Annotated in this window: 52 protein-coding genes, 2 tRNA genes and 2 pseudogenes; 30 read left to right on the top strand and 26 right to left on the bottom strand. The window is 69.3% G+C overall.

Going from position 1 to position 56454, the window contains the following annotated elements; translation table 11 throughout:
* The 6 genes and pseudogenes from AWC24_RS04290 to AWC24_RS04315 all read left to right on the top strand — a co-directional run.
* Positions 1 to 99 (top strand): annotated as a pseudogene (locus AWC24_RS04290) (type VII secretion protein EsxI); the annotation flags it as partial.
* Positions 100 to 312: 213 nt separating this feature from the next.
* Positions 313 to 1131 (top strand): PPE family protein, SVP subgroup, encoded by an 819-nt coding sequence (locus AWC24_RS23270; protein ID WP_085082399.1) that lies wholly within the window; start codon positions 313 to 315, stop codon positions 1129 to 1131.
* A 52-nt stretch (positions 1132 to 1183) separates the two neighbouring features.
* Complete coding sequence (locus AWC24_RS04300) at positions 1184 to 2362, top strand: PPE family protein (RefSeq protein WP_085082401.1); 1179 nt, start codon at positions 1184 to 1186, stop codon at positions 2360 to 2362.
* A 28-nt stretch (positions 2363 to 2390) separates the two neighbouring features.
* Positions 2391 to 4913 carry a sensor histidine kinase gene (locus AWC24_RS04305; protein ID WP_407663432.1) on the top strand — a complete coding sequence of 841 codons (2523 nt, stop codon included), beginning with the start codon at positions 2391 to 2393 and terminating at the stop codon, positions 4911 to 4913.
* Positions 4910 to 5593 carry a response regulator gene (locus AWC24_RS04310; protein WP_085082403.1) on the top strand — a complete coding sequence of 228 codons (684 nt, stop codon included), beginning with the start codon at positions 4910 to 4912 and terminating at the stop codon, positions 5591 to 5593. The genes AWC24_RS04305 and AWC24_RS04310 overlap by 4 nt, the downstream gene beginning before the upstream one ends.
* Before the next feature lie 51 nt (positions 5594 to 5644).
* Entirely contained in the window at positions 5645 to 6100 is a 456-nt protein-coding gene (locus tag AWC24_RS04315; RefSeq protein WP_085082405.1) for an MPT63 family protein, read from the top strand.
* 131 nt (positions 6101 to 6231) lie between these two features.
* On the opposite strand, the gene AWC24_RS04320 is transcribed toward AWC24_RS04315, so the two are convergent.
* The 7 genes and pseudogenes from AWC24_RS04320 to AWC24_RS22905 form a co-directional block, all read right to left on the bottom strand.
* Positions 6232 to 7185 carry a Ppx/GppA phosphatase family protein gene (locus AWC24_RS04320; RefSeq protein WP_085082408.1) on the bottom strand — a complete coding sequence of 318 codons (954 nt, stop codon included), beginning with the start codon at positions 7183 to 7185 and terminating at the stop codon, positions 6232 to 6234.
* Positions 7182 to 7673, bottom strand: coding sequence for a DUF501 domain-containing protein (locus tag AWC24_RS04325; protein ID WP_085082410.1), 492 nt, complete (start codon positions 7671 to 7673; stop codon positions 7182 to 7184). The genes AWC24_RS04320 and AWC24_RS04325 overlap by 4 nt, the downstream gene beginning before the upstream one ends.
* Entirely contained in the window at positions 7666 to 8322 is a 657-nt protein-coding gene (locus AWC24_RS04330) for an FtsB family cell division protein (protein WP_085082412.1), read from the bottom strand. The genes AWC24_RS04325 and AWC24_RS04330 overlap by 8 nt, the downstream gene beginning before the upstream one ends.
* 19 nt (positions 8323 to 8341) lie before the next feature.
* Complete coding sequence (gene eno / locus AWC24_RS04335) at positions 8342 to 9631, bottom strand: phosphopyruvate hydratase (RefSeq protein ID WP_085082414.1); 1290 nt, start codon at positions 9629 to 9631, stop codon at positions 8342 to 8344.
* A gap of 117 nt (positions 9632 to 9748) precedes the next feature.
* A complete protein-coding gene (locus tag AWC24_RS04340; protein ID WP_085082416.1) occupies positions 9749 to 10483 on the bottom strand; it encodes a lytic transglycosylase domain-containing protein in 735 nt (244 codons plus the stop codon).
* A gap of 133 nt (positions 10484 to 10616) precedes the next feature.
* A complete protein-coding gene (gene sigC, locus AWC24_RS22900) occupies positions 10617 to 11195 on the bottom strand; it encodes an RNA polymerase sigma factor SigC (RefSeq protein ID WP_234807254.1) in 579 nt (192 codons plus the stop codon).
* Between the two features lie 183 nt (positions 11196 to 11378).
* Positions 11379 to 12023: pseudogene (locus AWC24_RS22905) on the bottom strand (DUF2275 domain-containing protein); the annotation flags it as partial.
* Positions 12024 to 12150: 127 nt separating this feature from the next.
* Here AWC24_RS22905 and AWC24_RS04350 point away from each other — a divergent pair.
* Together AWC24_RS04350 and AWC24_RS23275 are read left to right on the top strand one after the other, a co-directional pair.
* Positions 12151 to 13656, top strand: coding sequence for a PPE family protein (locus AWC24_RS04350; protein ID WP_085082418.1), 1506 nt, complete (start codon positions 12151 to 12153; stop codon positions 13654 to 13656).
* Between the two features lie 186 nt (positions 13657 to 13842).
* Positions 13843 to 16092 (top strand): PGRS repeat-containing protein, encoded by a 2250-nt coding sequence (locus tag AWC24_RS23275; RefSeq protein WP_163705390.1) that lies wholly within the window; start codon positions 13843 to 13845, stop codon positions 16090 to 16092.
* On the opposite strand, the gene AWC24_RS04365 is transcribed toward AWC24_RS23275, so the two are convergent.
* Genes AWC24_RS04365 through AWC24_RS04375 form a run of 3 tightly spaced genes read right to left on the bottom strand, consistent with a single transcriptional unit; the run spans position 16089 to position 21294 of the window.
* On the bottom strand, positions 16089 to 16973 hold the full coding sequence (locus tag AWC24_RS04365) for a nucleoside triphosphate pyrophosphohydrolase (protein ID WP_085082420.1): 885 nt from the start codon (positions 16971 to 16973) through the stop codon (positions 16089 to 16091). The two genes, AWC24_RS23275 and AWC24_RS04365, sit on opposite strands and share 4 nt — an antisense overlap.
* Positions 16970 to 20632: a transcription-repair coupling factor gene (gene mfd / locus AWC24_RS04370; RefSeq protein WP_085082422.1), complete on the bottom strand. Its 3663-nt coding sequence runs from the start codon at positions 20630 to 20632 to the stop codon at positions 16970 to 16972. The genes AWC24_RS04365 and mfd overlap by 4 nt, the downstream gene beginning before the upstream one ends.
* Positions 20633 to 20691: 59 nt before the next feature.
* Positions 20692 to 21294: a TetR/AcrR family transcriptional regulator gene (locus tag AWC24_RS04375; protein WP_064920059.1), complete on the bottom strand. Its 603-nt coding sequence runs from the start codon at positions 21292 to 21294 to the stop codon at positions 20692 to 20694.
* Positions 21295 to 21379: 85 nt separating this feature from the next.
* Here AWC24_RS04375 and AWC24_RS04380 point away from each other — a divergent pair.
* The 10 genes from AWC24_RS04380 (at position 21380) to pth (ending at position 28103) form a co-directional block, all read left to right on the top strand.
* A tRNA-Gln gene (locus AWC24_RS04380) sits at positions 21380 to 21451 on the top strand.
* Between the two features lie 64 nt (positions 21452 to 21515).
* Positions 21516 to 23000 carry a bifunctional UDP-N-acetylglucosamine diphosphorylase/glucosamine-1-phosphate N-acetyltransferase GlmU gene (gene glmU, locus AWC24_RS04385; protein ID WP_085082424.1) on the top strand — a complete coding sequence of 495 codons (1485 nt, stop codon included), beginning with the start codon at positions 21516 to 21518 and terminating at the stop codon, positions 22998 to 23000.
* Between the two features lie 109 nt (positions 23001 to 23109).
* Positions 23110 to 24090, top strand: a complete 981-nt coding sequence (locus tag AWC24_RS04390) for a ribose-phosphate diphosphokinase (protein WP_085082426.1) — start codon at positions 23110 to 23112, stop codon at positions 24088 to 24090.
* Between the two features lies 1 nt (position 24091).
* The gene (arsC, locus tag AWC24_RS04395) at positions 24092 to 24460 is read left to right on the top strand and encodes an arsenate reductase (glutaredoxin) (RefSeq protein ID WP_085082428.1); all 369 of its coding nucleotides are present in this window, start codon (positions 24092 to 24094) and stop codon (positions 24458 to 24460) included.
* A 5-nt stretch (positions 24461 to 24465) separates the two neighbouring features.
* Positions 24466 to 25128 (top strand): LpqN/LpqT family lipoprotein, encoded by a 663-nt coding sequence (locus tag AWC24_RS04400; protein WP_085082590.1) that lies wholly within the window; start codon positions 24466 to 24468, stop codon positions 25126 to 25128.
* Between the two features lie 58 nt (positions 25129 to 25186).
* Positions 25187 to 25552, top strand: a complete 366-nt coding sequence (locus AWC24_RS04405) for a heme-binding protein (RefSeq protein ID WP_085082430.1) — start codon at positions 25187 to 25189, stop codon at positions 25550 to 25552.
* Positions 25552 to 25821 carry a hypothetical protein gene (locus AWC24_RS04410; protein WP_085082432.1) on the top strand — a complete coding sequence of 90 codons (270 nt, stop codon included), beginning with the start codon at positions 25552 to 25554 and terminating at the stop codon, positions 25819 to 25821. Before AWC24_RS04405 ends, AWC24_RS04410 begins: the two co-directional genes overlap by 1 nt.
* Positions 25822 to 25844: 23 nt before the next feature.
* Positions 25845 to 26726 (top strand): oxidoreductase, encoded by an 882-nt coding sequence (locus AWC24_RS04415; protein WP_085082434.1) that lies wholly within the window; start codon positions 25845 to 25847, stop codon positions 26724 to 26726.
* A gap of 132 nt (positions 26727 to 26858) precedes the next feature.
* Entirely contained in the window at positions 26859 to 27506 is a 648-nt protein-coding gene (locus AWC24_RS04420; RefSeq protein WP_085082435.1) for a 50S ribosomal protein L25/general stress protein Ctc, read from the top strand.
* A gap of 12 nt (positions 27507 to 27518) precedes the next feature.
* Entirely contained in the window at positions 27519 to 28103 is a 585-nt protein-coding gene (gene pth / locus AWC24_RS04425; protein ID WP_085082437.1) for an aminoacyl-tRNA hydrolase, read from the top strand.
* Positions 28104 to 28121: 18 nt separating this feature from the next.
* Here the strand turns inward: pth and AWC24_RS04430 are convergent, their stop codons facing one another.
* From AWC24_RS04430 to AWC24_RS04440, 3 genes are all read right to left on the bottom strand, one after another.
* Complete coding sequence (locus tag AWC24_RS04430) at positions 28122 to 29756, bottom strand: fatty acyl-AMP ligase (RefSeq protein WP_085082438.1); 1635 nt, start codon at positions 29754 to 29756, stop codon at positions 28122 to 28124.
* Between the two features lie 251 nt (positions 29757 to 30007).
* Positions 30008 to 30970 carry a 4-(cytidine 5'-diphospho)-2-C-methyl-D-erythritol kinase gene (locus AWC24_RS04435; RefSeq protein WP_085082439.1) on the bottom strand — a complete coding sequence of 321 codons (963 nt, stop codon included), beginning with the start codon at positions 30968 to 30970 and terminating at the stop codon, positions 30008 to 30010.
* A 35-nt stretch (positions 30971 to 31005) separates the two neighbouring features.
* The gene (locus tag AWC24_RS04440; protein WP_234807251.1) at positions 31006 to 32487 is read right to left on the bottom strand and encodes a PE-PPE domain-containing protein; all 1482 of its coding nucleotides are present in this window, start codon (positions 32485 to 32487) and stop codon (positions 31006 to 31008) included.
* Between the two features lie 152 nt (positions 32488 to 32639).
* Here AWC24_RS04440 and AWC24_RS04445 point away from each other — a divergent pair, with 152 nt between their 5' ends.
* On the top strand, positions 32640 to 33473 hold the full coding sequence (locus AWC24_RS04445) for a serine/threonine-protein kinase (protein WP_085082443.1): 834 nt from the start codon (positions 32640 to 32642) through the stop codon (positions 33471 to 33473).
* On the opposite strand, the gene rsmA is transcribed toward AWC24_RS04445, so the two are convergent.
* The 3 genes from rsmA to AWC24_RS04460 form a co-directional block, all read right to left on the bottom strand.
* A complete protein-coding gene (gene rsmA / locus AWC24_RS04450; RefSeq protein WP_085082445.1) occupies positions 33404 to 34339 on the bottom strand; it encodes a 16S rRNA (adenine(1518)-N(6)/adenine(1519)-N(6))-dimethyltransferase RsmA in 936 nt (311 codons plus the stop codon). The two genes, AWC24_RS04445 and rsmA, sit on opposite strands and share 70 nt — an antisense overlap.
* On the bottom strand, positions 34312 to 35391 hold the full coding sequence (locus tag AWC24_RS04455; protein WP_163705423.1) for a resuscitation-promoting factor: 1080 nt from the start codon (positions 35389 to 35391) through the stop codon (positions 34312 to 34314). Before AWC24_RS04455 ends, rsmA begins: the two co-directional genes overlap by 28 nt.
* 151 nt (positions 35392 to 35542) lie before the next feature.
* The gene (locus tag AWC24_RS04460) at positions 35543 to 36379 is read right to left on the bottom strand and encodes a TatD family hydrolase (protein ID WP_174813630.1); all 837 of its coding nucleotides are present in this window, start codon (positions 36377 to 36379) and stop codon (positions 35543 to 35545) included.
* Between the two features lie 18 nt (positions 36380 to 36397).
* Between AWC24_RS04460 and metG the strand changes: the two genes are divergently transcribed.
* The gene (gene metG / locus AWC24_RS04465) at positions 36398 to 37939 is read left to right on the top strand and encodes a methionine--tRNA ligase (protein WP_085082451.1); all 1542 of its coding nucleotides are present in this window, start codon (positions 36398 to 36400) and stop codon (positions 37937 to 37939) included.
* Between the two features lie 13 nt (positions 37940 to 37952).
* Here the strand turns inward: metG and AWC24_RS04470 are convergent, their stop codons facing one another.
* Positions 37953 to 38306 (bottom strand): hypothetical protein, encoded by a 354-nt coding sequence (locus AWC24_RS04470; RefSeq protein WP_085082453.1) that lies wholly within the window; start codon positions 38304 to 38306, stop codon positions 37953 to 37955.
* Between the two features lie 102 nt (positions 38307 to 38408).
* On the opposite strand from AWC24_RS04470, the gene AWC24_RS04475 reads away from it, so the two are divergent.
* The 3 genes from AWC24_RS04475 to AWC24_RS04485 are packed head-to-tail and all read left to right on the top strand — an operon-like array spanning position 38409 to position 41740.
* Positions 38409 to 39587, top strand: coding sequence for an NAD(P)/FAD-dependent oxidoreductase (locus AWC24_RS04475; protein WP_085082455.1), 1179 nt, complete (start codon positions 38409 to 38411; stop codon positions 39585 to 39587).
* Positions 39584 to 40477, top strand: a complete 894-nt coding sequence (locus AWC24_RS04480; RefSeq protein ID WP_085082457.1) for an RNA polymerase sigma-70 factor — start codon at positions 39584 to 39586, stop codon at positions 40475 to 40477. The genes AWC24_RS04475 and AWC24_RS04480 overlap by 4 nt, the downstream gene beginning before the upstream one ends.
* 21 nt (positions 40478 to 40498) lie before the next feature.
* Entirely contained in the window at positions 40499 to 41740 is a 1242-nt protein-coding gene (locus AWC24_RS04485) for an aminodeoxychorismate synthase component I (protein WP_085082459.1), read from the top strand.
* Here the strand turns inward: AWC24_RS04485 and rsmI are convergent.
* Positions 41710 to 42546 carry a 16S rRNA (cytidine(1402)-2'-O)-methyltransferase gene (gene rsmI / locus AWC24_RS04490; RefSeq protein WP_085082461.1) on the bottom strand — a complete coding sequence of 279 codons (837 nt, stop codon included), beginning with the start codon at positions 42544 to 42546 and terminating at the stop codon, positions 41710 to 41712. The genes AWC24_RS04485 and rsmI overlap by 31 nt on opposite strands.
* A gap of 24 nt (positions 42547 to 42570) precedes the next feature.
* On the opposite strand from rsmI, the gene AWC24_RS04495 reads away from it, so the two are divergent.
* Both AWC24_RS04495 and AWC24_RS04500 read left to right on the top strand, forming a co-directional pair.
* Positions 42571 to 44130, top strand: coding sequence for a dolichyl-phosphate-mannose--protein mannosyltransferase (locus tag AWC24_RS04495; protein WP_085082463.1), 1560 nt, complete (start codon positions 42571 to 42573; stop codon positions 44128 to 44130).
* A gap of 68 nt (positions 44131 to 44198) precedes the next feature.
* A complete protein-coding gene (locus AWC24_RS04500) occupies positions 44199 to 44795 on the top strand; it encodes an alpha-ketoglutarate-dependent dioxygenase AlkB (RefSeq protein WP_207568303.1) in 597 nt (198 codons plus the stop codon).
* Positions 44796 to 44804: 9 nt separating this feature from the next.
* Here AWC24_RS04500 and AWC24_RS04505 read toward each other — a convergent pair whose 3' ends face one another.
* Together AWC24_RS04505 and pat are read right to left on the bottom strand one after the other, a co-directional pair.
* On the bottom strand, positions 44805 to 45461 hold the full coding sequence (locus tag AWC24_RS04505) for a DUF5642 family protein (protein ID WP_085082468.1): 657 nt from the start codon (positions 45459 to 45461) through the stop codon (positions 44805 to 44807).
* Positions 45462 to 45504: 43 nt separating this feature from the next.
* Complete coding sequence (gene pat / locus AWC24_RS04510; RefSeq protein WP_085082470.1) at positions 45505 to 46518, bottom strand: acetyltransferase Pat; 1014 nt, start codon at positions 46516 to 46518, stop codon at positions 45505 to 45507.
* Positions 46519 to 46674: 156 nt separating this feature from the next.
* Between pat and gdhA the strand changes: the two genes are divergently transcribed.
* Complete coding sequence (gdhA, locus tag AWC24_RS04515) at positions 46675 to 48027, top strand: NADP-specific glutamate dehydrogenase (protein ID WP_085082472.1); 1353 nt, start codon at positions 46675 to 46677, stop codon at positions 48025 to 48027.
* Between the two features lie 91 nt (positions 48028 to 48118).
* On the top strand, positions 48119 to 48448 hold the full coding sequence (locus AWC24_RS04520; protein WP_085082474.1) for a DUF732 domain-containing protein: 330 nt from the start codon (positions 48119 to 48121) through the stop codon (positions 48446 to 48448).
* Between the two features lie 139 nt (positions 48449 to 48587).
* Here AWC24_RS04520 and AWC24_RS04525 read toward each other — a convergent pair whose 3' ends face one another.
* Positions 48588 to 49637 (bottom strand): EcsC family protein, encoded by a 1050-nt coding sequence (locus tag AWC24_RS04525; protein ID WP_085082476.1) that lies wholly within the window; start codon positions 49635 to 49637, stop codon positions 48588 to 48590.
* Between the two features lie 75 nt (positions 49638 to 49712).
* Between AWC24_RS04525 and AWC24_RS04530 the strand changes: the two genes are divergently transcribed.
* Together AWC24_RS04530 and AWC24_RS04535 are read left to right on the top strand one after the other, a co-directional pair.
* A complete protein-coding gene (locus AWC24_RS04530) occupies positions 49713 to 50321 on the top strand; it encodes a TetR/AcrR family transcriptional regulator (RefSeq protein ID WP_085082478.1) in 609 nt (202 codons plus the stop codon).
* A complete protein-coding gene (locus AWC24_RS04535; RefSeq protein WP_085082480.1) occupies positions 50318 to 51142 on the top strand; it encodes a hypothetical protein in 825 nt (274 codons plus the stop codon). The genes AWC24_RS04530 and AWC24_RS04535 overlap by 4 nt, the downstream gene beginning before the upstream one ends.
* A gap of 6 nt (positions 51143 to 51148) precedes the next feature.
* Here AWC24_RS04535 and AWC24_RS04540 read toward each other — a convergent pair whose 3' ends face one another.
* Positions 51149 to 52363, bottom strand: a complete 1215-nt coding sequence (locus AWC24_RS04540; RefSeq protein ID WP_085082482.1) for a cytochrome P450 — start codon at positions 52361 to 52363, stop codon at positions 51149 to 51151.
* A 193-nt stretch (positions 52364 to 52556) separates the two neighbouring features.
* Here AWC24_RS04540 and AWC24_RS04545 point away from each other — a divergent pair, with 193 nt between their 5' ends.
* Entirely contained in the window at positions 52557 to 53117 is a 561-nt protein-coding gene (locus AWC24_RS04545) for a TetR/AcrR family transcriptional regulator (RefSeq protein WP_174813631.1), read from the top strand.
* A 15-nt stretch (positions 53118 to 53132) separates the two neighbouring features.
* Here AWC24_RS04545 and AWC24_RS04550 read toward each other — a convergent pair.
* The 4 genes from AWC24_RS04550 to glp all read right to left on the bottom strand — a co-directional run bounded on the left by AWC24_RS04550 (position 53133) and on the right by glp (position 56406).
* Positions 53133 to 53205 (bottom strand) — tRNA-Ala (locus AWC24_RS04550).
* A 51-nt stretch (positions 53206 to 53256) separates the two neighbouring features.
* A complete protein-coding gene (sepX, locus tag AWC24_RS04555) occupies positions 53257 to 54318 on the bottom strand; it encodes a divisome protein SepX/GlpR (protein ID WP_085082486.1) in 1062 nt (353 codons plus the stop codon).
* A 143-nt stretch (positions 54319 to 54461) separates the two neighbouring features.
* The gene (locus AWC24_RS04560) at positions 54462 to 55124 is read right to left on the bottom strand and encodes a GNAT family N-acetyltransferase (RefSeq protein WP_085082488.1); all 663 of its coding nucleotides are present in this window, start codon (positions 55122 to 55124) and stop codon (positions 54462 to 54464) included.
* Between the two features lie 10 nt (positions 55125 to 55134).
* A complete protein-coding gene (glp, locus tag AWC24_RS04565; protein ID WP_085082490.1) occupies positions 55135 to 56406 on the bottom strand; it encodes a molybdotransferase-like divisome protein Glp in 1272 nt (423 codons plus the stop codon).
* Positions 56407 to 56454: the final 48 nt, after the last annotated feature.

Here is a 56454-nt window from a genome sequence, read left to right on the forward strand (position 1 = left end):
GTGATCTACGAGCAGGCCAACGCCCACGGTCAGAAGGTGCAGACCGCCGGCAACAACATGGCCAACACCGACGCCTCGGTGGGCTCCAGCTGGGCCTGACCAAGCCCGAACAAAGCGAACCGGCGCAGCGGAGGGGGCTGCGCCGGTTGCTTTGCATTCCCGGACGCGGCCGGGCCTGAAAGCAAACCGTCAATAATCTGTGCACGACCGTAAAGAACTCGTTAACGACCCCTGACCTTCGGCGGCCGGCCGGAAACAGTGGACAGTAACCGGGCCCAGCTGGGCCCGGCTCGTATCTCACGAGGAGCTGTCATGTCGTTCCTGACGACCCACCCCGAGGCGCTGTCCGCCGCGGCCGGCGACCTGCAGACGATCGACGCGGCGTTGAATGCCCAGAACGCCGCCGCGGCCGCCCCGATCACCGGACTGGCCCCGGCTGCCGCCGACGAGGTCTCGGCACTGCAGGCCACCCAGTTCTCCGCCTACGGCACCCTGTACCAGCAGATCAGCGCACAGGCCGCGGCGATGCAGGAGATGTTCATTCACACGCTGCGGGCCAGCGCCGACTCCTACGGTCTCACCGAAACGGCGAACTCCGCGGCGGCCGGCTCGGCGAGCGCCGGGCTGGGTACCGCAACCGCGGCGGTCGGTTCCGGGGTCGCCGACCCGGCGGGCGGGCTGAGCTCGATCGCCAGCAATTCCGCCATCCTGGCGGCCATGCAAGGTGCGACCGTCGGCTCCGCCGCTTCGGAGTTCACCGGCCTGGGTAAGGGCTTCATCACCAACCCGTCCGGAGTCGTCCACCACGTGCAGGATGTCAGCGACGCCGAGCTGGTGGCCCAGACGGCCCGCACCACCCCTGCCGTTGCGCCGCTGTCAGCGGCCGCCGGCAATTCACCGCTGAGCAAGCTGGCCTCGACGCCGCCCGGCTGGGCCGCCGACGCTTCGCCGGCAGCCGAGACCGCTCGGCCGCTGGCCGCGGCGGGACCGGCCCAGCCTCAGCCGCACGGCGCCACCACGGTGCCGGCCGGGGCGCCCGCCGTCGCGTCCGCCGACCGTGGTGGTTATGGGTTCGGCCGGCCGCGCTACGGCGTCAAACCGATCGTGATGCCGCGCAAGCCGGTCGTCTAGCGCCGTCGAACACCCACCGGAACCCACTAGCGGAAGCGGATTTGCACCGAACATGGATTACGCAGCGTTGCCTCCGGAGGTCAACTCCGCACGGATGTACACCGGCGCCGGGGCCGTGCCGATGACGGCCGCCGCCGCGGCGTGGAATGCGCTCGGCGCCGAACTGGCCACGACCGCGGCTTCCTACCAGTCGGTGATCTCCACCCTGACCGACCAGGCGTGGCGGGGCCCGGCGGCGACGGCGATGGCCGCCGCGGCCGGCCCCTACCTGGCCTGGCTGAACTCCACCGCCGCCGCCGCCGAGCACGCCGCGGCCCAGGCATCGGCATCGGCCGCCGCCTACGAATCGGCGTTCGCGATGACGGTGCCCCCGGCGATGGTCGCCGCCAACCGGACGCAGTTCGCGGCGCTGGTCGCGACGAACTTCCTGGGCTTCAACACCGCCGCGATAGCGGCCCTCGAAGCGCAGTACGCCGAGATGTGGGCGCAGGACGCCATCGCCATGTACGGCTACGCGGCGTCATCGTCGGCCGCCGGGGTGCTACAGCCGCTGAACTCCCCCGCACCGAGCACCAACCCGGCCGGGATCGCGGGACAGGCCGCCGCGGTGGGCCAGGCCTCGACCAGCAGTGCGCAGAACGGGTTGTCGCAGTTGGTGTCCGGGCTACCCAACGCCATGCAGACGCTGGCGGCACCGGCCGCGGCGTCGCAGGCGGCCCAGGGCGGGGCCAGCGACTTCCTGTCCGGCTTCATCAACTCCACCCAGAACATCGGGCTCTGGAACGGGATTCAGACCTACAGCAGCGCGTTGACCACCGGCGCCTCCTGGCACCTGTTCGCCGGCATCGCCAGCGCCATCGCGATCGCGGCCGGGCCCACCGCGGATGTGGCGGCCTCGCCGGTCCTGGTCGGCAGCGTGGCCGCTCCCAGCGGCGCGGCCGCCGGTAGCGCGCCGGTGCTCGCCGGCGTCGGCCACGCCGCCCCGGTCGGTGGGCTGTCGGTGCCGCAGAGTTGGCCGGCCGCGGTACCGACGACGGCCACGTCGATTCCAGAGAACACCGCGACGCTGGTCAGTCACGGCTGGACCGAGGCCGAAGAGGGCGGCGCGGTCAACACCGTCGGCGCCGGGGTGCCGGGCGTAGCGTCGGCAGGACGGGGCGGCTCCGGGCTGAGCAACCCGCGCTACGGGCTCAAACCAACAGTGATGGTGCGGCCGGTCGCTGCTGGCTGATGACGGCGGTTGCCGGGATGATGGTCTGGTGAGCGTCGTGAGGCGAGCCGATCGGCCTGCAGAACCGCGTGGCGAACTCCGCATCTATCTCGGGGCATCGCCCGGGGTCGGCAAGACCTACGCCATGCTCGGGGAAGCCCACCGCCGGGCCGAACGCGGCACCGATGTGGTGGCCGCGGCCATCGAGACCCACGGCCGCTCCAAGACCGCCGAACTGCTGCGGGGCATCGAGACCATCGGCGACCCGAGCGCCGAACTCGATGTCGGCGCGGTGCTGGAACGGCGCCCCCAGGTGGTCCTGGTCGACGATCTCGCACACACCAACGCGGCGGGCAGCCGCAATCCGAAGCGCTGGCAAGACATCGAGGAATTGCTCGACGCCGGCATCACGGTGATCTCCACGGTCAATGTCCAGCAGCTGGAGAGCCTCAGCGACGTCGTCACCAAGATCACCGGAACCATCGAGCACGACACCGTCCCCGATGCGATCGTGCGCCAGGCCGCTCAGATCGAACTGATCGATGTGGCACCGGAAGCGTTGCGCCGCAGGCTGTCCCACGGCAATGTATATCCCCCGGAGAAGGTCGACGCGGCGCTGGCCAACTACTTCCGCGGCGAAACACTCACCGCGTTACGCGAATTGGCGCTGCTGTGGCTGGCCGGGCAGGTCGACGCGGCGCTGACCAAGTACCGTGCCGACAAGAAGATCACCCAGACCTGGGAGGCGCGGGAACGCATCGTCGCCGCGGTGACCGGCGGCCCGGAATCCGAGACGCTGGTGCGGCGGGCGTCCCGGATCGCGTCGAAGGCCGGCGGCGAGCTGCTGGTGCTGCATGTACTCGGCGGCGACGGCGACTCCGGCGCGCCGGCCCCGCGGGTGGGCAAGATCCGGCAACTGGCGATCAGCCTGGGCGCATCGCTGCACACCGTGATCGGCGACGACGTGCCGGCCGCACTGCTGGAGTTCGCCCGCGACGTCAACGCCACCCAGCTGGTGATCGGCAGTTCGCGGCGGTCCCGCTGGGCGCGCATTCTCGACGAGGGTGTGGGTGCGGCGGTGGTCCAGCAATCGGGCGACATCGACGTGCACATCGTCACCGACGAGGACACCAAACCGAATTTCCGGGCGGTGTCGATCTCCTCGCGGGAGCGGCGGGCGGTGTCCTGGCTGGCGGCCGTCGCGGTGCCGTGCGTGATGTGCGCGATCGTGGTGGGCTGGCTCGACCGGTATGTCGACACCGGCCAGAGCGCACTGTTCGTGGTCGGGGTGCTGCTGGTGGCCCTGCTCGGCGGAATCGCTCCGGCGGTGCTCTCAGCGCTGCTGTCCGGGGTCTTGCTGAACTATTTCCTGCTGGCACCGCGCCGCGATTTCACCATCGCCGAACACGACGCCGCCGTGACCGAGGTGGTGTTGCTACTGGTCGCGGTCGCCGTGGCGGTCCTGGTCGACAGCGCAGCCAAGCGTGCCCGGGAAGCCGGCCGTGCCTCGCGAGAAGCCGAGCTGATGACGTTGTTCGCCGGGTCGGTGCTGCGCGGAGCGGACCTGGACACCCTGCTGGAACGGGTCCGGGAGACCTACGCGCAGCGAGCCGTGAGCCTGGTCCGCATTCCGGCCGGCAGCGCCAAGCCTGAGGTGGTGGCCTCGGTCGGCGAGCAGCCGTGCACCTCGGTCGATCTCGCGGACACCACGATCGATGTCGGCGACGACGCGTTCTGGATGCTGATGGTCGGCCGACAGTTGGCCTCCCGCGACCGGCGGGTGCTGTCCGTGGTGGCCCGACAGGCGGCCGGACTGGTCCGCCAGGAGGAATTGGCGGCCGAGGCCAGCAGGGCCGACGCGGTGATGCGCACCGACGAGCTGCGCCGTTCGCTGCTGTCGGCGGTCAGCCACGACCTGCGCACCCCGTTGGCGGCGGCCAAGGCGGCGGTGTCGAGTCTGCGCGCCGACGACGTCGCCTTCTCCCCGGACGACACCGCCGAACTGCTGGCCACCGTCGAGGAGTCGGTCGACCAGCTGACCGACCTGGTGGGCAACCTGCTCGATTCCTCGCGACTGGCCGCCGGCGTGATCCGGCCCGCGCTGACCAAGGTTTACCTGGAAGAGGTGGTGCAGCGCGTCCTGATCGGAATCGGCAGGCGCAGCAACGTCTTCGGCCGCGGCCGGTTGGACCAGGTGAAGGTAGAGGTGGGTCCGACGGTGGCGATGGCCGACGCCGGCCTGCTGGAACGGGTGTTGGCCAACGTGATCGACAACGCGCTGCGCTACGCCTCGGACAGTGTGGTGCGGGTGACGGCCGGCCGGGTCGGCGACCGGGCATTGATCAACGTCGCCGATGAGGGCCGAGGACTGCCGCCCGGCGGCGCAATGCACGCGTTCGATCCGTTCCAGCGACTCGGCGACCGGGACAACACCAGCGGGGTGGGCCTGGGACTCTCGGTGGCGAGGGGTTTCGTGGAGGCCATGGGCGGCACCATCTCGGCGACGGAGACACCGGGTGGTGGGCTGACCATGGTGGTGGATCTGGCGGCACCGGCAGGAGAGGGTGGATGAGCACACGTGTCCTGGTAGTCGATGACGAACCGCAGATCCTGCGCGCGCTGAAGATCAACCTGTCGGTGCGCGGCTACGAGGTGGTCACCGCGGCGACCGGCGCCGGCGCGCTGCGAGCCGCCGCCGAACACCGCCCGGACGTGGTGATTCTCGACCTGGGATTGCCCGATATCTCCGGCATCGAGGTGCTGGCCGGCCTGCGCGGCTGGCTGACGGTGCCGGTGATCGTGCTGTCGGCCCGCACCGACTCCGCCGACAAGGTCGAGGCCCTCGACGCCGGGGCCGACGACTACGTGACCAAACCGTTCGGGATGGACGAATTCCTGGCCCGGTTGCGCGCCGCCGCACGCCGCAATGCCGCCGCCGCCGAGATGGACCAGCCGATAGTTGAAACCTCGTCGTTCACCGTTGATCTGGCCGCCAAGAAAGTCACCAAGAATGGTGGTGAGGTGCACCTGACCCCCACTGAGTGGGGCATGTTGGAGATGCTGGCGCGCAATCGCGGCAAGCTTGTCGGCCGTGACGAGCTACTCACCCAGGTGTGGGGCCCGGCCTACGCCAAAGAGACCCAGTACCTGCGCGTTTACCTGGCGCAATTGCGGCGGAAACTCGAAGACGATCCGTCGAATCCCAAGCATCTGCTGACCGAAGCAGGCATGGGTTACCGATTCGAGGTTTGAAATCCGCCCATGCGGATATGTCTTTGGGGACCTAGCGGAAGGAGCTTTGCCGTGATGTTTTCCCAGATCGCCAAAAAGACGGCGGTGACAGCGACCGGCCTTGCGGCGGCAGGAATGCTGGCAGCAGCGCCGGCCATGGCCGACCCGACAGTCGTCGGATTCGGTGAGACCCAAGAGATCCAAAGTCCGGGCGGAGCCATCGACTACACCGTCAAGAACCTGCAACCCAGCGGGCACAACGACGGAATCTGGTACTCCGATGTGACAGCCGAGGCGGTGAGCGGTACCCCGACCCCGAACATCGCCGACTTCAACGCCCGTGCCGTCAACAGTTCGACGTTCGCGGTGATGAAGGGCAACGAAGTCGACGGCCTGCCCAACGGGCCGATCGCCCAAGGCAGCCAGACCAGCGGGCGACTCTACTTCGACGTCAAGAGCGGCACCGCGCCAGACAGCGTCGTCTACCGCGACGCCGGCGGCCACGACAAGGTCGTCTGGAAGCGCTGATCTTCGCACCCGAGAGTGCGGCCCGGTCGCCGCTCCAACCGCTTGCAATCGCAGGTGGTTGGAGCGGCGTCACCGGTTCGCCTTGGGGCCAACGGAGCTCAGCTGCGTCGCGGTAGCCCTGGACGCCACGGCTAGGCGATCGACAGCGCGATACCGTCCAGGATGTCGTGCTCGCTGACCACCAGTTCGCCGATCCCGGCGCGTTCGGACAGGGCGCGAGCGAGTTCCTGCACCACGATCGCCCCGCCACCGATGACATCGACGCGGCCGGGATGCATCGGCCCCAGCGCAGCCCGCTGCGCACGCGTCATGCCGAGCAGCCGGTCGCAGACCGCGACGAGATCGCCGAAGCCGACCCGGGACAGGTGAATAACCCGCGGGTCGTACGCGGTCAGACCATGGGCGAGCGCTGCCAGCGTCGTCATGGTGCCGGCCACCCCGACCCAACTCCGGGCGTGCTGCACCGGAACCACCTGCAGCGCATGGCCCAGCAGTTCCCGGGCCACGCCGCGGGCCGCGGTGATCTCCCCGGCGGACGGCGGGTCGGAGTGCAAGCAGCGCTCGGTCAACCGGACACAGCCGATGTCGGCCGAGAAGCTGGCCGACACCCCGCTGCCCGCATCGCCCAGCACCAACTCGGTGGACCCGCCACCGAGGTCGACGACCACGAACGGCCCATCGGCACTGTCCAATTCGCCCACCGCACCACGGAACGACAGCGTTGCCTCCTGCTCTCCGGTGATCACCTCGGCGACAGCGCCGGGCACGGCGACACCGAGCACCCGGGCGGTCATGTCGAAGAACTCGTTGCGATTGGCCGCATCCCTGGTGGCCGAGGTCGCCACCATGCGCACCCGCGAAACACCGTGGGTCACCAACAGTTCGGCGTAGTCGGTCAGCGCAGCGCGGGTGCGTTCCAACGCCTCGGGGGCGAACCGGCCGGTGGCATCCACCCCCTGCCCCAGCCGGACGATCCGCATCTCGCGGTGCACGTCACGCAACCAGCCGTAGACCGGTTCGGCTATCAACAACCGAATCGAGTTGGTGCCGCAATCGATTCCGGCAATCTTGCCCGCATGCGTCACAACCACTCCTCCGGCACCAGGATCCCGGCCATCGCGGGTTCGGCGGCCAGGATCGCCAACGCCTCGTCGCCGAACGGGTTGACACCGCGCCCCTTGGCCAGCGCGTGCGCAATCACCACGTGCAGGCATTTCACCCGGTCGGGCATGCCCCCGCCGGAGAACGTCGTCCCCAGCGACTCGATCGCATCCCGCTCGGCCAGAAAGGATTCGTGGGCGGCACGGTAGGCCGCGGCCAGGTCGGGGTCGCGCTGCAACCGGTCGGTCATCTCGGCCATCAGCCCCGCGGACTCAAGCCGGCTCGCCGCGGCGGTCAGCACCGGATGGGTCAGGTAGTACAGGGTCGGAAACGGGGTTCCGTCAGGCAGTTTCGGTGCGGTCTTCACCACGGCGGGTTCGCCGTTAGGGCATCGATAGGAGATCTCCAGGACGCCGCGGGGCTCTCGGCCGAGTTGTCGGCCCACCGCGGCCAGGTCAGCCGGGTCAACCACCGGGCACAACCGGAACAGCAGGCCCCGGGAGCCCGGGCGGTCCCGGGGGCGGCGCGGCCGGGACGGGCGGGGGATGCGGAACGTCGGCGATGGTGTGCCACAGCGAGGTGTACCAGGGCTCGTCACTGGGGCCGATCATGTTCGGTTCGGCGCCCGGCTCGCCCGGCACCTCCGCGGTGGCGGGCAGTTGCACCTGATAGGGGATCTCGCCGGGCATGACGAATCCGAGCCGCTCGCGGGCCTGGGCCCGGATGTGCGCCGGATCGTCCATGTTGGCCTTCTGCTGCTGCAGGTCGGAGATCTGGCCGTGCAGCGTGGCTTCCAGCTGCGACTGCTGCTTCATGTCCGCGTGCTGGGCGAAGAAGGTGCGAACCGGCCCGGCCAGCGTCAGGGTCAGCACGCACATCACCGCGGCCAGGATGACCGCGCGCCGCGCAGTGAAACCGACCCGCAGCTCCGAGCGCTGGTCCGCGGCCGCCGACACGGCCCGCTTGACGGGCTGGGCCGGTGGTTCGGGTGCGCTGCGCGAACCGGCCGGTCCGCGGCGAACCGCCGGTGGGCGGCTCGAGCGCGCCCGCCCCGTCTCACCGGCCCGGCCCGGCCGCGACGTCGCGGAACGCCGCTTCTCGGGCCGTTTCGGATCGGACATTCCCAGCGCCCCCGACGGACTATCGGCTCTCCGGCGCGTAGCGGGGGAAGGCCAGGTCACCGGCGTAGCGGGCGGCGTCGCCGAGTTCCTCCTCGATCCGCAGCAACTGGTTGTACTTGGCCACCCGCTCGCTGCGGGCCGGCGCACCGGTCTTGATCTGGCCACTGCTGACCGCAACCGCGAGGTCGGCGATGGTGGTGTCTTCGGTCTCGCCGCTGCGGTGACTCATCATGGTCCGGTAGCCGCTGTGGTGGGCCAGTGTCACCGCGTCCAGGGTTTCGGTCAGCGTGCCGATCTGGTTGACCTTGACCAGCAGTGCGTTCGCCGCGCCCCGCTCGATGCCCTCCTCGAGGCGTTCGGGGTTGGTGACAAACAGGTCGTCGCCGACGAGCTGGACCCGGTCACCGATAGCGGTGGTCAGCGCCACCCAGCCGTCCCAGTCGTCCTCCGACAGCGGGTCCTCGATCGAGACCAGCGGGTAGGCGTCGAGCAGCTCGGCGTAGAACTCGGTCAGCTGCGCGGCCGTACGGTTCTGCTTCTCGAAGGCGTACCCGCTGCCCTCGGTGTAGAACTCGGTGGCCGCGACGTCGAGAGCCAACGCTACGTCGGTGCCCAGTTTGAAACCGGTGGACTCGATCGCGGTGCTGATGAGATCCAGCGCCGCGGTGGTGCCGGCGACGTCGGGGGCGAAGCCGCCCTCGTCACCCAGCCCGGTGGACAGCCCCTGCTTCTTGAGCACCGCCTTGAGCGCGTGGTAGACCTCGGTACCCCAGCGCAGTGACTCGGCGAAGCTGGGGGCGCCGATCGGGGCGACCATGAACTCCTGGACGTCGACGCCGGTGTCGGCGTGCGCGCCGCCGTTGAGGATGTTCATCATCGGCACCGGCAGGATGTGGGCGTTGGGCCCGCCGAGGTAGCGGTAGAGCGGCAGGGCCGCCGAGTCCGCGGCGGCCTTGGCCACCGCCAGCGACACCCCGAGCATCGCGTTGGCGCCCAGCCGGGACTTGTCCGGCGTGCCGTCGAGATCCACCAGCGCCTGGTCCACCAACCGCTGGTCGTCGGCGCTGATCCCGATGACCGCGGGCGCGATCTGGTCGAGGACCGCGGTGACCGCCTTCTGCACACCCTTGCCGCCGTACCGGGAGCCGCCGTCGCGGAGTTCGACGGCCTCGTGCTCGCCGGTGGAGGCACCCGAGGGCACCGCTGCCCGGGCGAACGTGCCGTCCTCCAGCGCGACCTCGACCTCGACCGTGGGGTTGCCGCGGGAATCGAGGATCTCGCGGGCGCCGACCTGCTGGATGATGGGCACTGACTTCTCCTTGAACTGGGTGGGGCCGGCCGTCTTGAACCTCTTGGCCGTCTTAAACCTATTGGGGAGCGTATTGGGCTCTACCGGGAGCCTAAACGGTGCTGCCGGCCGCGGGCCTCACAGCGGGCGTCCCGCCGCGTACGCGGCGGCCCAGTCCCGGACGGCGCGGGCGTAGATCTCCGAATCGTTGTAGGCAAGCAGGGCCGTCATCCAGCCCTTGGCGGTGGCCAGATCCTTTCCGCGCCAGCACAGATAGCCGGCCGCCGAGAGGGCGGCGTCGTCGATGTTGTCCGGGCTGATGATGCCGTCGTTGTTGGCGTCGACGCCGTAGAGCCGCCAGGTCTCGGGGATGAACTGCATCGGGCCCATAGCGCGCACCACGCCGTCGTCGTCGGCCAGGTCGGGCTGCAGACTCTCGACGATGTGCAAAGTGCCGCCGGACCCGTCGAGCCGCACACCCCGGATCTTGGGCCGCACGTCACCGTTGCGGGCCACCGTGGCGCGGTTATAGCGGCCGTGGTGACTCTCGATCTGGCCGATGGCGGCCAGGGTGGTCCAGCCCAGGTGGCAGTTGGGGTTCTCCACCTCAGCGACCCGCGCGGCGTAGGCGTACGCCTCCAGCGCGGTCACCGGGATGTCGAGCACCGCCGCCCGCTCGGCGGCCCAGTGATACAGCTGATCGGCCGGGCGGCCCGCCACCAGCTGGGTGTTGACCGGGGGGACCGGGTCACCGGGCGGTGGCGGCACGCCCCGCGGGATCGGGTTACCGAGCTGCCAGCTGCAACTGGAGGCCAACAGCACGGCCGTCGCACCCACGACCGCAGTGGTCCGCAGCCAACGTCGCGCTGACACCGCTCTCCCCAACCTCGAAACCCTGATCTGTGTCCATCGTTCCATGACCGCGGCGCAAGTGACCGCCGTCATCGGCTACCGTCATCGGACCGGGCCCGGAAAGAACCTTCCGGCCAGCCCGAATCCGGTCGGACTAACCGGTGAGCTCGTCGCGTTCCGGATCGGCGAGCAGCGCGTCACGGGCGCGGGCGACCCGGGAGCGGATGGTGCCCACCGGGCAACCGCACACCGCGGCCGCGTCCCGGTAGGACAGCCCGAACAGCTGCGTCAGCAACAGCGCCTCACGCTGGTCATCAGAGAGTCCTGCGATCAGGGTGCCGACTTCGACGACGTCCTCGAAGCCGCGGCTGGGCCGCTCGCGGTTGAGCAGCAGCTCCGGGTCGGCGCCGGGCGCGGTGCGCGGGCGCGACCGCAGGTAACGGATGTGATCGGCGACCACCCGGCGCGCGATGGCCAGCAACCAGGTCCGGGCACTGGAGCGCCCGGAGAACCGCGGGATGGCGCCGATCGCCCGCAGGAACGTCTCCTGAGTCAGATCATCGGCGTTACCGCCGTCGAACAGGTAGGCCACGAACCGCCAGACGTCGTGCTGGGTGGCCTTGATGAACGCCTCCAGAGCGCGGGCGTCCCCGGCTGCGGCGGCAAGTGCGAGTGCGGTGACCGCGTCGTCAGCGCCGTCAGCATCGACAGCGACCCGGTCAGCTCCCGCCATGAACAACCACCCTAGACCCGCCGTGATCCCGCTTCTACGACGCATGGTCGTAGGGCCGTTCGGACCGTTGACCGACCGCAGATGCCGGCGGCCGCGACGCTGCCCCGAATGACCGGTGCCGGACGGCGGCAGCGCATCCGCCGCGGCGTCGTCCTGTGTCCGGGGGCCGGCGCCACCGGCCCGGTGACGCGCCACCAGCAAAGCGAACAGTAGGCCGATCAGGACCGGCAGATGGCTGGCGATCCGCGCCATCGTCACTTGACCGTGGTAGGCATCGATGGCCACATATCCGCTCAATGCCAGGGCGAATACCCCGGCGATCGCGGCGACGCCGGCTGCCACACCGGGCCAGACGCCGGCGGCGATCATCGCCCCGCCGAGCGCCAACAACCACGCGGTCGACTCGTGCAGCAAATGCGCGCCGGTGGCGGCTCCGTGACCGTGCGCCGACACCATTCCGAAGTCCACCCCGGCGATCTGCGCCAGCGCCATGCCGACCTGCAGCACCCCGACCGCGATCAGCGCCAGCCGGCGGTAACCCCACCGCGTCCACCCACCGGACCCGACCCGGCCGGTGACCGAAGTCACGCCGGCAGCCGCCAGGATCTGCGCGGCCAGGTCAGGGCCGGCTACCGCGTCGGCTCCGGTTTCGATCGTGGTCAACCGGCGGGCCTGTGCGGCCGCACCCACCAACCAGCGCCGGCAGCCGCGGCACGACGCCAGATGCGCGTCGACCTGCTGCGCGTTCAACTCCTGCTGCTCACCGTCGAGCAGCGCCGACAGGGTTTCCCGCACCACGTCGCACCGCATGCCGCCATAGTCGCTCATTCGGCGCCGGGAAACAAAGAGGCCACCAAGATGCACCGGGTCGGGAACCAAACCAGTCGATGAGACGACCACTGGTTGAGGAGAACAAGATCAGGATCGCCGGCGAATCGGAAGAGGAGGTGTCTTCATGACCGCACCGGTCTGGCTGGCGTCGCCACCAGAGGTGCACTCGGCGCTGTTGAGCGCCGGGCCCGGGCCCGGCCCGCTGCTGGAAGCGGCGTCGGCCTGGTCGCTGATGAGCGCCGAGTACGCCGAGGTGGCCGCCGAACTCGACGCGGTGCTCGCCGGGGTGCAGTCCGGCGCCTGGCAGGGGCCCAGCGCCGAGCGGTACGCGACCGCGCACGTGCCCTATCTGAGCTGGCTGACCGACAGCGCCGCCAAGAGCGCCGCGGCCGCCGCCTTGCACCAGACGGCCGCCAGCGCCTACACCGCCGCGCTGGCGGGGATGCCGACGCTGGCCGAACTGGCCGCCAACCACGCCGTGCACGCGACGCTGGTCGCGACCAACTTCTTCGGGGTCAACACCATCCCGATCGCGCTGAACGAAGCCGACTACGTCCGGATGTGGATTCAGGCGGCGGAGATGATGACCGTCTACCAGGGTGTCGCCGGGTCTGCCCTGGCGTCGGTCCCGGTGGCCACACCCGCACCGGCGGTCGTGGATCCGGCAGGTCAAGCCGCCGCCGATGTGAGCTGGGAACAACAGATCGCCGACTTGCTCAGAGAGATCAACATGGGCTTTTCGGACCCGGTCGCGAAGTGGCTGTGGTCGCTGTTGGGTGTCGACGGATATCCGATCGAGGCGTTTCCGTTCGCCAGCGCGGTCGGCGAGATGCTGTTACAGATCCCGGGCATGACCCCGATTCTGGCCAGCTCCCTGGGATGGACCGTCTTCCACACCCTGATGCTGTTGTGGCCGATGGGACAGATCGCCGTACAGATGGCGATTCCGATCATGATGGCGGCGGCGCCCGGCCTGCTTGCCGCCGCTGCCGGACTCGGTGCGCTCGGCGCCCTCGGTGCGGTGGGCGGGGCCGACCAGGTGGTCGACCCCGCGCCACTGGCGCCCGTAGCGGGCGGCGCCGGCGCTGCCGTCGCGGTGGGCGCCACCGTACCGGCGGGCGCACAAGTGCCCGCCACCTCCGGCACGATCTCCGCGGCCGGCCCGACCGCTTCCGTCGCCGGTGGGATACCGGCCGGCGGCGCAGCAGGGGGCGGCCCGGGCGTCGGTTTCGGGCCCACGTCGTCGATGTATCTGGTGAGCAGCGCCTCGGCTTCGGCACGACAGAGCACCGGCGCCCGCCGATCCCGCGGCGCCGAGGAGGAGGCCTCGGAGAGCCAAGCCGCACCCGCGGCAGCCGCCGCGCTCCGCGAAGCCCAGCAGCGCCGTCGGCGCCGCCGCACCCAGCAGCACGGGTTCGGCGACGAATACATGGACATGAACATCGGGGTGACCCCGGACTGGGGTCAACCGGGCGCATCCCATTCCGGTGCCGGTGCGCTGGGCTTCACCGGCACGGCAACCGACATGGGACGCCAAGCGGCCGGGATCACGGTTCTGGAGCGCGACACGTTCGACACCGAGCCGCGGGTACCGATGCTGCCGGGCGGCTGGGCCGAAGACCGGCGCTGACAGCTCCAGCCACTTCGACCTGAACGCCATCCTTGACCTCGCTTGGCGGGCTGTTGCGCGGTGGATTCCCCGTAGTTTCTAACGGACACTTGACTATCTGAAATTACTTCGATAACTTAACGGACACTGACGAACGTTTGGTCACCCATTAGGCGCAAACCGCGCCCTTACCGACAAGGGGACCGCATGTCGCATCGTCACTGCCACGCCAAGCAGATCCACGGTAACGCCGCAGGCAACGCGCCGCGTCGTCATAGCCGGGCAATCAGTGCAGGTACAGGGGTTGCGGCGTTCCTGGCGTTCGGAATGACACCGTTGGCCGACTCACCGCAGGCGCAGGCCGACGACTTCGGGCTGATGGACCTGCTGGATCCGTCAGCTTGGGCGACTGGCCTCGATGCTCTCAGCGATGGCTCAGTCGGCATCGACTGGGTTTCCTTTTTCGACCCCTCAGCGTGGGCGACGCTGTTCGACGGCTCCAGCTGGGACAGCGTGCTGAACAATCTTGGGTTGAGCACCCTGTTCATCGGCCAGCCTGTCACTGAAATATCCGGTGCCGCAGCGTCGTTCAACCTCGGCGATATCGACTGGCTGAAGCCGTTCGGTGACGGCGTGGCCGGTACCGCCGACCATCCGGACGGCGGCGCCGGCGGCTGGCTCTTCGGCAACGGCGGCGACGGCTTCGACGCCGATGGCACGGGCGTTGCCGGCGACCACGGTGGCAACGGCGGTCAGGGCGGTTTATTCGGCGGCGATGGCGGCTTCGGCGGGAACGGTTTCGACGGCGGGAACGGCGGAAACGGCGGGGACGCCGGCATGTTCGCCTGGTTCAGCAGCGGCGGCGACGGGGGTGACGGTGGTGCCGGCGTCAATGGCGTCAATGGCGGCGCTGGCGGGGTGGGCGGCGAAGGTGGCGACGCGGCCCTCCTTGGCCTGTTCAGCACCGCCGGAGCCGGTGGCGACGGTGGTGCCGGCGCGAACGGCGTTGCCGGCGCGGACGGCAGCTGGCTTCTCGGGGGTACCGGTAACGGCGGCAACGGCGGCAACGGCGGCACCGGGGGCAACGGCGGCACCGGGGGCAACGGCGGTGCCGGTGGTGCCGGGTCGGCGCTCTTCGGCAAGGGCGGTAACGGTGGTGCCGGCGGTGCATCGGGCGCCGGCGGCAACGGCGGTGCCGGCGCGAACGGCGTCACCGATCACGTCACTGGTGGCAATGGCGGCAACGGTGGCGACGCTGCGGTCAGCGGCGGTGTGGGCGGTGCGGGTGGTGCGGCCGGTCTACTCGGCGGCACGGGCGCCGCAGGTATCGCGGGCGCGGTCAGCGGCGACGGCGGCAACGGCGGCGACGGCGGCACCGGCTTCAGTTCCACGACCGCGGGTGTCGCCGGCGGCAGTGGTGGTGCCGGCGGCAACGGCGGTACCGGCAACGGTGACGGCGCCGTCGGTGGTTTCGGCGGCAACGGCGGCGGCGGTGGTACCGGCGCACCCGGCGGGGCCGGCGGCCAGGGTGGTGTGGGTGGCGACGGTGTCAACGGCGCCGACGCCAACCACGGTGGCGCCGGCGGAACCGGCGGTAGTTCTACCGGGTTCTTGGTTGCCAGCGGCCAGGGTGGCGATGGTGGTGCCGGCGGCACCAGCAACGGTGGTACCGGAGGTGCCGGCGGCGAGGGTGGCGCCAGCAGGGCGATCGGTGGCGCCGGCGGCGGTGGCGGCGGCGGTGGTGGTGCCGGCAACGGCGCCGACAGCGTCGGCGGTAACGGCGGCAACGGCGGCACCGGCGGAGGCAGCACGCAGGTTCTCGGCAACGCCGGGCCCGCCACCGGCGGCACCGGCGGCACCGGCGGCGACGGCAACGACGGCGGAACCGGGGGCAACGGCGGAAACGGCGGTAACGGCGGCGGCAACTTCTCTGGTGGCGGCGACGGCGGCGACGGCGGAACCGGAACCGGAACCGGCGGCACCGGCGGAGCCGGGGGCAACGGTGGGAACGCCGGCGGTCAAGACGCCCGTGGTGGTGCTGGCGGTAACGGTGGCTCGGGTGACAACGGGACCGGCGGCAGCGGCGGCAACGGTGGCAGCGGCGGCAGCCACGGCGTCGCCGGAGCAGGTGGCAGCGGCGGCGACGGCGGTGGCGGCAGCGACAACGGGACCGGTGGCAGCGGCGGCGCAGGCGGCGACGGCGGTGGTACCGAGAATGCCAACAATGGTGACGGCGGCCGCGGCGGCAACGGCGGCAACGGCAGCGGTTCGGCCAGCGTCGGCGGTGACGGCGGTGGCGGCGGCACCGGCGGCCGGCAGGGCACCCTTGGTGATGGCACCGGTGGCGACGGCGGTAACGGCGGCGACGCCACCGGCGGCCAATCCGGCAATCCCGGCGGCTCCGGCGGCGATGGCGGCCCCACCGGTTCGGCTGGCACCCCAGGGGAGAACGGCTAGGGCCAGTGGGCGCGCCACTGCTGTTCGTCGGGTTCGCCGATGATCACCTTCTCGGCGGAGCGGACAGTGTCCATGAGTTCCAAAACCGCTGTGCGCAAGGCGTTCTCCGCGTCGATATCGGCGGCGACGGTGACCGTGGTGAGCGCTTCGGGGATCAGGTCTGCCGGCACGCCGGCGCGCGCGAGGCGTTGCAGCACTTTCTGGGCGAGCGCCAGGGCCGGTAGCGCGGTGGGTAGGTCGTCCATGATCGAGTCCCGGGAGCTCTTCTCCAGCTTCTTGCGCTCTTCCCACTGCGCCACCTGGTCATCCAGCGAGATCTCCTCGCCGGCAAGCACCGCCGGCACCCGATTGCCCAGCTTGCGCAACAACGCGTCGGCGACGTCGTCGATGCCGAACGGGTGCTCGGGTGCGTCCTCGGCGATGCGGGCGTGAAACAGCACCTGCAGCAACACATCACCGAGTTCGGCGCAGAGCTCGTCGGCGTCGCCGCTACGAACCGCGTCGAACAACTCGTAGGTCTCCTCCAGCAGGAACCGTCGCAGCGAATCGTGGGTCTGCTCGCTCTCCCACGGGCCGGCGGTGCGCAACCGGTCCATGATCGCCACCGCGTCGAGCAGCCGCTCCCCCGCCGGGGCGTCCGGTGCGGTGATCAGCGTCTCACCGGCGGCCAGGCGGGCCGCGACGGCGGGGTGGTCGCGATCCGAGGACAGCAACACCGCGGCCTTCGCGTCTCCGCCGGAGAGCACCGATCGGGCGGCCGGCAGCGACCACGGCACCAACACCGGCAGTTCCTCGGTGTAGACCACGTCACCGCTCAGCAACGCCAGGGCTTCCACCGGCACCAGCGTGGGCCGGCGCGGATCGACCAGCACGACGGTCATCGTCGACCGACCGCCGTGGCGTGGTCGCGCGTGGCCGGCGCCGTTCCGGCCATGTCGAGCCGGCCCGCAGGTTTTCCGTCCAGCGCCGCGATCAGGTCGGCCACCATCTGCACCAGTTCGAGGTCGCGGATGCGCGGCGCGCCGACTGCGGAGCCGGCGCGCGGGATCGGCACCTGCACGGTGGCGGTGGTGGCGCGGTAACTGGCCGACGGGTGTAGCCGCTTGAGCCGCAACTGGGCGGAGTCGGCCAATGTCATCGGGGCCAGCTTCAAGGTGGTCGCCGAGGCCACGCTGACCTCGGTGATACCGACACTGCGGCACAACAGCCGCAACCGGGCCACCGCGACCAGCCGGCCCGCCGGCTCCGGCAGCGGCCCGTAACGGTCGGTCAGCTCCTCGACCACAGCGCTGATCGCGTCGTCGTCGGGGGCGGCGGCCAACCGGCGGTAGGCCTCCAGCCGCAGCCGGTCGGAGTTGATGTACTCCGGCGGCAGGTGGGCGTCGACCGGCAGATCGATCCGGACGTCTTTGGGCTCCTCGGTGGTGACGGTCTCGCCGTTGAATGCCGCCCGATAGGCCTCTACGGCCTCGCCGACCAGCCGGACATACAGGTCGAAGCCCACCCCGGCGACGTGCCCGGACTGCTCCACGCCCAACACGTTGCCGGCCCCACGGATCTCCAGGTCCTTCATCGCCACCGCCATCCCGGCGCCGAGTTCGTTGTTCTGGGCGATGGTGGCCAGCCGGTCGTGGGCGGTCTCGGTCAGCGGCGTGTCCCGCGGGTAGAGGAAGTAGGCGTAGCCGCGTTCCCGGCTACGGCCCACCCGGCCCCGCAACTGGTGCAGCTGGGAGAGCCCGAAGGTGTCGGCACGTTCGACGATCAAGGTGTTGGCGTTGGAGATGTCCAGACCGGTCTCGATGATCGTGGTGCACACCAGGATGTCGTATTCGCGGTTCCAGAAGCCCTGCACGGTGGTCTCCAGCAGCTCCTCGGGCATCTGGCCGTGCGCGACGACGACCCGGGCCTCGGGCACCAGCGCGCGCACCCGGGCGGCGGCCGCATCGATGGAACTGACCCGGTTGTGCACGTAGAAGATCTGGCCGTCGCGCAGCAACTCGCGCCGCAACGCCGCCGCCACCTGCTTGTCGTCGTGGCCGCCGACATAGGTCAGCACCGGGTAGCGGTCTTCGGGCGGGGTGAGGATCGTCGACATCTCCCGGATACCGGCCAGGCTCATCTCCAGGGTCCGCGGGATCGGGGTGGCGCTCATGGTGAGCACGTCGACGTGGGTGCGCAGCGCCTTGATGTGCTCCTTGTGCTCGACGCCGAACCGTTGCTCCTCGTCGACGATCACCAGGCCGAGGTTCTTCCAGCGCACACCGGTCTGCAGCAGCCGGTGAGTGCCGATCACCACGTCGACGGAGCCGTCGGCCAGCCCGTCGATCACCGCCTTGGACTCGGTTGTGTCGGTGAAGCGCGACAGCCCCTTGACCGTCACCGGGAATCCGGCCATCCGGGTGCTGAACGTCTGCAGGTGCTGATCGGCCAGCAACGTGGTGGGCACCAGCACCGCGACCTGCATGCCGTCCTGGACGGCCTTGAACGCCGCACGCACCGCGATCTCGGTCTTGCCGTAGCCGACGTCGCCGCAGATCACCCGGTCCATCGGGACCGGCTTTTCCATGTCGGCCTTGACCTCGCCGATCGCGGTGAGCTGGTCGACGGTCTCGGTGAACCCGAACGCGTCCTCCATCTCGGCCTGCCACGGGGTGTCCGGGGCGAACGCGTGGCCGGGCGCGGCTTGGCGTTTGGCGTAGAGCGCGACGAGTTCGTCGGCGATCTCGCGCACCGCCTTGCGCGCCTTGGTCTTGGTCTGGCTCCAGTCACTGCCGCCGAGCTTGCTCAGCGCCGGGGCCTGGCCGCCGACGTAGCGCGACAGCTGGTCCAGCGAGTCCATCGGGACGTAGAGCTTGTCGGTCCGGTTGCCGCCGCGTTTGGTCGAGGCGTACTCCAGCACCAGGTATTCGCGCCGCGCGCCGCCCACGGTGCGCTCGGTCATCTCCAGGAACTTGCCGATGCCGTGCTGGTCGTGCACCACCAGATCACCGGCGGTCAGTGCCAGCGGGTCGACGGCGTTGCGGCGCTTGGCCGCCAGCCGCTTGCCTTCCGGTCCGGCGACCCGGTTTCCGGTCAGGTCAGCCTCGGTGACGATCACCAGGTTGGCGCCGCCGATCACCACACCGTCGTGCAGCGGGCCCTGCAATACCCCGACCACGCCCGGCTGCGGCGCCGCACCGGGTTCCAACAGTGTTGCCGCGGTGTCGGATTCGCCCAGCTGCTCGACCAGCCGGCGCGCGGTGCCGACACCGGGGGTCACGATCACCGCGGCGCCGCCGGTCGTGGTGTGCGCCCGCAGCATGGCGAAGATCTCGTCGATATCGCGCTGCCGACCACGCGCCGAGGGTGCGGGGCGCACCTCGAGTTCGATCGCCTCCGGGTCGGGCAGCTGGCTCAGCGTCCACCACGGATGGCCGGTGTCGAGCGCCACCTTGCGTACTTCGGCGAGGTCCCGGAATCCCGACCCGCCGAGCTGCTCGACGTCGATGGGGGCGTCACCGCCGATCGCGGCGACCGACCAGGACGCCTCCAGGAATTCGCGGCCGGTCTTGATCAGGTCGGCGGCGCGGGCGCGGAACTTCTCCGGGTCGCAGATCAACACCGGGGTGCCGGCCGCCAGTTGATCGGTCAGCAGCGCCTGCGGGCCGGGCCGCAGTACCGGGCCCAGGGCCTCCATGCCGTCGACCGGGATGCCCTCGGCGAGCTTGGCCAGCATGTCACCGACACCCCCAGTGACGGCGTTGTCGGTGCGCGGGTGGTCGCCGGCCAGTTCGGCCGCTCGGGCGCGGACGTCGTCGGTGAGCAGCAACTCCCGGCACGCCACCGCGACCACGGTGCCGGCCTCGATCTCGGGGATGGAGCGCTGGTCGGCCACCGAGAACGGGCGCATCTCGCTGATCTCGTCGCCCCAGAACTCGACGCGCACCGGGTGCTCGGCGGTCGGCGGGAACACGTCGAGGATGCCGCCGCGCACCGCGAACTCCCCGCGCCTGCCGACCAGGTCCACCCGGGTGTAGGCCAGCTCGACCAGCCGGGCGATCACCGCCTCGAAGGGTGTCTCCTCGCCGACGGTCAAGGTGACCGGCTCGATCGCATCCAGTTGCGGGGCCATCGGCTGCAGCAGCGACCGGGCGGTGGTGACCACCACACGCAGCGGCGGTCCCAGGTGCGCGTCGTCGGGCCGTGCCAGCCGGCGTAGCAGCAGCATCCGGGCCCCTACGGTGTCCACCCCCGGGGAGAGCCGCTCGTGCGGCAGCGTCTCCCAGGACGGGAACAGCGCCACGGTGTCGCCGTAGACACCGCGCAGCTCGGCGGCCAGGTCGTCGGCCTCGTGGCCGGTGGCGGTGACTACCAGCAGCGGGCCGTTGCGGGCGACTGCGGCGGCGACGAACGGTCTGGTCGCGGCCGGGCCCACCAAGTCGAGCTCGGCGGGCCGGCTGTCGATGCGCTCGATGAGGTCGACGAAGGTCGGCGCGCTCAATGCGGCTTCGACGAGCCCCGCGATCGGGGTGGCTGGGCTGGCGTGCCCCGGTGCGGTCATGATGCGGGTAATTCTAGGCGGTGGTGGCCCGGACGCCGATTTGCGTTGCGGTGCATGCCTTATACGTCGTGCAGCGTCGGGTCCGCCTCGAGGTGCGTCAGCCCGTTCCAGCACAGGTTGACCAGGTGGGCGGCCACCACTTCCTTCTTGGGTTCGCGCACGTCCAGCCACCACTGGGCCGTCATCGACACCGAGCCGACCAGCGCCTGGGCATACAGCGGCGCGGTCTCGGGGTCCAGGCCGCGCCGGGAGAAGTCGCCGGCCAGGATCGACGACACCTGGCCGATCGCGTCGTTGAGCAGGGTGGAATAGGTCCCGGAGCTGATCGATGCCGGGGAATCACGGATCAGGATGCGGAAACCGTCGGTGTGCTCGTCGACGTAGGTCAGCAGCGCCAGGGCGACCCGTTCGACCCGCAGCCGGGACTGGTTGTTGGTCGACTTGGTCAGCGACGTGGTGATGCCGTCCAGCAACGCCGACATCTCCCGGTCGACCACCACGGCGTACAGCCCCTCCTTGCCGCCGAAATGCTCGTAGACAACCGGTTTGGACACGTTGGCGCGCAGTGCGATCTCCTCGATGGAGGTGCCCTCGTAGCCGCGCTCGGCGAACAGTGAGCGCGCGACGTCGATGAGTTGGTGCCGACGCTCGCTGCCGGTCATCCGGGCCCGCGGGGGCCTGCCATCCCTGTCCAGAGCAGCCACGATGTCCAGGATATCCAGTTCGGTAGAGTCTCCTTGCAATCCATCCGTCGTGGTGTAATCGGCAGCACCTCTGATTTTGGTTCAGATAGTTCAGGTTCGAGTCCTGGCGACGGAGCTCTCCAGCATGGTTTTGCCCCACCCTTTGCCGCGAGCGTGCGCAGAATGACAGGCTAGACGGCGTGTCGACGCACAAACACGCTCCCTCGCGCCAGGATGCCGTCATCGTGCTGGCGGCCGGGGCCGGGACCCGGATGGTCTCCGACACCCCCAAGGTGCTGCACACGCTGGGTGGGCGCAGCATGCTCTCGCATTGCCTGCGCGCGGCCGCCGGGGTCGGGCCCCGGCACCTGGTGGTGGTGCTCGGCCACGCCCACGAACGCATCGCCGGGCCGGTGGCAGAGCTGGCACAGGCCCTGGACTGCCCCATCGACATCGCCCTGCAGGACCAGCAGCTGGGCACCGGGCACGCGGTGTTGTGCGGCCTGTCGGCGCTGCCGGACGACTTCGCCGGCACCGTCGTGGTCACCTCCGGCGACATTCCGCTGCTGGACACCGCGACGCTGCGGGCGCTGGCCGACACCCATCGCGCCGCCCCGGCGGCGGTCACCGTGCTGACCACGACGATGGCCGACCCCACCGGCTACGGGCGCATCCTGCACACCCAGGACGGGGAAGTGACCGCCATCGTCGAACAGGCCGACGCCACCGAATCGCAGCGCGAGATCCGCGAGGTCAACGCCGGGGTGTACGCCTTCGACATCACCGCGCTGCGTTCCGCACTGGGCCGGCTCGGCTCGGACAACGCCCAGCACGAGCTGTACCTGACCGACGTGATCGGCATCGTGCGCGGCGACGGCCAGGTGGTGCACGCGCGCCACGTCGACGACGCCGCCCTGGTGGCCGGCGTCAACGACCGGGTGCAGCTGGCCGAGTTGGCGGCCGAACTCAACCGCCGGCTGATCGCCAGCCATCAGCGGGCCGGTGTCACGATCGTCGACCCGGCCACCACCTGGATCGACGTGGACGTGACGGTCGGACGCGACACCACCGTGGCACCCGGAACCCAGCTGCTCGGCCACACCGTCATCGGTGCGCACTGCGAGATCGGGCCCGACAGCACGCTGTCCGATGTCACCGTGGGCGAGGGCGCCTCGGTGATCCGCAGCCACGCCGCCTCGTCGACGATCGGGGCCGGCGCGACGGTGGGGCCGTTCAGCTACCTGCGTCCCGGCACCGCGCTGGGCGCCGACGCCAAGCTGGGGGCGTTCGTCGAGACCAAGAACTCCACCATCGGCACCGGAACCAAGGTTCCGCACCTGACTTACGTCGGCGACGCCGACATCGGCGAGCACTCCAACATCGGCGCCTCCAGCGTGTTCGTCAACTACGACGGCCAGACCAAGCGGCGGACCACGATCGGCTCGCACGTGCGCACCGGTTCGGACACCATGTTCGTGGCCCCGGTCACGATCGGCGACGGTGCCTACACCGGCGCCGGCACCGTGGTGCGCGACGACGTGCCACCGGGCGCATTGGCGGTGTCGGCCGGCCCGCAGCGCAATATCGAGAACTGGGTGCAGCACAAGCGGCCCGGCAGCGCTGCCGCCGAGGCGGCCGAGCAGGCCCAGGCGACCGGCGGTTCCCGACCGGATCGGTCATCGTGAGGTTGGTCGCGTTGAGGCAGCCCGGGGCGAAATCGCGCGGCAGACTACGTACCATAAGGCCCGAATTAACTCGACCAGATTTCCAGATCGCCAACAGCGGGGGCAGCACGTGAGCCACGAGTGGACAGACAACCGCAAGAACCTGATGCTCTTCGCTGGTCGAGCGCACCCGGAGCTGGCCGATCAGGTCGCCAAGGAACTGGACGTCCCGGTCACCGCCCAGACCGCCCGTGACTTTGCCAACGGCGAGATCTTCGTGCGGTTCGATGAGTCGGTACGCGGCTGCGACGCCTTCGTCCTGCAGTCGCACCCGGCGCCGCTGAACAAGCACCTGATGGAACAGCTGATCATGATCGACGCGCTCAAGCGCGGCAGCGCCAAGCGGATCACCGCGATCGTGCCGTTCTACCCCTACGCCCGCCAGGACAAGAAGCACCGCGGCCGCGAACCGATCTCGGCCCGCCTGGTGGCCGACCTGCTCAAGACGGCCGGCGCCGACCGAATCGTCACCGTGGACCTGCACACCGATCAGATCCAGGGCTTCTTCGACGGCCCGGTCGACCACATGCGCGCTCAGCCGCTGCTGGTCGGCTACATCAAGGAGAACTACGCCAACTCCGACATGGTGGTGGTCTCCCCCGACTCCGGCCGGGTGCGCATCGCCGAGAAGTGGGCGGACTCATTGGGTGGCGTTCCGCTGTCGTTCATCCACAAGACCCGCGATCCGCTGGTGCCCAACCAGGTCAAGTCCAACCGCGTGGTCGGTGAGGTGGCCGGGAAGACCTGCGTACTGATCGACGACATGATCGACACCGGCGGCACCATCGCCGCCGCGGTGCACCTGTTGCGCGAGGACGGCGCCAGCGACGTGATCATCGCCGCCACCCACGGCGTGCTGTCCGAGCCGGCCGCCGAACGCCTGGCGTCCTGCGGCGCCAGCGAGGTGATCGTCACCAATACCCTGCCGATCCCCGAGGACAAGCAGTTCCCCCAACTGACCGTGCTCTCGATCGCCCCGCTGCTGGCCAGCACCATCCGGGCGGTATTCGAAAACGGCTCGGTCACCGGGCTTTTCAATGGAGACGCCTAAAATGGCCAGCGACGACACTGCCGAATCCCGCACCGCGGCCATCTACCACAACCCGCGCTGTTCGACCTCGCGCAAGACGCTGGAACTGCTGCGCGACAACGGTATCGAGCCGACCATCGTGGAGTACCTGAAGACTCCGCCGTCGCGTGCGGAGCTGGCGGCCATGATCCGCGAGGCCGGTATCGGGGTGCGCGACGCGGTGCGCACCGGCGAGTCGGTCTACGCCGAGCTCAACCTGGCTGACGCCTCCGACGACGAACTGCTCGACGCGATGGCCGCGAACCCGATCCTGATCCAGCGTCCGTTCGTCGTCACCGGCAAAGGCACCCGGCTGGGCCGTCCGATTGACACGGTCCGCGAGATACTGTGACCGCGCTGCGCCGGGCGGCCCTGGCGTGCACCGCAGCGCTGGCCTCCGCGGCACTGGCGGGCGCGGCAACCGGATGTGGCGCCAAAAGTCCTGACTACCAATCGATTTGGTCTAATGGCAGTACCACCAGCACCACGTCGGAGGCGCCGCAGCCGCCGGTGACGGTGGGACGCTTCCTGGAAGACAGCGGGGTGGTCGCCGAGGCGGTGGCACCCGACGCGCTGACCGACCTGACCGTGTCGATCCCGACGCCGCGGGGTTGGACGAAGAAGGAGAACGCGATGTTGCCGGCGACCACCTTGGTCATCGGCAAGGGCGAGAAACTTCCGCGGGCGATCCTGAGCCTGGTCAAACTCAACGGCAACTTCGATTCGCGCGAGGCCATCAAGCACGGTGTCGTCGACGCCCAGCTGTCGAAGAACTTCCGGCTGCTGGACGCCTCCAACGAGGACTACCAGGGCTTTCCGTCGTCGATGGTCCAAGGCACCCACGATATGGACGGCCAGCGCCTGCACAGCTGGTTCCGGATGGTGATCGCCACCGGGGCGGCACCGGCCGACCAGCGCTACCTGGTGCAATTGGCGATCACCAGCTTCAACGAACAGGCGCCCAAGGAAGCCGCCGACGTCGAGGCGATCATGAACGGATTCACCGTCGCCGCGAAGTGACCCCCAACGCCGGCCGCGGCTGCTAACGTGCTGCGGGCCAGGGAAAGGGATCTCCGCGATGGACCGCACGTCTGTTCCCCGAGCGTTGCTGAGCTTCATCGGCGGCGCGATCGCCGTCGGCCTGCTCGCACCGTCGGCGGCGATGGCCGAGCCGCCGCCGGGCTGCACCGCCGCGGATCTGGCCAACGTGGCCGCCGGCGTCGCCGCATCGACCTCCGGCTACCTGTTCGCACATCCGGACGTCAACGCGTTCTACTCCGGCCTGCGCGACCGGCCCGACGAGGAGGTGCCCGACGCCATCCGCGGCTACTTCGCCGACAATCCGCAGGCCCACGCCGACCTGTTGGGTATTCGCCGCCCGCTCGTCGACTTCCGTAGCCGCTGCGGGCTTCCCGACGCCGACGGCCCCCTGCTGGCTCAGTGATGACGCGCCGAATCCGCGCCGCGGCCGCACTGGCACTGATGGTTGCGCCGGGAACCGTGTTCGTCACACCGGCCGGCACCGCGGTCGCCGACGTGTGTGTCGGCGTCGGCCGCCGATTCCATGTCAGCACGTGCACCGACCTCACGCCGCCGCCGGCCTATTACGCCCCGCTGCCCGAAGACGTCCTCCCACCGCCTCCTCCCCCGCCGCCGGTGCAGACCTGCGTCGACTACAACGGCCGCTGGATCGACACCAACAACTGCCGCTGAGCGCTCTCGTTAAGGTGTGAGGCATGGCCTCCTGGACCGCTGCGGATCTGCCCTCGTTCTCCGGACGCACCGTGATCGTCACCGGCGCCAACAGTGGTCTGGGTGCCGTGACCGCGCGTGAGCTGGCCCGGGCCGGCGCCAACGTCACACTGGCCGTCCGCGACCCCGCCAAGGGCCAGGCCGCTGCGGCGAACATGCCCGGCGCCAAAGATCGGGTGACCGTCCGCGCCCTGGATCTGGCCGACCTGGCCTCGGTGCGGCGGTTCGCCGACGAGACCTCGGCCGTCGACGTACTGATCAACAACGCCGGGATCATGGCGGTGCCCTACTCGACGACCGCCGACGGGTTCGAGAGCCAGATCGGCACCAACCACCTGGGCCATTTCGCGCTGACCAACCTGCTGCTGCCCAAGCTCACCGACCGGGTGGTCACGGTGTCGTCGTTCATGCACCGGATGGGTTATGTGAGCCTGAAAGATCTGAACTGGGAGTCGCGGCGGTATCGCGCGTGGCTGGCTTACGGCCAGTCCAAGCTGGCCAACCTGCTGTTCACCAGCGAGTTGCAGCGCCGACTGGTGGCGACCGGATCACCGCTGCTCGCGTTGGCTGCCCACCCCGGCTACTCGAGCACCAACCTGCAGGGCCACACCGGCAATCGGGTCGGCGACGCGCTGATGCGCACGATCGGCAACGGCCTGTTGGCCACCAGCCCCGACTTCGGGGCGCGCCAGACGCTGTATGCAGCGTCGCAGGAGCTGTCGGGCAACACCTTCGTCGGACCGCGGTTCGCCTTCATCGGCCGCACCGGGTCGGTGGGCCGCAGCCTGCTGGCCAAGCGCGGCTCCACCGCCGTCGGGCTGTGGGACCTGTCCGAGCAGCTCACCGGGGTGCAATTTCCGCTCTGAGGTGCTGATGCGCTAGCCTGACCAGGCGTCACGGCGAGGGCGGCCAGCTTCGGCCGCCGTTATCGGCGAGGACCTGAGGGTTGTCGCGATCTGGCCGTGCCTCATGCACCCGCAGCAACCACAGGAGTACCGATGGCCAAGTCCCCCACCCCGAACAAGCTCACCGCCGCGGTGCGTTCCGAGACCGGCAAGGGCGCCTCCCGCCGGGCCCGCCGCGACGGCAAGGTGCCTGCGGTCCTCTACGGTCACGGCACCGACCCGCAACACCTGGAGCTGCACGCCCACGATTACGCGGCCGTGCTGCGGAACTCGGGTGCCAACGCGGTGCTGACCCTCGACATCGAGGGCACCGAACAGCTGGCGCTGACCAAGGCCCTGGACATCCACCCGATCCGCCGCACCATCCAGCACGCGGACCTGATCGTGGTCAAGCGCGGCGAGAAGGTCATCGTCGAGGTGAACATCGTCCTCGAGGGCGAGTCGTTCCCGGGCACGCTGGTCACCCAGGACGCCACCTGGGTGGAGATCGAGGCCGAGGCGCTGTCGATTCCCGAGCAGCTGACGATCTCCATCGAGGGTGCCGAAGCCGGTACCCAGTTCACCGCCGGCGAGCTGGAGCTGCCCGAAGGTGTGACGCTGGTGTCCGATCCGGAACTGCTGCTGGTCAACGTGCTCGAGCCGCGGGTCGAAGAGGAGCCCGAGGCCGAGGAGGCGGGCGAGGCGGCCGGCGAAGCGGCCGGCGAAGCGGCCGGCGAGGCCGCTGCCCCCGAGGCCGAGTAGGCCGAGCACGGCGTGGCCGAGTCACCGCCGATACTGGTGGTCGGCCTGGGCAATCCGGGGCCGACCTATGCCCGTACCCGGCACAACGTGGGCTTCATGGTCGCCGACCTGCTCGCTCAGCGCATCGGGTCGGCGTTCAAGCTGCACAAGCGCTCCGGTGCCGACGTGGTCACCGGGCGGCTCAGCGGGCGCCCGGTGGTGCTGGCCCGTCCGCGCTGTTACATGAACGAATCGGGCCGCCAGGTGGGGCCGCTGGCCAAGTTCTACTCGGTGCCACCGGGTGGTGTGGTGGTCATCCACGACGACCTCGACTTGGAGTACGGCCGGATCCGGCTCAAGCAGGGCGGCGGCGAGGGCGGCCACAACGGGCTGCGGTCCATTGCAACGGTATTGGGCAGCAAGGACTTTCAGCGGGTCCGCTTGGGCATCGGCCGACCGCCCGGACGACAGGACCCGGCGGCGTTCGTGCTGCAGCCGTTTGGTGCGCGTGAGCGCGACGAGTTACCGACGATCTGCGAGCAGGCCGCCGATGCCACCGAGTTGCTGATCGAGTTGGGTCTGGAGCCCGCGCAGAACATCGTGCACGCCTGGCCCTAGTGGCGCGAGCGGCAAAAACTAGGTGACCAGGGCCACGGAGTTGGCCCGGCGCAGCTTGCCCGACGGTGTCTTGGGGATACTGCCCGGCCCCAGCACCACCACGTTGCGGGGCCGCATGTCGACCTCGGTGACGACCTCGTGGGCCACCTGGTGCTCGATACGGCGCACCTCGGCGGGATCCTGCCAGGCGTTGGACTCCACGGCGACGGCAAAAGTCTCGCGGGAATGCCCGGCATCCAGACGCACCGCCACCGCGCAGCCCGGCCGCACCCCGTCGACCCGGCCCGCGGCCCGCTCGATGTCAGTCGGGTAGATGTTGCGGCCGGCCATGATGATGACGTCCTTGACCCGGCCGCACACCACGACGTGGCCGTCCTCCATCTGGTAGCCCAGGTCGCCGGTGTCATACCAACCGTGCTCGTCCTGCGCCGGCAGGAAGCCCGCCATCGTCAGATACCCCGGGGTGACCGGCTCGCCACGCAGCTGGATCACCCCGACGCCGCGCGGCTCCAAGGAATTGCCGTGCTCGTCGACGATCCGGATCTCGATCCCTTCCAGCAGCGGCCCCAGCGAGGCCAGCCGCCGGGTGTTGCCCCTGGTCGCCGGCACCGCGCGGCGCAGCGCCGCCAGCAGATCGGCGTCGATCTCGTCGACCACCAGGCCTGCGCCGCATTTGGAGAACGACACCGCCAGCACCGTCTCGGCCATGCCGTAGGCCGGCAGAATCGCCTCCGGCCTCAGCCCGAACGGCCTGCCGGCGTCGATCAGATCCTCGACGTCGGCCGGCTCGACCGGCTCGGCGCCCGACAGCGCGAACCGCAGCGTGGACAGATCGAACTGGCCAGGCGTGGCCTGCTTGCGCAGCCGCTTGGCGAACAGCGCGTAGGCGAAGTTCGGCGCCGCGGTCATGGTGCCCTTGTACTTGTCGATCAGCTTGGCCCACAGCAGCGTGTCCCGCAGGAAGTCCATCGGCGTGATCTTGACCAGCTCGGCGCCGAAGTACATCGGCACCGTCAGGAAGCCGATCATGCCCATGTCGTGGAAGCACGGCAGCCAGCTGACCATGACGTCCTTGTCGACGTCGTACTCGGCGCTGATGAACATCGCCTCGGCGTTGGAGTAGATGTTGCGGTGGGTGATCTGCACGGCCTTCGGAGACCCGGTCGATCCCGACGTCAGTTGCATCAGCGCCAGGTCGTCCTCACCGGCCTCCACCGGGTCGATCGGGTCGGCGGCCAGCAGATCCTCGACGGTCAGGACCTTCAGGCCCTTCTCCTGCAGCACCGGCATCGCGGCCAGGAACGGGTCGGAGATGATGACGGCCTTGGCGTCGATCATGTCGACGACGGTCATGGTGTCTTCGGCCCACACCGCCAGATCGGTGCGCGGCGTCGGCTGGTGCAGCATGGTGAGGCTGGCCGCCCGTATCCACACGCCCTGCGCGGTGGGGGCGATCTCGACCGGGGCACCGGCCAGCACCCCGACCGCGTCTCCCGGGCCGACACCGGCGGCGGCCAGCCCGCCGGCAATGCGGCGGGCGCGTTCGTGCACCTCAGCCCAGGTGTGGCGAACCGGTTCGTGCGGTTCCCCGGTGACCATGCCCTTGGAGGATTCGCGGGCACTGCGGAACATGTTGTCGGTAAACCTGCTCACGACGGCCTCCTAGCCGGCACCGGTGTTTTCCCCACGGGCTGAGATTTCATGTTCCACCTGCTGGAGACCACTTCGTAAGAGGCGCGCGCGCACAAATAGGCGGCGGTTGCGTCTCGATACCGTAATGCGCGGCCCACCAGATCGGCGTGCGTCTGGTCGACGGGGAGGTCCTGGCCACAACTAGTCACCGCGCAGTATCTTAAACTCCTCTTAATCGAGGGGCAAATCTGGACGCGGGATTGGGGCCGTCATCACACTCCGCTGACCGATGACGGCACCACCCGGGCACCGTAGACCGGGCCACTGGCCACCCGCACCGCCCGCCCGGCGCCGACCGCCGCCAACTCGACGGCGACGTCGGCCGCCGATGGTCCCGAGGCGCACAGAAACGCGCACGTCGGTCCGGACCCGGTCACGATGCCCGACAGCGCACCGGCCTCCACGCCGGCACGCAATGTTCTGCGCAAAGCGGGATTGAGGCTGACCGCCGCGGTCTGCAGGTCATTGCCGAGCAGTCCCGCCAACCGCTGCGGATCACCGGCGGCCAGCGCCGCCAGCACCGGTTCGGGCTCGCCGACCTCCGGGAGGGTGCGCCCACTGTCGCGCAGCCGGTCCAGTTCCGCGAAGACCGCAGGTGTCGACAACCCGCGGTCGGCGAAAACCAACACCCAGTGGAACGTCTCCCGGGTGAGCACCGTCGCCAGTTCTTCACCGCGTCCGGTGCCCAACGCGGTACCCCCGTGCAGCGCGAACGGCACGTCGCTGCCCAACCGGGCCGCCATGGCGTGCAGGTCGCGTCGCGGCACGCCCAACTCCCAGAGCACATTCATCCCGACCAGCACCGCCGCCGCGTCGGCACTGCCGCCGGCCATCCCGCCGGCCACCGGAATGGACTTGTCGATCGTGATCGCCACGTCCGGGGCCCGGCCGACGTGCTCGGCCATCAGTTCAGCGGCCCGCCAGGCGAGATTGCGTTCGTCGGTGGGCAGCACGTCGGCGCCCTCGCCGGCGAGCCGCAACGAGAGCACGTCGGCGTCCCGCACGGTCACCTCGTCGACCAGCGAAACCGCGTGAAAAACCGTGGTCAGCTCGTGGTAGCCGTCGTCGCGGCAGTCACCCACCGCCAGGTGGAGGTTCAGCTTGCCCGGTGCGCGCACGGTGACCGACCCGGTCGGGGACCACTCGGTGGCGGCACTACCGTCGGATGCGGTCACGCCGATGAGACTAGCGGGTCCATCCGCTGCGCGGTCTAGCTGAACAGGTCGGCGAAGTCGGCCTGAATGGAGCTGAAGGCACCCAACATGACCTCCAGCTCGAACCCGGCCGCCATGGTGACCAGCCCGGTGGTGGCCGCCATCGGCAGACCGATCGCGTTCAGCAGGTCACCGGACGCCAGTTCCTGGAAGAAGAGCGTCGTGGTGTAGGCGGGCAACGTGGTCACCAGCGCATTGAGGATGTCGGCTGTCGGCAGCAACGTGGCATACAGCGTCGCTGCGGCGCTGGTGAACGTGTTGACGATGTCGGTCAGGCTCGGCATGACGAAGTCCGCACTGCCGAGCATGTCGCCGCCGATCAGGTCCGCTGCGCTGCTGGACGACAGGTTCTGCAGGGCGTCGACGAAGTCGGTCCACCCCTGCTCAGCGCCGTTCACCAGGGCGGTGAACACGTCCTGCATGCTGACATCGGGGAACAGGCCGAACGGCGTGGACACATCCGCCGGCCCCTGCGACCAGCCGTGTTCGATGTCGCCGTAGCCGAGGTTGACCAGCACCCGCAGGCTCGGCTGCAGCAGGTCGGCGATCGCATTGCCGAATCCGCTGCCGCGCAACGGCTCCAGCAGTGGCAGGTTCTCGGTCGGAATCATGAAGTACTGGGTGTTGCCGGTGTAGCCGTCGCTGACCGGCAGTTCGATCGCCGACGCCAACTGCTCGTCGGTCAGTGACGGGTAGGTGCCGTGCACGAACATGATGCCCATGAACGCGTTGATGTCCGCCAACAGGTTCAAGGGGTACTTGGGGAAGTCGGCGAAGCCGTCGTACTCCTGGGTGTAGAACGCGGTCTCCCAGGGGGTGTCGGCCGGGGTGCCGCCGCTGAACGTGACGCCCAGGCTGGGCAGGGACAGCTCGGGCAGGTTCGGGTTCAGGCTGGTCAGGTCGAAACGCGACAGCAGGCCGCCATCGGGGGTGCTGGGGCTGCCCAGCATCACGAAGGACAGCTCGTCGGCGCCGGGCCGCTCATCCTCGGGCATGCTCAGCAGCTGCTCGATCTCCAGCGCGTTGATGACACCGCTCTGTGAATAGCCAAGTACGACAAGATCATTGCCGGCAGCTGTCTCTTGCATGATCTTCTGGTGCAGGATCTCGACACCCTGGTCCAGCGAGGTGTCCAGCGTCAGCGACTTCACCCCGGTAAGCGGGTACAGGCCCTCCGGGGTGAACAGCGCGTTGGTGACGTCCACCGGGAACAGCGGCTGGCCCGCGAACTTGGGTGTCGCCGGGTCCAGGAACCGATCGGTGAGGGCGGCCAGGTACTCCGGCGGCGGGACCGGCAGCCCGCTGCCGCCCATGATCCAGGACTGGGTGTCCAGCAGGGTCGCCTGGGCCACCACGGTTTTGACTGTCGCTGCCAGACCGGGCGTCACCGCGGGCGCGACGCCCAGTGCGGCGATGGTGGCGGCGGCCAGCGGAACCGCACCCAACGAGCGCAGGTTGCGACTGTCCACAGTTGTCATGACGACCTCCCGGACGAAGTTGGAGTCGATTATCACCCCGCAACAGCAAAATGTCATCGTTTTTTTGCTATGCGATCATGTTTTTCTTAGCTTCATGGGGCCTTGCCGGCTTCCGCGGCCGAAGCGCGCTCCGGCCCCATAACCTGGGGCTCATGGGCGAAGCCGGCATCGACTTCGGCGGCTACCTGATCGATCACGAAGTCGGGCGCGGGGGGCACGCCACCGTCTACCGAGCCCGCGACTCCCGGCTCCGGGCCGACCACGCCCCGCCGGTGGCGCTGAAGGTCCTCGACGAAGCGCATCGCACGTCCGCCGAGCAGGCGCGGTTGAACCGCGAGTTCGAGTTCGCGCGCGTCCTGGACCATCCCCATGTCGTCACCGTCTACCGGCACGGACCGTGTTGGCTGGCGATGCAATTCATCGACGGCGGCAATTCGACCCGACTGCAGACCTTGCCGGATCGATTGCGCGCGCTGGCCCAGATCGCCGACGCGCTCGACTACGCCCATCACAGCGGCATCGTGCACTGCGACGTCAAACCGGCCAACATCCTGATCGCCGCGGACTTCCCCCGCGCCGGGGCGGTGCTGACCGACTTCGGGTCGGCGCACGCCGTCGTCGAGGACGTCGGGAACCGGCCCCGAATCCCCGGTAACCCCGAGGTCTCGCTGCCCTACACCGCCCCGGAGATCCTCTGCGGCAAAGCCCCGTCGGCCGCCACCGACGAATACGCGCTGGCCTGCACCGCGGTCGAGTTGCTCACCGGGGCACCGCCGTTCCCCGCGTCGAGCGCCGCCGAACTGGTGGACGCGCACCTGCGGCGGCTGCCGCCGCCCGTCCCGGCGGCGTTCGGACCGGCCGCCCGCGCCCTCGACGTCGTGGTGGAACGCGCCATGGCGAAATTACCGGCGCGGCGCTACGACTCCTGCACCGAGTTGGTCGAACAGTTGTCCCGGGTACTGGTCGAGCGGGACTCGGAAACCTGAAGCAGGCGAACGAAATCGGAGATCGCCAAGGTCTCTCCGCGCCGCGCCGGGTCGATACCGGCCGCCTCCAACAGCGCGGCCGACTGCGCACCTGATCCCGCCCATTCCGCGAAGGCGTTGCGGGAGGTTTTGCGGCGCTGGGCGAAGGCGATGTCGATCAGCGTGAAGAGCGCGCGGCGAAACGTGTCGTCGACCGGCCACGGCGCGGTGTCGTACCGGTCGATGCGCACCAGTCCGGAGTTCACCCTCGGCACCGGCCAGAACACGCTCGGCGGAACCGTGCCGCAGCGGCGCACCGCACCGAAGAACCGGGCCTTGGCGCTGGGCACCCCGTAGTCCTTGCCGCCCGGCTCGGCGGCCAGCCGCTCGGCAACCTCCAACTGCACCATCACCATCACCGTGCGAATCGAGGCGAATTCGGCCAGCAGATGCAGCAACGCCGGGACCGCGACGTTGTAGGGCAGGTTGGCCACCACCGCGGTCGGCGCGGCGGCCACCTCCTCGCGGTGCAGCGTCAACACGTCCCGGCTCAGCACCGTCAGGCGGTCGGCGTCGGCAGGCGCGTGCTCGGCGACGGTCGCCGGCAGCCGGTCGGCCAGTACCGGATCCTTCTCCACGGCGATGACCGTCGGGCCATGCTCGAGCAGGGCCAAGGTCAGCGAGCCGAGTCCGGGACCGACTTCCAGGACGTGGTCGGCGGCGGTGATCCCGGCACCGGCGACGATCCGGCGCACCGTGTTGGCGTCATGAACGAAGTTCTGCCCCAGTGATTTCCGGGGCCGCAGGTCGAGTTCGGCCGCCAGGGCCCTGATGTCGCCGGCCCCGAGTAGCCCGATGGTCAGCGTCTCCCGCTGCACACCGGCCAGGCGCCCCAGCCCTGCCGGGCCTGGGTGACCTCGGCGATCGCGATCTGCTCCTCGCGGGTGGCCAAGTCAGCGCGCGGGGCGTACTTCAGCCCGCCGTTGGCGATCCAGGTGCCGTAGTCGAACTGCACCCCCCCGTAGTAGCCGTTGCCGGTGTTGATCGCCCAGTTGTTGTGTGACTCGCAGGAAGCGATGCGGTCCCAGGCGGTGCCGTAGATCGACGGCGGCACCTCGGTGCCCGGCTTGGCGCCGACCCGCAGCACCGAGTCGCGGGCCGGGTCCACCACGGCGTTGGACACCGGGAGCCGACCGGTCTCGGCACCGTTGACGGTGGCCACCGAGTAGGTCACATCCTGGGTGCCCGGAGTGCCGGGGTCTTCGACGACCTGCCGGCTGATGTTCATCGACGGGTCCTCGACACGACGCGCGGTCGGGGGCAGCGGCACTCGCTCGGTGACGTGGGTGACCCGGATCCGGGTCACCTGGATCTCCATGCCCTCGGTGATCGGGGTCGAGGCCGACGGACTGACCTTGTCGGCCTGCTCCAGCGGGGCGCCGTCGGCGGCCAGCAGGTCGGCGACGTTGCGCGCGGCCAGCCGCACCGTACGCACCACACCGCCATCGTCGATCCGGACGTTCTTGGCACTCAGCACAGGCAGCGCCATGCCCGCCAGCGGCACCCGGCTGCCGCGGGACGCCGCGGCCGGAGCGGTGTCGGTCATCGACAGTTGCGCCAGCGCCTCGTCGACCGACAGCGCCGTCGTCCACACCTGCTTGGCCTCGCGCCCGTCCAGCGACAGCTGCAGCGGGCGGCTGCGGCGCACCACGATGGTGTCGTCGTCGTGCACCCGGGCGTCACGCGCCGGGGTCACATCGTCACGGTCGCCGAGGTCGAAACCGTTCTCGGCGACGACGTCGATCACCCGCGACCGCATGGTGGTCACGGTCACCGGGGTTCCGTCGACATCCAGCGTCACGGTCTTGGCGCTGGCAACCGCGAAACCACCGGCAAAGGTCAGCACCAGCAAGAGCGCGCCGACCAGCATCCGCAGCATCGGCGAGGGGGCCTGATGCAGCCTGGTCACAGTGTTCAAAACAACGACCTCACGACACGACAAAGGGGGCCCTTGCGGTGCCCCGTGTTTATAACGAGACGGTAACGAACCCCCTGCGTTCGGGGCAACCGAATGTGACCTGCTCGACATTTCACCGCAGGCCGTACACCCGACGGGCGTTGTGGCTCGTGACCTGCGCCAACTCGGCCGCCGACTCCCCCAGCAGCTCGGCCAGCGCCCTGACAGTGTAGGGCAGGCAGTAGGGCTCGTTGGGGGCCCCACGGTAGGGGTGCGGGGTCAAAAACGGCGCATCGGTCTCCACCAGAAGCTGCTCGGCCGGAATCAACGGCACGGCTTCTCGCAGGTCACGGGCATTCTTGAAGCTGACCGTGCCGGACAGGCTGAGTGTCCAGCCGGCGTCGACGCAAGTGTGAGCCATCTCCGGACCGGACGAGAAGCAGTGGAAGATCACCTGCTCGGGGGCGCCTTCGGCGCGCAGCACGTCCAGCACGGCGGCGTCGGCGTCGCGGTTGTGGATCATCAGCGGTTTGCCGGTGCGTTTGGCCAGGTCGATGTGCCAGGCGAAGGCCTCCCGCTGAGTGTGCGGGTCGGCACAGCCCGCCAGCCGGCCCGGCCAGTACAGGTCCATCCCCGTCTCCCCGATCGCCACCACCCGCGGGTGGGCGGCCAGCGCCTCGATCTCGGCGCGGGCGTCGTCGGTCAGGCTGTCGGTGCGGGTGGGATGCAGGGCGACGGCGGCGTAGACCCGCTCGTCGGCCTCGGCGGCGCGGGTCACCCAACGGGCGGAGGCCAGGTCGTCGGCGACGGTCACCACCGCGTGCACCCCGACCGCGCTGGCCCGGTCGAGGATCGCCGGCACGTCGTCGGCGCCGCACGCATCCAGGTGGGTGTGCGCGTCGACCAGCGGACTCAGCTCCTGCGGCGCGGGGGGCGGAGTTCTGACTGACCGTTTCGAGCTCACCCGCACACCATAGGGTGATCGTTGATGAAGCCTTTCTACGTCACCACCGCAATCACCTATCCCAATGGTGATCCGCACATCGGTCACGCCTACGAGTACATCGCCACCGACGCGATCGCCCGGTTCCACCGGCTCGACGGATTCGATGTGCGGTACCTGACCGGCACCGACGAGCACGGGCTGAAGATGGCCGAGACCGCCGCTGCCGAAGGCATCCCGACCGCGGAGCTGGCGCGGCGCAACTCCGATGTGTTCCAGCGCCTGCAGGAGCGGCTCAACATCTCCTTCGACCGGTTCATCCGGACCACCGACGCCGACCATCTGGCGGCCTCCAAGGCGATCTGGCAGCGCATGGTCGACACCGGTGATATCTACCTGGACACCTACTCGGGCTGGTACTCGGTACGCGACGAGCGGTTCTTCACCGAGGCCGAGACCCGGATGGCCGAAGCCGGTTCGCGAATCGCCGCCGAAACCGGGGCGCCGGTGACCTGGACCGAGGAGCAGACCTACTTCTTCCGGCTGTCGGCCTACACCGACAAGCTGCTGGCGCACTACGAGGCCAACCCCGGCTTCATCGCCCCGGAGGTGCGCCGCAACGAGGTGGTCAGCTTCGTCTCCGGCGGGCTGCGCGACCTGTCGATCTCGCGCACCTCGTTCGACTGGGGCGTGCCGGTGCCCGGCCACCCCGACCACGTGATGTACGTCTGGGTGGACGCCCTGACCAACTACCTGACCGGGGTCGGCTACCCCGACACCGAATCCGAGTCCTTCCGCCGGTACTGGCCGGCCGATCTGCACATGATCGGCAAGGACATCATCAGATTCCACACCGTGTACTGGCCCGCGTTTCTGATGTCGGCCGGAATCGAGCTGCCGCGCAAGGTTTTCGCCCACGGCTTCCTGCTCAACAGCGGCGAGAAGATGAGCAAGTCGGTGGGCAACGTCATCGACCCGGTCGAGTTCGTGGAGAAGTTCGGGGTCGACCAGGTGCGGTATTTCCTGCTCCGCGAGATCCCGTTCGGACAGGACGGCAGCATCTCCGAGGAGGCGATGATCAGCCGCAGCAACGCCGACCTGGCCAACGAGCTGGGGAACCTGGCGCAGCGGTCGCTGTCGATGGTCGCCAAGAACCTGGCCGGCGTCGTCCCGGAGCCGCTGGCGTCCACCGGCGACGATGAGAAGCTGCTGGCGCAGGCCGACGGGTTGCTGGAGAAGGTGCGGGCGGCGTTCGGCAGCCAGGCCATGCATCTGGGCCTGGAAGCGATCTGGCTGATGCTGGGTGCGGCCAACCGGTACTTCTCCGCCCACGAGCCGTGGAAGCTCGCCAAGAGCGAATCCGCCGCCGATCAGGCGCGGTTCGGCACCGTCTTGTACACCACGCTGGAGGTGGTGCGGATCGCGGCGCTACTGGCGCAGCCGGTGATGCCCGAATCGGCGGGCAAGCTGCTGGACCTGCTGGGCCAGACCGCCGAGCAGCGGATGTTCACCGCCGTGCCGCACCGGCTGGCTCCCGGCCTGACGCTGCCGGCGCCGTCCGGGGTGTTCCCGCGCTACCAGCCGTGAGCTGACCGGACGCCTACCGCGGGTCCAGCCGGACGACCACTTTCACCCGGCCCTGCTCGTCGCGCTCTGCGACGGCGTGCCCGGGCCGGTCCGCGCCGTCGAGCCGGATCTTCAACGGCCCGCCGTCGCCGGAGAAGTTGCGCCACCAGGCCTTCTTGTCGGGCAGGGTCACTCCGATGGCGACCTCGTCACCGCTGCGCCAGTAGCTCACCGGAAGGGTGAAGGTCTTCCCGGACCGCCGCCCGACATAGCTGATCATGGTGAGCCGCCGACCCAACCTGGGACCGAGCAGCGGTGCGGTGACCAGCGACGTCGTCACAGCATTGAATGCGCGGACAAACATCCGCGCCGGACCACCGAAACCCATGGCCCCACCCTACGCACGCCGTGAAACAGCTCACAGTGCGTCACATACCGGCGGTCGGGGGTGTCTTGAGGGCATCACCACCTCCAGAGACAGGAGCAACTCATGATCCGCACCCACGTTGTCGTCGTCGGCGGCGGTTACGCCGGCACCCTGGCCGCCAACCGGCTGCGTCAGCATCCCGGCGTCGACATCACCCTGGTCAACCCGCGTCCGGCGTTCGTCGAGCGAATCCGGCTGCACCAGTACGTCGCCGGAACCGGCACCGCCACCATCGACTTCCCAGAACTGCTCGGTGACGAGATCCGACTGGTGGTCGACTCCGCCACCCGGATCGACACCGCGGACCGCCGGGTCCTGCTGGCCTCCGGTGCCGCGCTGGACTACCACTACCTCATCTACGCCGTGGGCAGCACCGGCGCGATCACCCCCGCAGTCCCCGGAGCTGCCGAATTCGCCTATTCCATCAGCGAATTGGAGGTCGCGCAGCGGCTGCTGGCCCGCCTCGGCGAGTTGACGCCGGACGCGCCGGTGACCGTGGTCGGCGGCGGGCTGACCGGAATCGAAGCGGCTTCCGAACTGGCCGGGCAGGGTCGCACCGTCACCCTGGTCTGCGGCGGGACGCTGGGGCCGTCCCTGCACACCGCGGGGCGCCGCTCGGTGGCCAAGGCCTTGCGCAAGCTTGGCGTCGACGTGCGCGAAGCCGCCACGGTCGCCGAGGTCCGGCCCGATGCCGTGCTGCTGGCCGACGGCTCGACGCTGCCCAGCCAGGTGACGGTCTGGACCGCGGGCTTCGGCGTCCCGGAGCTGGCCAGGGTCAGCGGGCTGGCCACCGACGCGCTGGGACGGCTCCTCACCGACGAGACCCTGACCAGCATCGACAACCCGTGGATCATGGCGGCCGGGGACGCGGCCGCGCCGTCCGGCCAGCCGTTGCGGATGAGCTGCCAGGCCGCCCTGCCGCTGGGCGCCCAAGCTGCCAACACGGTGCTGGCCCGGATCGCCGGCGACTCACCGGCGGCGCTGGACCAATCGTTCGCCGCCCAGTGCATCAGCGTGGGCCGCCACGCCGCGACCGTTCAGTTGTCCCACCGCGACGACACCCCTACCAGGGCCTTCATCGGGGGCCGGCTCGGCGCGGTGGTCAAGGAGACGATCTGCAAATTCACGGTGAAGTTGATCCGCGGCGAGGCGGCCAAGCCGGGCTCGTACCGTTGGTTCAAGGGCGGCCGGGCGGCCCAGATCGCTCAGCGGCAAGCAGACCGGGAGGCGACGGTGCGATGAGCGAACACACCGACCGGTTCACCGAACTACGACCGCTGCTGTTCACCATCGCCTACGAGATCCTGGGCTCGGCAACCGAATCCGACGATGTGCTGCAGGACAGCTACCTGCGCTGGGCCGAGGTCGACCTGGCCGAGGTGCGCGACGTCAAGGCGTACCTGGCCAGCCTGGTCACCCGGCAGGCGCTCAACGCACTGCGGGCCGGCGCCCGGCGCCGCGAGGATTATGTCGGTCCGTGGCTGCCCGAGCCGCTGCTGCTGGACGAACACGACCCGGCCGCCGATGTCGTTCTCGCCGAATCGGTCTCGATGGCGATGCTGGTGGTGCTGGAGACACTCAGTCCCGACGAGCGTGCGGTGTTCGTGCTACGCGAGGTGTTCGGGTTCGACTACGACGAGATCGCGGCCGCGGTGGGCAAGTCGGCGGCCGCGGCCCGGCAGGTCGCGCATCGGGCCCGCGGCCACGTCCAGGCCCGCCGGCCGCGGTACAGCCCGGTGGACCCCGAGCAGAACGCTCGGGTCACCGCGGAGTTCATGACCGCCGCGGCCGGCGGCGACATCACCACCGTGATGTCGCTGTTGGCGCCCGACGTGGTGTGGACCGCCGACAGCGGCGGCAAGGCCAGTGCTGCGCGCCGGCCGATCGTCGGCGCCGACAAGGTGGCCCGCACCGTCGTCGGCCTACTCAAGCAGGGCGCCGAGCTTCCCGACGTCCGGATAGAGACGGCGACCTGCAACTCCGCCCCGGCAGTGCTGCTCTACAGCGCGGGCCGGCTCGAAGGCGTGTTCACCGTCGAGATCGTCGACGGCCTGATCACCAACTTCTACGCGATGCGCAATCCGGACAAGCTGGCGGCGGTAGCGGCCGCCCGGGAGATCACCCGCAGCTGAAACGTCTGACAAGCTGGTGCGGTGCGAATCGAGCGGCTCGGCGACCTGGGCACGGCACCGCAGGTGCTGCGCGCGGTCGGTGCCGCCGCCGTGCGGTGCGGGCTGCCGCCGCCGGCCGCGTTGACCGGCGAGTGGTTCGGCAGCCGGGCCGTGATCGCGCCCAGCGTGGCCGTCGAGCCCGTCGACCCCGTCGAGGTGTTCGACGTCTCTCCCGGCCGGCGGTGCGAGGCAGTGGGCGGCGGCTGGATCGGATATCTGTCCTACCCGGATCCCGGTGCCGACGACCTGGGTCCCCGGATTCCGGAGGCTGCCGGCGGCTGGACCGACTGCGTCTTGCGTCAGGACAACACAGGGCAGTGGTGGTTCGAGAGTCTTTCCGGCGCCCCGATGCCGGGCTGGCTGACCGAGGCGCTGACAACACCCGCGCCGGAGCGCCACTGCCGCATCTTCTGGCAGACACCTGACCGGCAGACGCACCGCGCCGGGGTGCTGGCCTGCCTGGAGGCCATCCGGGCCGGCGAGGTGTATCAGGCGTGTGTGTGCACCCGCTTCACCGGAACCGTCACCGGCGCCCCGCTGGACTTCTTCGCCGACGCGGTGGCCCGCACCGGCCCCGCGCGGGCCGCCTACCTGGCCGGCGGCTGGGGCGCCGTGGCCTCGCTGTCGCCCGAGCTGTTTCTGCGCCGCCGCGGCGAGGGCGTGTCGTCCAGCCCGATCAAGGGCACCCTGCCGCTCGACGCCCGCCCGTCGGCGTTGCGCGCCTCGGCCAAAGACGTCGCGGAAAACATCATGATCGTGGACCTGGTCCGCAACGACCTCGGGCGGGTGGCCGTCACCGGCACCGTCACGGTCCCCGAACTCTTGGCGGTGCGGCCCGCGCCCGGGGTGTGGCACCTGGTGTCGACGGTCTCGGCGCGGGTGCCGCAAGAGCTGACCATGTCCGAGTTGCTGGACGCGGCCTTCCCGCCCGCCTCGGTGACAGGAACCCCCAAACACCGTGCACGCCAGCTGCTTTCGGAGTGGGAACTGTCTCGTCGTGGCGCTTACTGCGGCACCGTGGGTTTGGCGTCACCGCTGGCCGGCTGCGAACTCAACGTCGCGATCCGCACCGTGGAATTCGATGCCGCCGGTGGCGCGGTGCTCGGGGTGGGCGGCGGTATCACCGCCGATTCGGATCCCGACGCCGAATGGCAGGAGTGCCTGCACAAGGCCGCCCCGATCGTCGCCGCCGGTCAGTCCCGGGCACGCAGCACCGCGTCGTAGAGCTCACGCCGCGACACCGCACCGGGCGCCTCGGCGATCGCCTGCGCGCAGGCGTCTTTGACCCGCATGCCCTCGCCGGTCAGTCGATTGACCTCCGCGACCAGCGCCGGCAGGTCGGCACGCGGCGTCGCCCCGGCCAGCACCACGGTAATCTCCCCCAGCACGCCGTCCACCGCCCAGTCGGCCAGCTCTGCCAGCGTCCCGCGCCGCACCTCCTCGTGGGTCTTGGTCAGCTCGCGGCACACCACCGCCCGCCGGTCACCGCCCAGCGTGTCGGCCGCGTCGCGCAGGCAGTCGGCCAGCCGCCGCGGCGATTCGAAGAACACGCAGGTGCGTCGTTCGCCGGCCAGCGTGGCCAGCCATGCCCGGCGCGCCGCCGGCTTGCGCGGCGCGAAACCCTCGAAGCAGAAGCGCTCCGATGCCAGACCCGACACCGCCAGCGCGGTCGTCACCGCCGAGGGGCCGGGCAGGCAGCTCACCGGCAGCCCGGCCTCGACGCACGCGACCACCAGGCGGTAACCCGGGTCGCTGATCAACGGCATCCCGGCGTCGCTGACCACCAGCACGGTGGCCCCGGCCTCGATGTCGGCGATCAGCGCCGGCACCCGTGTCGCCTCGTTGGCGTCGAACAGGCTGACCACCTTGCCGGCGATGCGCACGTCGAGCGCCTTGGCCAGCGTCCGCACCCGCCGGGTGTCCTCGGCGGCCACCACGTCGGCGGTGCCAAGTGCCGCCACCAGCCGCGGCGAGGCGTCACCGGGCTGGCCCAGCGGGGTGGCACCCAGCAGCAATCGACCGTCGGCCATGGCGCACAGCCTACGATCGTGGGGATGAGCGCTCCGACCGCTACCAGCTCCGCGGCCGTGCCGGAGCGCACCGCTCCGGTGATCAGCCCGGGACTGCTGGTGCCGGTGGCCGATTTCGGGCCGTCCGACCGTGCCCGCGGCTGGGCGGTGACAGCCGCGGTCACCACGCTGGCCGCGGTGACCCGGTTCTCGAACCTGTACACCCCGACCGATGCCGGCACCCCGATCTTCGACGAGAAGCATTACGCGCCGCAGGCCTGGCAGATGCTGCACAACCACGGCGTCGAGGACAACCCCGGCTACGGCCTGGTGGTCCACCCTCCGGTCGGCAAGCACCTCATCGCGATCGGCGAGGCGCTGTTCGGCTACAACGGGTTGGGCTGGCGCTTCACCAGTGCGCTGCTCGGGGTGCTCGCGATCGCACTGCTGGTGCGGATCGTGCGCCGGATGACCCGATCCACCCTGGCCGGCGGGATCGCCGGGCTGCTGCTGGTCGGAGACGGCGTCAGCTTCGTGGCGGCGCGCACCGCGCTGCTGGACGGCTTCTTGACCTTCTTCGTGGTGGCGGCGTTCGGGGCGCTGATCGTCGACCGCGATCAGGTACGCACCCGGATGCACAACGTGTTGACCGAAGGCCGTTGCGGCGCAACGCCGTGGGGCCCCCGGCTTGGGGTGCGCTGGTGGCGCTTCGGCGCCGGGGTGCTGTTGGGTCTGGCCTGCGCCACCAAGTGGTCCGGACTGTATTTCGTGGTGTTCTTCGGGGCGATGTCCCTGGCCTTCGACGTGGCTGCCCGCCGGCAGTACCGGGTTCGCCGGCCGTGGCTGGGAACGCTGCGCCGCGATGTCGGCCCCACCGCCTACGCGATGGTGCTGATCCCGTTCGGGGTGTATCTGGCGTCGTATGCGGCGTGGTTCGCCTCGGAGACGGGCGTGGACCGCCACGAGGAAGGGCAGTCGATCGGGCTGGAGAGCCGGTTCCCGGTGCCCGACGCGCTGCGGTCGCTTTGGCACTACACCTATCAGGCCTATCACTTCCACTCCGGCCTGACCAACGCCGCCGGCAACCACCATCCCTGGGAGTCCAAGCCGTGGGCCTGGCCGATGTCGCTGCGCCCGGTGCTCTACGCGATCGACCAGCACGACGTGCCGGGCTGCGGGGCGCAGTCCTGCGTCAAGGCGGTGATGCTGGTGGGCACGCCGGCGATGTGGTGGCTGGCGGTGCCGGTGCTGGGCTACGCATTGTGGCGAGCCCTGGTGCGCCATGACTGGCGCTACGCCGCGGCGCTGGTGGGCTACTGCGCCGGCTGGCTGCCGTGGTTCGCCGACATCGATCGGCAGATGTACTTCTTCTATGCGGTGCCGATGGCGCCGTTCCTGGCGATGTTGCTGGCGTTGATCTGCAGCGACATCGTCACCGACGGGCTTTCGCGCGGCGAGGAGCGGCGCACGCTCGGGCTGATCGCGGTGTGCTGTTACGTCGCACTGGTACTGACGAACTTCGCCTGGTTGTACCCGATCCTGACCGGGGTGCCGATCTCGCCGGCCACCTGGAACATGCAGATCTGGCTGCCCAGCTGGTCGTAGCGTCCGTGGCCCGTCGGCGCTGAACGCAATCTCGACGAATCGAACAGGCGTGCGATAGGCTGGCGGCCGTGGCGGTACCGGTACAGGAGTCGCTGTTCGACCTGAGTGAACGCCGGCAGCTGGGCGACGGCGCCTGGCTCGATGTCCGCCCCAACTGGGTGACCGAAGGCACCGATCTGGTCGCCGAACTGCGATCCGCGATTCCGTGGCGGGCCGAACGCCGCCGGATGTATGACCGGCTGCTCGACGTTCCCCGGCTGGTCAGCTTCCACGACCTGGCCGTCGACGACGCGCCCCACCCGGCGATCAGCCGGCTGCGCCGCCGGCTCAACGACATCTACGCCGGGGAACTCGGTGAACCGTTCGCCACGGTGGGCTTGTGCCTGTACCGCGACGGCGACGACAGCGTGGCCTGGCATGGCGACACCCTCGGCCGCGGCGCGACGCAGGACACCATGGTCGCGATCGTCAGCGTCGGCGCCACCCGCACGTTCGCGCTGCGTCCCCGGGGCGGGGGCGCCGCACTGCGGCTGTCGCAACACCACGGCGACCTGCTGGTGATGGGCGGCTCCTGCCAGCGCACCTGGGAGCACTCGATACCGAAGACGGCCACACCCGTCGGCCCGCGGATCAGCATCCAGTTCCGGCCGCGCGGCGTGCGGTAGCTCGAAAGATCAGCCCCGCACCGCGGCCACCGCGGCCACCAGCAGTTCGCGGGCTCGGGCGGTGTCGACGGGGATGACCGGCCTGTCCGGCGCCACCAGCGGGTTGGCGGTCACCAGCACCTGATACGGCCCGAAGTACGCCGAGTAGTTGTACAGCTCGCCGACGCGGGACTTGCCTCCGGCGACCGCCTCGACCACCCGGTGCACCCCGGTGGTCTGCACGCCGTCGATGTGCGGCGCCTCGACCGTTTCGACCAGACCGCGCATCCGGTCGCCGGCGAAGCCGATCCGGCGGCAGGACTTACCCGGCTCGTTGAACGGGACCGGCTCGGAGGTCTCCAGGGCGATGGTGATGAAGCGATTGCCGTTACCTTCGGCGGCCACCGCGGCCATATTGCCCTGCACGCCCTGCGGCAGTTGCTGGCTGACTGCGAACCTCGAGCAGTCGGCGGGCTCGAACTTCAAGCCCGGCGGCAAAGTGTTGGCCGCCAGTAACTTCGGGTCCAGACCGGTGGGCGCGATGGCCTTGACCTGAAACTCCGGGCCGAAGGAGGATTTCACGTCGGCCACTTTGCCGATGTCGGCGGTCACCTCGGCGGGATCGGAGCTGCATGCGGCGAGCAAGCCGACACAGCCCACTGCCAGCACCGCGCGAAGGTTCAACATCGCAGCCAATCTACCCAACGCCGCCCAGCTCGGGTGGCGGCGGTCACCCCACGGCCTGGATAGCTTGGCGGCCAACCTCTTTGATCTGTTCGGTCACGTCTCGGCCGAACGGCAGCTGGTCGTTGCCGGGCACATCGATGACCGTCGTGACGACGCCCGGATCATCCCGCTCCCAATAGGCGCCCAGGTGGTCCAGGATGGCGCGCATCGGCGCGTTCTCCGACAGCACTCGCGCGGTGAACTTCTCGATGCCCTCCAGCCGGGCGATGACCGCCACCGCCCCCACCAGGTAGGTGCCGATGCCGCGGCCCTGATAGCTGTCACTGACGATGAAAGCGATCTCGGCGACGGTCGGATCCGCGGTGTCCCGGACGAAGCGGCCGTCGGCGACGAAGGAGCCGTCGGGCTCGGTGACCACCCAGACGAAGTGGTCGACGTAGTCCACCTCGAACAGGTAGTGCATCAGCGTCGGACTCGGGGTGCGCGTCGACATGAACCGTCGGTACAGCGTTTCGCCGGAGAACTTGACATGGTCCTGGACGGTTCGCGCACTGTCGCCGGGCAGCACCGGCCGCAGTAACAGCGCGGTGCCATCGCGGGCCCGGATCGGCACGGCCTCGATGTAGGCGGCCAGTCGTTGACGCGCGATGCGCACCAGCCTGCCCATGACCTCCGGGATCTGCAGCATCTCGTCGAAGGCCCGCTCATCGCCGATCCAACCGGTCAGCGGCGTCGCGGTGGTGACCGTCGCGGTCCGGCGGCCCTTGCGCAACAGCGCGATCTCCCCGACCACCATCCCGGCCGACACCTCGCTGACCACTACCGCGCCGTCGTCTCCGACATGCTTGACCTGGGCCGATCCCGACGAGATGAGCAAAAAGGACACCGCCGGCTCGCCTTGACGCATGAGTTCGGTTCCGGTGCCGGCCTGCAGCGGCTGCAAGCCGGTGACCAGCCGCGACAGCTCGACTTGGCTGCAACCGGCGAAGATCTCCATCGCCGCGAGCTCAGTGGTGGACAGCGCCTCGCGCACCCGGTCTCGCCGCGACATCGCCATGGATCGCTCCGCCTTTGTTCGCCAATCAAGGCTAATCGGTGCCCTCGGAACGGTAATGATTTAACAGCGACGTAACCAACTCGATTTCGGCGTTAGCGTTGAAGGCGGCTAGCCTGTGCCCGCTGACAGCGACACGCGAGGAAGAGATCACAGGACATGAGCGAACTGAATCCGAGGCTGCACGAAATCTATGATGAGGTGCTGCGCCGTAACCCCGGCGAGGCCGAGTTCCACCAGGCCGTTTTCGAAGTACTCAGCAGCCTCGGCCCGGTGGTCGCCAAGCACCCGGACTACGTCGACAGCGCGGTCATCCGGCGGATGTGCGAACCTGAGCGCCAGATCATCTTCCGGGTGCCGTGGCTCGACGACAACGGCAACGTGCAGATCAACCGCGGTTTCCGGGTGGAGTTCAACTCCGCGCTGGGCCCCTACAAGGGCGGCCTGCGGTTCCACCCGTCGGTCTACCTCGGGATCGTCAAGTTCCTCGGCTTCGAGCAGATCTTCAAGAACTCGCTGACCGGCCTGCCGATCGGTGGCGGCAAGGGCGGGTCGGACTTCGACCCCAAGGGCTGCTCGGACAACGAGATCATGCGGTTCTGTCAGTCGTTCATGACCGAGCTCTTCCGGCACCTGGGCGAGTACACCGACGTCCCCGCCGGCGACATCGGCGTCGGCGGCCGTGAGATCGGCTACCTGTTCGGCCAGTACAAGCGGATCACCAACCGCTACGAGTCGGGCGTGCTGACCGGCAAGGGCTTGACCTGGGGCGGGTCGCAGGTCCGCACCGAGGCGACCGGTTACGGCGCCGTGTATTTCACCGACGAGATCCTCAAGACCGCCAAGGACTCCTTCGAGGGCAAGCGGGCCGTGGTGTCCGGCTCGGGCAACGTGGCGATCTACGCGATCGAGAAGATCCACCAGCTGGGCGGCGTCGTGGTGGCGTGCTCGGACTCCAGCGGCTACATCGTCGACGAGAAGGGCATCGACCTGGAGCTGCTCAAGGAGGTCAAGGAGGTCAAGCGCGATCGCATCGAGGCCTACGCGACCGCCCGCGGCGGGGCGACGCAGTTCGTCAACAACGGCGGCTCCATCTGGGACGTGCCTTGTCAGATCGCGTTCCCGTCGGCCACCCAGAACGAACTGGACGGCACCCACGCCGCCGCGCTGGCCAAGAACGGCTGCAAGATCGTCGCCGAGGGCGCCAACATGCCCTGCACCCCGGATGCCGTCAAGCTGTTCACCGAAGCCGGTGTGACGCTGGCCCCGGGCAAGGCGGCCAACGCCGGCGGTGTGGCCACCAGCGCGCTGGAGATGCAGCAGAACGCCTCGCGTGATTCGTGGAGCTTCGAATACACCGAGCAGCGCCTGGCGGCGATCATGCAGAGCATCCACCACCGCTGCCTGGTCACCGCCGACGAGTACGGCGCCCCCGGCAACTACGTGGTGGGGGCCAACATCGCGGGCTTCATCCAGGTCGCCGACGCGATGACCGCGCTGGGCCTGATCTAACCCCTGTTGACTCTGCGGCTACCCGACGGTCCTCTCGCACTTTTGCCCGGTAGCCGCAGAATCAACTGCTTTCAGACGTAGCATCGCCGGTATGAATTGGATTCTGCGCACTGCCGCCCTCGCCGGTGTCGCGTCCATGGCGCTGCTGTGCGGCCCGCCGGCCCACGCCGACGACGCCAGCTACATCGCCGCCCTGGACGCCAACGGCGTCTTCCGGTCCGGTCCGCCCAATGCCCGGCTGTCGGCGGGGCACCGGTTCTGCAACCAGTTGCGCAGCGGCGCCACGGTCGACCAGGTGGTGGACGCCTACGCCCGCCGCCCGTCGTTCGGCGGACCGTCGATGGTCGACGACCTGACGGTCAACCTGCGCCCGGTGATCGACATCGCTCAGCACGAACTGTGCCCTGACACCCTGACCTAAGCTGCCGGAGTTCGCTTTAACGACTATCCGCGCAACCCACACTCACCCAGCTGGCACGAGCACCGGAAAACCGACCGCAACTATCTTCTGGACGGAAACGGCTGCGGCCGAAACTGAATCTCGTGCCCACCCGGCGCACCTAGTCCGTGCCGGGCCCGCCGTCACCGGGTTCTGGGTCGAGCTCGGCATCGAGCATCTCGTCGACGAGTGGGATATCGATGTCACCGCCGGGATCCACCACCGGCGCCCACCGGCCGGGATCGAGATCGTACTTTTCGGTGAGGAACCGTAGCCGGTAGGCCTGCTGGGCCCGCTCGAACGTCCGCTGCGCGATCCGGGCGTTGAGTCCGCCGTTGACGACCGCACCGAGTACCGGAACAGCCTGCGCCAACTTGTGTTTGGCCATCCGGAATCCCAGCGCCACCGAGATCTGCTGGATTACGTTGTCCGCTTGCTGCGATTGGAGGTGGCGCCACGACGCCTGCCGCATCATCTGCTGTGTCAATCGCGACAGCGATGCCAGCGCTGCCGCCTTCTCGGCGGGGCTTCCCGCGGCAGAGTAGGCGATCACTCCGGACGCGAAGGCCTGCTCGCCTGGCTCCCGCACGTCGTAACCGTAGTGCGCTGCAACCAATGCCACGATGCGGCCCATCCCGACCATCACGGCGGTGACGTCAGCGACGACCGCCGACGCCGCGACCGTCATGCTCGTCCCGCCGGTGACCGCGCTCGACACCACCGAGCCCGTCACCGCCAGCGAGGACGCCGCACCTCCGGCCACCGCGAGCGCGATGTAGCGCTCCTTGCGGCGCGGAACCGAGCGGTCGCAGTGCTGCAGGTCGAGTTGGCGGACCTCGTCGTAGGACGCCACCACGACGCCCTCGTCGGCGAACATCCCAAACACGTTGTCCGGCTTGACCGAATTGAGTCCCCGCTCGACCAGCACGGTGTGCAGGGTCTCCATCGTCTTGCTGGTCAGATCGTCGACCTTGCCGATGACGGCGGTGGCCCCCGGGACTTGTTCGACGGTCGACCGGGCTTGGGCGGCCAACTCCTGGGCGCGTTGCTTGATGCCCCGGCTCAGGCTTTCGAACCGGCCGGATCGCTCAGGCCTGATGGCGGCGTCTAGCAGCGCATCCCAGGCTTTGCGCTCGTAGTCGGACATGCCGGGCTGAACCGTCTGCGCCACGACCCAAATGCTACCGGCGAAAATTCGTTGACGCCCGTCATTGACGACCGTCAGCAAAGCGCGTACGGTGCGGATATGCAGCCACGAGGGGAACTGACCATGCCGCCACCGGCTGCCGGGGGCGTCCGGGAAACTCGGCGACTCGAAACCCGCGCGCGGCTATTCGACGCCGCGCTGGCCGAGATCGCGCAACGCGGCCTGGCCGCCGCTGACGTCAGTGCGATCGCTGCTGCCGCGGGCGTGGTGAGGGGAACGTTCTACTTCCACTTCCCCACCAAGGAGCACGTCCTCATCGAAGCGGAGCGCAACGAGGAGACGAGGATCATCAGCGAGCTCGGCGAAGCCGATGGCGACCTGACGTCCGTACTTTCTCAGCTGGTACACCACGTACTCGGCGCTGAACACCGTTTGGGTGCAGCGGTTTTCCAGGACATGCTCGGTCTGCATTTCTCGTCGTCCCGTCCGGTCGAAGACGAACTGGCGCAACACCCGCTTGCCGAGTTTCTGGTTGGCGTGATCGCGCAAGCGCAGCACTCAGGGCAGGTCTCGTCGGATCTCGAGGCGGCGGAGCTCGGAGCATTCTTCCTGACAGGACTATTCGCCCTGCTGGCCACCGGCGCGCACGACGAGGCACTGCTGAACCGTTACGTGACGACGATTGTCAAGGGAATGGAGAACCGATGAATCGCACCGGCATTGAGGGCTACCGGGACTACCTGGCCGAACGAGATGGCGAAGCGGACCTGCTTAACAGACGATTGACCAATCGAGAACGGTTTTTCGAGGAGCTCGAAGCGAATCCCGTCCGGTCCGCTCACCCTGCCGACCGGCCAACCTTCCTTCGCAACCTGCGGCGCCGGCGGCCCGAGCCCGGCCTGGACCGCAAGATGCTGTTCTTGTTGGCGACCGCCAAACTCAATCAGGCGGAGCGGTTCGGCGTCGGCCTGGGCGAGACCTACGGCCGCAACAGCGACGAGAGTCTGCCGCCCGAGAACGTCTACCTCGAACTCGAAGAGCACTACCACACCCGCCTGCTGGCATACGCTCTCGACGTATTCGGCGTGCCCTTCCAGGTCGTGCCCCCGCCGCTTGTGATGCGACAGTTCGTCAAAACCGGCGTGTTTCTCCCCGAGCGGCTCGGCTTCGTGTTCGTCGGAGCGGCAGAGATGGCGGGCTGCATCATGTTCGACGAACTGCGCCGCCTCGGCGCCGAACTGTTCGCGGACGAACCCGACGTCGCCGAACGAATCACGTTGCTCTACAGCGAGATTCTCACCGACGAGATCGGTCATGTCGGATACTGTGCATCGCGCTGCACATCGGCAGAGCGGGCGTTCATGCGGCGCCTCTACCCATTGATCGGGCGATTGGTCGCCCGGCAGACCGCCGAGATCAGCCTTCTGATCGACCCGAAGGCGTTGCGTGCACGCTTGAACCGACCTTTTGACGTGCGGGAACTGACCGCCGGCCTGGACAATCAGACGTATCTCGTCACCCACCCGTGAGCGACGTCAGCGGATATTGAGCTCCAACCGTTCAAGGCGGCGGACCAAGATGCTGGGCTGCCATCGGCCAACGTCGGCCGCGTCGATCCATGTGGTCTGTTCGAGCAGCATCCGCAAGACGATCCGGGCCTCCAAACGGGCCAACGAGGCCCCAACGCAGAAGTGCGCGCCCTTGCCGAAGGCCGCGTGCCCCCGCACGGCGCCGCGGTCGAGCCGGAACTCATCAGGTGTGTCGAAATGCCGGGGATCGCGATTAGCTGCTCCCCACATCAGCAGCAGGTGCGAATCCGCGGGCAATTCGACGCCGGCCAGCGTGGTGTCTTTGACCACGTGTCGATAGTGACCGCGAAACGGCGATTCGTATCGCAGGGTTTCCTCGATGAACGCACCCAGCAGTTCTGGGCGGTCTCGAAGCTGCTGCTGCACGCCGGGGCGGTCGGCCAGAACCCAAGCGGCGCTGCCGAGCAGCGAAGCGGTGGATTCGCCGGCTGCGCTGAACAAGGTGAGCATGATCGCCAGCGCGGGAAGCTGTTCCAACTCCCCAGATTTGGTGCGGGCGGCGAGGTCGCCGATCAACCCCGGCCGGGGTTCCTCGGACGCCTTCTCGAAATGCTCCAGGACATAACCGGACAGTTCCATGGCGGCCATGCCGGCCGCCTCTAGCTGGGCCGCACTGACGATTCCGTCGAGCAGGGTGGTGGTCGCGTACCCCAGCCGGATCAACTTGTCGACATCGTCATCGGGTAGCCCGAGCAGGTGAGCCACCACCGTCATGGGCAGCCGGTTGGCGATGGTGCTCATCCATTCGATGCGCCCGTCACCGCTGGCCTGACACCAGAGCCGCTTGGCGGTCGCCTCGGCGAACTCCTCGATGACGCGCACCCGCTTCGCGGACAGATGCGGCAGCAGCAACTTCCTGTGCTGCGCGTGCAGCGGGTCGTCGGCGGTGGCCATCGCATGCATCGGCCCGCCGAGCGGCCCCATGTCAAACGGTGTCACGGTCCCGTCGTCGTGGTAGACCATCGTGGCAGTCAGGTTCGACGAGAAGTCATCGACGCGTTCCACGGCTTCCATGACGGCGTCCCAGCTGCACACCGCGAAGAAGACGGAATCCCCGATCCGATTCACCCCCGCGCGGCTCCGCATCACGTCGTACAACGGGTTGGGGTCCTGGATTGCCTCGCTGCTGAAGAAGTCGGTCGGGTTCACCACGGCACGCATGGCCCCAAGGTTGTACCCCCCCGTGACCTGCGTCAACGGTCCGCGCGGAAGTTGCAAGGCGGGTTCGGTAACGGTGCGGCCGGGCGTTCTTCACCCACCGGGCTGACCAGCAGCGCCGATGAGAAGGAACTCGGATATATTCTCACCGTGATAAAACCACTCCATGATTTCGCCGCCGGGAAATGAGCGACCCGTGACGGTGAACGACTGGCTGATCGGGAGGGACCGACACAGCGAGGGTGCTGAGCGGATTTACACAGCAGCCGCTGACCTCATGTCGCGTCAGGGCTACGACGCTTTCAACGTGGACGCATTGGCTGCCCGCGTGCACTGTTCACCGGCGACCATCTACCGCCATGTCGGAGGTAAGTCGGCGATCCGTGACGCGGTGCTGAGCAGGCAGGCCGAACGCATCCTCGACTCGGTGCGCGAAGCCATCGTGGGGTTGACGGGTTCGGAACGCATCGTCACCGCCACCACCGTCGCCCTGCAGCGCATGCGAGCCGACCCGCTCGCGAAGATCATGAGCTCCATGACCGGCCCGCCCGGTAGCGGGTGGCTGACCGACTCTCCGGTGATCGCCCGCTTCGCCACGGAAATGGTGGGTGCCGACAATCCCGACCCGCTGGCCGCGCAGTGGCTGATCCGCGTGTTCCTGGCGCTCTGGTACTGGCCGCTGGGCGACGGCGACGCCGAAAAGGCCGCGATACGCCGATTCCTCGGTCCGCCCTATAAGGTCCCCGAACCGACCTGACCTGCTCAAACTCTGTGGAGCTAAGGGGAATCGAACCCCTGACCTTCTCGATGCGAACGAGACGCGCTACCAACTGCGCTATAGCCCCTGACGGCTTGTCAGATTACCAGCCGCAGGCCGGTCCCCTGAAACCGAGACGCTACTGACCGGACGCCCGCGGCAGGTCGCCGCCCCAGTCGTACCCGCGGGCTGAGGCCGCGTACTCCAGGTGCTCGAACACCGGGTCCTCATCGTCGATTTCCAGCACCGCGACGCCGGGGCGCCGCAGCCGCGACGGCACCACCTCGAACGCCTCGGGGCGTGCGTTGTCGCGCTGCGCCCGCGGACGCTCCGAACGCCGGGCCCGACGCGCGCGCACCTGCTGCTCGATGCGGGTCTGCCGGCGCAGGTAGGCCAGATAGAGCACGGTCGCCCCGGCCGCACCGCCAAAGATCCACCACGCCGTCGGCGCCACGGTGAACGCCGTGAGCGCCGAGAACACCAGGACCACCGCCAGCGACATCAGCACCCGCTTGCGGAACTCGTACTTGCGGGCGCTGACGGCCGCGGCCGTGTTGGTGTCGTACCGGCGTGGCCGCGCCGCTGGCGGCGCCGCTGAATCGGCTTCGGCCTCCAAACCTGAGCTGTCCTCGACGTATTCGTACTCGTGGCCCTCGGCTTCCGCCTCGACAACGGCTTCCGGTTCGTCCTCCGCCTCTGCTTCGGCCTGAGCTTCGGCCTCCGCCTGAGCTTCGGCCTCGGCCTGGGCCCGCGCTTCCGCCTCCGCCTGAGCTTCCGCCTCCGCCTGGGCCCGCGCCTGCGCTTCGGCCTCGGCAGCCAAACCCACCTCCGAGAGCGGCAGCACGTCGGAATCGTCGGCGACGACTTCGACGTCGAGAACGTCGAGGTAGTCCAGCTCGCCCTGCTCACCGGCCGCGGCGACGAACACCCTCGGCTCGCTCTCGGCCGGCTCGTCCTCGTCGATGTCGTCGTCAACCTCGGCGTCGCTGCGCTGCCAGTCGGGATCACTGCGGTGACCGGCGGCCGGGCCGCCGCGCTTGAGCAGCCGTGCGCTGGACCCACTGGTCAGCACCCGGGTCGCCAACGCCACGTCACTGGTGCGACGCACCGCGTCTCGTTTGCTGACCAGCATCGGCACCAATACGAACAGCCAGAGGACCACCAGTGAGATCCAGAGCAATGATTGCGGGATGCTGGGCATGGTGCCTGCTCCTTTCCCAGCCAAGGCTAGGTCTGCTGGCCCACACTGCCGGACGGCGCGCCGAGCCAATTACACAGATGTAATTTACTCGCTGACCTCGATAGTCACAACTATCACACGGGCAACACGGGGGGCCAATTCGTTCAGGCCCAGCCGGCCCGGCCGGCCTGCACCAGCGCCGAGGTCACCGAACCGGTGATCTCCTCGGCCGTGATCGCCACCAGCAGGTGGTCCCGCCACGCGCCGTCGACGTCCAGGTAGCGCTGCAGCAGACCTTCCTGACGAAAGCCGGCCTTGGCCAGCACCGCCCGGCTAGCGGTGTTCTCCGGCCGGACGGTGGCCTCCACCCGGTGCAGCCGCACCGGCCCGAAACAGTGGTCGAGCCCGAGCGCCACCGCCCCGGTCGCCACGCCCCCGCCGGCCACCGCACTCGACACCCAGTAGCCGATCCAGGCCGAACGCAGCGCACCGTGCGCGATGTTGCCGACCGTCAACTGCCCGCAGAAGCGACCGTCGAGCTCGATCACGAACGGAAGCATCCGCCCGTACCGGGCCTCGGTGCGCAGGCTCGAACACACCGGCGGCCACGCCGCCGAACTGTGCCGGGTGACCCAGTCCGCTTCGACGCTGGGCTCCCACGGCTCCAGGTGGGCCCGGTCGGCCAACCGGATCCGGCTCCAGGCCACGCCGTCGCGCATCCGCACCGGCCGCAGCCGGATCACCCCCGCGGCCACCCGCAGCGGCCCGAGCACCGTCGGCCAGCCGGGGTGCTGGACGGCCTTGAAAGGCCACAGGTTGACCAGCATGCGCCCGGACTCAACCGCGCTGAGCCAGGAAGGCGACGTCCACCATATCCCCGGCGCCGATCTGCTCGATGTCCTCGGGAACCACCACCAGACAGTTCGCTTCGGCCAGGGTCGCCAGCAGATGCGACGAGGTGCCCCCGAGCACCTGCACCAGGTACTCGTCGGTTTGCTCGTCGCGCATCAGCTGACCTCGCAGATAGCCCTTGCGCCCGGGCATCGAACTGATCGGGCCCAATGTCCGCGCCCGCACCATCCGGCGCATCGGCTCGCGTTTACCCAGCGACAGCCTGATGAGCGGACGGATCATCACCTCGAACACCACCAGCGCGCTGACCGGGTTGGTCGGCAACAGGAACGTCGGGACCCCTTCCGGTCCCAGCTGGCCGAAACCCTGCACCGAGCCGGGATGCATCGCGATCCGGGTGACTTCGAGCTCGCCGAGATCCGACAACGCCGCGCGTACCCCGTCGGCCGCGGCGCCGCCCACTCCGCCGGCGATCACCACCACCTCGGCCCGGTTGAGCTGTCCCTCGACCACCTCGCGAAGCTTGGTGGGGTCGCTGCTCACGATCCCGACGCGGTTGACCTCGGCCCCGGCGTCCCGGCCGGCCGCCGCCAGCGCATAGGAGTCCACGTCGTAGACCTGCCCGTTGCCGGGCGTGCGGTTCACATCGACCAGTTCGCCGCCTACCGCCAGCACCGACAGTCGCGGGCGTGGGTGGACCAGCACCCGGTCGCGGCCGACCGCGGCCAACAGGCCCACCTGAGCCGCGCCGACGACGGTTCCGGCGCGGACGGCGACATCGCCGGGCTGCACGTCGTCACCGACGCGGCGCACGTAGTCGCCGGGGCGCACCGCTCGCAGCACCCGGACCCGGGAGTTGCCACCGTCGGTCCAGCGCAGCGGCAGCACCGCGTCGGCGAGGGTGGGCATCGGCGCCCCGGTCTGGATCCGGGTCGCCAGCTTGGGCTGCAGCCGGGTCGGGGTGCGCGCCCCGGCCTCGATGGTGCCCAGCACCGGAAGCGTGATCGGTGCGTCAGCGCCGCCGTCGTCGCGCTCGGCGCCTCCCGAGCTGTCGCCGATCGCGTCGGCACCGAGTACGTCGACACTGCGCACCGCGTAACCGTCGATGGCGGCCTGGTCGAAGGCGGGCATGGGCCGCTCGGCGATCACCTCTTCGCCGCACATCAAGCCCTGCGCCTCGGCGATCGCCACCCGGACCGGACGGGGCGCCACCGCGGCAGCCGACACCCGGGCCTGTTGCTCCTCAACCGAACGCACGGCGCGCCTTTCTCAAAACCTCGGTCCGATTCTCCGCTGACGGTCCCC

The organism is Mycolicibacter senuensis (assembly GCF_002101885.1).
Classification (GTDB): domain Bacteria; phylum Actinomycetota; class Actinomycetes; order Mycobacteriales; family Mycobacteriaceae; genus Mycobacterium; species Mycobacterium senuense.

Bases quoted from the DNA above. Each gene is read 5' to 3' on its own strand.
- AWC24_RS04330 (WP_085082412.1), bottom strand. From the start codon at position 8,322: ATGTCCGATCCGAAACGGCCCGAGAAGCGGCGTTCCGCGACGTCGCGG.
- sigC (WP_234807254.1), bottom strand. From the start codon at position 11,195: ATGGCGGGAGCTGACCGGGTCGCTGTCGATGCTGACGGCGCTGACGAC.
- mfd (WP_085082422.1), bottom strand. From the start codon at position 20,632: ATGACCGCACCGGGGCACGCCAGCCCAGCCACCCCGATCGCGGGGCTC.
- AWC24_RS04310 (WP_085082403.1), top strand. From the start codon at position 4,910: ATGAGCACACGTGTCCTGGTAGTCGATGACGAACCGCAGATCCTGCGC.
- AWC24_RS23270 (WP_085082399.1), top strand. From the start codon at position 313: ATGTCGTTCCTGACGACCCACCCCGAGGCGCTGTCCGCCGCGGCCGGC.
- AWC24_RS23275 (WP_163705390.1), top strand. From the start codon at position 13,843: ATGTCGCATCGTCACTGCCACGCCAAGCAGATCCACGGTAACGCCGCA.
- rsmI (WP_085082461.1), bottom strand. From the start codon at position 42,546: ATGGCCGACGGTCGATTGCTGCTGGGTGCCACCCCGCTGGGCCAGCCC.
- AWC24_RS04420 (WP_085082435.1), top strand. From the start codon at position 26,859: ATGGCCAAGTCCCCCACCCCGAACAAGCTCACCGCCGCGGTGCGTTCC.
- AWC24_RS04530 (WP_085082478.1), top strand. From the start codon at position 49,713: ATGCAGCCACGAGGGGAACTGACCATGCCGCCACCGGCTGCCGGGGGC.
- AWC24_RS04300 (WP_085082401.1), top strand. From the start codon at position 1,184: ATGGATTACGCAGCGTTGCCTCCGGAGGTCAACTCCGCACGGATGTAC.
- AWC24_RS04495 (WP_085082463.1), top strand. From the start codon at position 42,571: ATGAGCGCTCCGACCGCTACCAGCTCCGCGGCCGTGCCGGAGCGCACC.
- AWC24_RS04535 (WP_085082480.1), top strand. From the start codon at position 50,318: ATGAATCGCACCGGCATTGAGGGCTACCGGGACTACCTGGCCGAACGA.
- AWC24_RS04415 (WP_085082434.1), top strand. From the start codon at position 25,845: ATGGCCTCCTGGACCGCTGCGGATCTGCCCTCGTTCTCCGGACGCACC.
- gdhA (WP_085082472.1), top strand. From the start codon at position 46,675: ATGAGCGAACTGAATCCGAGGCTGCACGAAATCTATGATGAGGTGCTG.
- AWC24_RS04410 (WP_085082432.1), top strand. From the start codon at position 25,552: ATGACGCGCCGAATCCGCGCCGCGGCCGCACTGGCACTGATGGTTGCG.
- AWC24_RS04350 (WP_085082418.1), top strand. From the start codon at position 12,151: ATGACCGCACCGGTCTGGCTGGCGTCGCCACCAGAGGTGCACTCGGCG.
- AWC24_RS04475 (WP_085082455.1), top strand. From the start codon at position 38,409: ATGATCCGCACCCACGTTGTCGTCGTCGGCGGCGGTTACGCCGGCACC.
- arsC (WP_085082428.1), top strand. From the start codon at position 24,092: ATGGCCAGCGACGACACTGCCGAATCCCGCACCGCGGCCATCTACCAC.
- AWC24_RS04375 (WP_064920059.1), bottom strand. From the start codon at position 21,294: ATGACCGGCAGCGAGCGTCGGCACCAACTCATCGACGTCGCGCGCTCA.
- AWC24_RS04560 (WP_085082488.1), bottom strand. From the start codon at position 55,124: ATGCTGGTCAACCTGTGGCCTTTCAAGGCCGTCCAGCACCCCGGCTGG.
- AWC24_RS04520 (WP_085082474.1), top strand. From the start codon at position 48,119: ATGAATTGGATTCTGCGCACTGCCGCCCTCGCCGGTGTCGCGTCCATG.
- AWC24_RS04445 (WP_085082443.1), top strand. From the start codon at position 32,640: ATGGGCGAAGCCGGCATCGACTTCGGCGGCTACCTGATCGATCACGAA.
- sepX (WP_085082486.1), bottom strand. From the start codon at position 54,318: ATGCCCAGCATCCCGCAATCATTGCTCTGGATCTCACTGGTGGTCCTC.
- metG (WP_085082451.1), top strand. From the start codon at position 36,398: ATGAAGCCTTTCTACGTCACCACCGCAATCACCTATCCCAATGGTGAT.
- AWC24_RS04540 (WP_085082482.1), bottom strand. From the start codon at position 52,363: ATGCGTGCCGTGGTGAACCCGACCGACTTCTTCAGCAGCGAGGCAATC.
- AWC24_RS04470 (WP_085082453.1), bottom strand. From the start codon at position 38,306: ATGGGTTTCGGTGGTCCGGCGCGGATGTTTGTCCGCGCATTCAATGCT.
- AWC24_RS04505 (WP_085082468.1), bottom strand. From the start codon at position 45,461: ATGTTGAACCTTCGCGCGGTGCTGGCAGTGGGCTGTGTCGGCTTGCTC.
- pat (WP_085082470.1), bottom strand. From the start codon at position 46,518: ATGGCGATGTCGCGGCGAGACCGGGTGCGCGAGGCGCTGTCCACCACT.
- AWC24_RS04455 (WP_163705423.1), bottom strand. From the start codon at position 35,391: ATGCTGCGGATGCTGGTCGGCGCGCTCTTGCTGGTGCTGACCTTTGCC.
- AWC24_RS04440 (WP_234807251.1), bottom strand. From the start codon at position 32,487: ATGACAACTGTGGACAGTCGCAACCTGCGCTCGTTGGGTGCGGTTCCG.
- AWC24_RS04480 (WP_085082457.1), top strand. From the start codon at position 39,584: ATGAGCGAACACACCGACCGGTTCACCGAACTACGACCGCTGCTGTTC.
- AWC24_RS04405 (WP_085082430.1), top strand. From the start codon at position 25,187: ATGGACCGCACGTCTGTTCCCCGAGCGTTGCTGAGCTTCATCGGCGGC.
- AWC24_RS04365 (WP_085082420.1), bottom strand. From the start codon at position 16,973: ATGACCGTCGTGCTGGTCGATCCGCGCCGGCCCACGCTGGTGCCGGTG.